At 62.0% G+C, this 57671-nt stretch carries 52 protein-coding genes (2 of these 52 cut by a window edge); 22 read left to right on the forward strand and 30 right to left on the reverse strand.

The window, feature by feature from the left end; all coding sequences use genetic code 11:
• The 5 genes from G3N95_RS02045 to G3N95_RS02065 form a co-directional block, all read right to left on the reverse strand.
• Positions 1-462, reverse strand: partial view of a Gfo/Idh/MocA family oxidoreductase gene (locus G3N95_RS02045; RefSeq protein ID WP_205968279.1) — the start only. Its footprint begins 627 nt before the window's first position; the window shows 462 of its 1089 coding nt (coding positions 1-462); the start codon lies at positions 460-462; its stop codon lies beyond the left edge, outside the window.
• 24 nt (positions 463-486) lie between these two features.
• On the reverse strand, positions 487-1479 hold the full coding sequence (iolG, locus tag G3N95_RS02050; protein ID WP_205968280.1) for an inositol 2-dehydrogenase: 993 nt from the start codon (positions 1477-1479) through the stop codon (positions 487-489).
• A gap of 41 nt (positions 1480-1520) precedes the next feature.
• Positions 1521-2399 (reverse strand): TIM barrel protein, encoded by an 879-nt coding sequence (locus G3N95_RS02055; protein WP_205968281.1) that lies wholly within the window; start codon positions 2397-2399, stop codon positions 1521-1523.
• Between the two features lie 64 nt (positions 2400-2463).
• On the reverse strand, positions 2464-3363 hold the full coding sequence (locus G3N95_RS02060; protein WP_205968282.1) for an intradiol ring-cleavage dioxygenase: 900 nt from the start codon (positions 3361-3363) through the stop codon (positions 2464-2466).
• Between the two features lie 133 nt (positions 3364-3496).
• Positions 3497-4411 (reverse strand): LysR family transcriptional regulator, encoded by a 915-nt coding sequence (locus tag G3N95_RS02065; RefSeq protein WP_205968283.1) that lies wholly within the window; start codon positions 4409-4411, stop codon positions 3497-3499.
• A gap of 230 nt (positions 4412-4641) precedes the next feature.
• Between G3N95_RS02065 and G3N95_RS02070 the strand changes: the two genes are divergently transcribed.
• Entirely contained in the window at positions 4642-5682 is a 1041-nt protein-coding gene (locus G3N95_RS02070; RefSeq protein ID WP_205968737.1) for a LacI family DNA-binding transcriptional regulator, read from the forward strand.
• A gap of 67 nt (positions 5683-5749) precedes the next feature.
• On the opposite strand, the gene G3N95_RS02075 is transcribed toward G3N95_RS02070, so the two are convergent.
• The gene (locus G3N95_RS02075; RefSeq protein ID WP_205968284.1) at positions 5750-6937 is read right to left on the reverse strand and encodes a porin; all 1188 of its coding nucleotides are present in this window, start codon (positions 6935-6937) and stop codon (positions 5750-5752) included.
• Positions 6938-7461: 524 nt separating this feature from the next.
• On the opposite strand from G3N95_RS02075, the gene G3N95_RS02080 reads away from it, so the two are divergent.
• The 3 genes from G3N95_RS02080 to G3N95_RS02090 all read left to right on the forward strand — a co-directional run bounded on the left by G3N95_RS02080 (position 7462) and on the right by G3N95_RS02090 (position 10377).
• Positions 7462-9135 carry an alkaline phosphatase family protein gene (locus G3N95_RS02080; RefSeq protein ID WP_205968285.1) on the forward strand — a complete coding sequence of 558 codons (1674 nt, stop codon included), beginning with the start codon at positions 7462-7464 and terminating at the stop codon, positions 9133-9135.
• Between the two features lie 321 nt (positions 9136-9456).
• Entirely contained in the window at positions 9457-9801 is a 345-nt protein-coding gene (locus tag G3N95_RS02085; RefSeq protein WP_205968286.1) for a BON domain-containing protein, read from the forward strand.
• Positions 9802-9918: 117 nt separating this feature from the next.
• The gene (locus G3N95_RS02090; RefSeq protein ID WP_205968287.1) at positions 9919-10377 is read left to right on the forward strand and encodes a ribonuclease; all 459 of its coding nucleotides are present in this window, start codon (positions 9919-9921) and stop codon (positions 10375-10377) included.
• 45 nt (positions 10378-10422) lie between these two features.
• Here the strand turns inward: G3N95_RS02090 and G3N95_RS02095 are convergent, their stop codons facing one another.
• The gene (locus tag G3N95_RS02095; RefSeq protein WP_205968288.1) at positions 10423-11916 is read right to left on the reverse strand and encodes a UbiD family decarboxylase; all 1494 of its coding nucleotides are present in this window, start codon (positions 11914-11916) and stop codon (positions 10423-10425) included.
• Positions 11917-12190: 274 nt separating this feature from the next.
• Between G3N95_RS02095 and G3N95_RS02100 the strand changes: the two genes are divergently transcribed.
• The 3 genes from G3N95_RS02100 to G3N95_RS02110 all read left to right on the forward strand — a co-directional run bounded on the left by G3N95_RS02100 (position 12191) and on the right by G3N95_RS02110 (position 15899).
• On the forward strand, positions 12191-13867 hold the full coding sequence (locus G3N95_RS02100; RefSeq protein ID WP_205968289.1) for a long-chain-fatty-acid--CoA ligase: 1677 nt from the start codon (positions 12191-12193) through the stop codon (positions 13865-13867).
• A gap of 83 nt (positions 13868-13950) precedes the next feature.
• Positions 13951-14733, forward strand: a complete 783-nt coding sequence (locus tag G3N95_RS02105; protein ID WP_205968290.1) for a DeoR/GlpR family DNA-binding transcription regulator — start codon at positions 13951-13953, stop codon at positions 14731-14733.
• A 32-nt stretch (positions 14734-14765) separates the two neighbouring features.
• Positions 14766-15899 carry an MFS transporter gene (locus G3N95_RS02110; protein ID WP_205968738.1) on the forward strand — a complete coding sequence of 378 codons (1134 nt, stop codon included), beginning with the start codon at positions 14766-14768 and terminating at the stop codon, positions 15897-15899.
• Between the two features lie 18 nt (positions 15900-15917).
• On the opposite strand, the gene gcvA is transcribed toward G3N95_RS02110, so the two are convergent.
• Positions 15918-16805, reverse strand: coding sequence for a transcriptional regulator GcvA (gene gcvA / locus G3N95_RS02115; RefSeq protein ID WP_205968291.1), 888 nt, complete (start codon positions 16803-16805; stop codon positions 15918-15920).
• Positions 16806-16911: 106 nt separating this feature from the next.
• On the opposite strand from gcvA, the gene G3N95_RS02120 reads away from it, so the two are divergent.
• A complete protein-coding gene (locus G3N95_RS02120) occupies positions 16912-17754 on the forward strand; it encodes a DMT family transporter (protein ID WP_205968292.1) in 843 nt (280 codons plus the stop codon).
• Positions 17755-17830: 76 nt separating this feature from the next.
• Positions 17831-18592: an SDR family oxidoreductase gene (locus G3N95_RS02125; protein ID WP_205968293.1), complete on the forward strand. Its 762-nt coding sequence runs from the start codon at positions 17831-17833 to the stop codon at positions 18590-18592.
• A gap of 279 nt (positions 18593-18871) precedes the next feature.
• Here G3N95_RS02125 and G3N95_RS02130 read toward each other — a convergent pair whose 3' ends face one another.
• A complete protein-coding gene (locus G3N95_RS02130; RefSeq protein WP_205968294.1) occupies positions 18872-19690 on the reverse strand; it encodes a flagellin domain-containing protein in 819 nt (272 codons plus the stop codon).
• Positions 19691-19800: 110 nt separating this feature from the next.
• Here G3N95_RS02130 and G3N95_RS02135 point away from each other — a divergent pair, with 110 nt between their 5' ends.
• From G3N95_RS02135 to G3N95_RS02145, 3 genes are all read left to right on the forward strand, one after another.
• Positions 19801-20121, forward strand: a complete 321-nt coding sequence (locus G3N95_RS02135) for a hypothetical protein (RefSeq protein ID WP_205968295.1) — start codon at positions 19801-19803, stop codon at positions 20119-20121.
• 208 nt (positions 20122-20329) lie between these two features.
• Positions 20330-21478 carry a branched-chain amino acid ABC transporter substrate-binding protein gene (locus G3N95_RS02140; protein WP_205968296.1) on the forward strand — a complete coding sequence of 383 codons (1149 nt, stop codon included), beginning with the start codon at positions 20330-20332 and terminating at the stop codon, positions 21476-21478.
• A gap of 462 nt (positions 21479-21940) precedes the next feature.
• The gene (locus tag G3N95_RS02145; protein ID WP_205968297.1) at positions 21941-22633 is read left to right on the forward strand and encodes a CBS domain-containing protein; all 693 of its coding nucleotides are present in this window, start codon (positions 21941-21943) and stop codon (positions 22631-22633) included.
• Positions 22634-22860: 227 nt separating this feature from the next.
• On the opposite strand, the gene G3N95_RS02150 is transcribed toward G3N95_RS02145, so the two are convergent.
• The 6 genes from G3N95_RS02150 to G3N95_RS02175 form a co-directional block, all read right to left on the reverse strand.
• A complete protein-coding gene (locus tag G3N95_RS02150; protein ID WP_205968298.1) occupies positions 22861-23124 on the reverse strand; it encodes a hypothetical protein in 264 nt (87 codons plus the stop codon).
• Between the two features lie 342 nt (positions 23125-23466).
• On the reverse strand, positions 23467-23658 hold the full coding sequence (locus G3N95_RS02155; protein WP_205968299.1) for a hypothetical protein: 192 nt from the start codon (positions 23656-23658) through the stop codon (positions 23467-23469).
• A gap of 159 nt (positions 23659-23817) precedes the next feature.
• Positions 23818-25944, reverse strand: coding sequence for a D-(-)-3-hydroxybutyrate oligomer hydrolase (locus G3N95_RS02160; protein WP_205968300.1), 2127 nt, complete (start codon positions 25942-25944; stop codon positions 23818-23820).
• Positions 25945-26285: 341 nt separating this feature from the next.
• Positions 26286-27215 carry a DUF2950 domain-containing protein gene (locus G3N95_RS02165; RefSeq protein WP_205968301.1) on the reverse strand — a complete coding sequence of 310 codons (930 nt, stop codon included), beginning with the start codon at positions 27213-27215 and terminating at the stop codon, positions 26286-26288.
• A 10-nt stretch (positions 27216-27225) separates the two neighbouring features.
• On the reverse strand, positions 27226-28440 hold the full coding sequence (locus tag G3N95_RS02170; protein ID WP_346778343.1) for a DUF3300 domain-containing protein: 1215 nt from the start codon (positions 28438-28440) through the stop codon (positions 27226-27228).
• A gap of 289 nt (positions 28441-28729) precedes the next feature.
• A complete protein-coding gene (locus G3N95_RS02175) occupies positions 28730-29002 on the reverse strand; it encodes a hypothetical protein (RefSeq protein WP_205968303.1) in 273 nt (90 codons plus the stop codon).
• Positions 29003-29097: 95 nt separating this feature from the next.
• On the opposite strand from G3N95_RS02175, the gene G3N95_RS02180 reads away from it, so the two are divergent.
• Together G3N95_RS02180 and G3N95_RS02185 are read left to right on the forward strand one after the other, a co-directional pair.
• Complete coding sequence (locus G3N95_RS02180) at positions 29098-30678, forward strand: EAL domain-containing protein (RefSeq protein ID WP_205968304.1); 1581 nt, start codon at positions 29098-29100, stop codon at positions 30676-30678.
• A gap of 81 nt (positions 30679-30759) precedes the next feature.
• Positions 30760-31563, forward strand: coding sequence for a hypothetical protein (locus G3N95_RS02185; protein ID WP_205968739.1), 804 nt, complete (start codon positions 30760-30762; stop codon positions 31561-31563).
• A gap of 54 nt (positions 31564-31617) precedes the next feature.
• On the opposite strand, the gene G3N95_RS02190 is transcribed toward G3N95_RS02185, so the two are convergent.
• The gene (locus tag G3N95_RS02190; protein ID WP_205968305.1) at positions 31618-32349 is read right to left on the reverse strand and encodes a TerC family protein; all 732 of its coding nucleotides are present in this window, start codon (positions 32347-32349) and stop codon (positions 31618-31620) included.
• A 39-nt stretch (positions 32350-32388) separates the two neighbouring features.
• Entirely contained in the window at positions 32389-33018 is a 630-nt protein-coding gene (locus G3N95_RS02195; RefSeq protein WP_205968306.1) for a hypothetical protein, read from the reverse strand.
• Positions 33019-33361: 343 nt separating this feature from the next.
• Here G3N95_RS02195 and G3N95_RS02200 point away from each other — a divergent pair, with 343 nt between their 5' ends.
• Genes G3N95_RS02200 through G3N95_RS02210 form a run of 3 tightly spaced genes read left to right on the forward strand, consistent with a single transcriptional unit; the run spans position 33362 to position 36157 of the window.
• Positions 33362-34429, forward strand: coding sequence for an amino acid ABC transporter substrate-binding protein (locus G3N95_RS02200; RefSeq protein WP_346778344.1), 1068 nt, complete (start codon positions 33362-33364; stop codon positions 34427-34429).
• A gap of 18 nt (positions 34430-34447) precedes the next feature.
• Positions 34448-35788, forward strand: coding sequence for an SLC13 family permease (locus G3N95_RS02205; RefSeq protein WP_205968307.1), 1341 nt, complete (start codon positions 34448-34450; stop codon positions 35786-35788).
• A gap of 15 nt (positions 35789-35803) precedes the next feature.
• Positions 35804-36157 carry a BON domain-containing protein gene (locus G3N95_RS02210; protein WP_205968308.1) on the forward strand — a complete coding sequence of 118 codons (354 nt, stop codon included), beginning with the start codon at positions 35804-35806 and terminating at the stop codon, positions 36155-36157.
• A 78-nt stretch (positions 36158-36235) separates the two neighbouring features.
• Here G3N95_RS02210 and G3N95_RS02215 read toward each other — a convergent pair whose 3' ends face one another.
• The 5 genes from G3N95_RS02215 to G3N95_RS02235 all read right to left on the reverse strand — a co-directional run bounded on the left by G3N95_RS02215 (position 36236) and on the right by G3N95_RS02235 (position 41344).
• Positions 36236-37237, reverse strand: a complete 1002-nt coding sequence (locus tag G3N95_RS02215; protein WP_205968309.1) for a transketolase family protein — start codon at positions 37235-37237, stop codon at positions 36236-36238.
• Complete coding sequence (locus G3N95_RS02220) at positions 37234-38085, reverse strand: transketolase (protein WP_205968310.1); 852 nt, start codon at positions 38083-38085, stop codon at positions 37234-37236. The genes G3N95_RS02215 and G3N95_RS02220 overlap by 4 nt, the downstream gene beginning before the upstream one ends.
• Positions 38086-38114: 29 nt before the next feature.
• Positions 38115-39443: an MFS transporter gene (locus tag G3N95_RS02225; protein WP_205968311.1), complete on the reverse strand. Its 1329-nt coding sequence runs from the start codon at positions 39441-39443 to the stop codon at positions 38115-38117.
• 140 nt (positions 39444-39583) lie between these two features.
• Positions 39584-40333 carry an SDR family NAD(P)-dependent oxidoreductase gene (locus G3N95_RS02230; protein WP_205968312.1) on the reverse strand — a complete coding sequence of 250 codons (750 nt, stop codon included), beginning with the start codon at positions 40331-40333 and terminating at the stop codon, positions 39584-39586.
• A 96-nt stretch (positions 40334-40429) separates the two neighbouring features.
• The gene (locus G3N95_RS02235; RefSeq protein WP_205968313.1) at positions 40430-41344 is read right to left on the reverse strand and encodes a LysR substrate-binding domain-containing protein; all 915 of its coding nucleotides are present in this window, start codon (positions 41342-41344) and stop codon (positions 40430-40432) included.
• A 399-nt stretch (positions 41345-41743) separates the two neighbouring features.
• Between G3N95_RS02235 and G3N95_RS02240 the strand changes: the two genes are divergently transcribed.
• Both G3N95_RS02240 and G3N95_RS02245 read left to right on the forward strand, forming a co-directional pair.
• Positions 41744-42412: a glutathione S-transferase family protein gene (locus G3N95_RS02240; RefSeq protein ID WP_205968314.1), complete on the forward strand. Its 669-nt coding sequence runs from the start codon at positions 41744-41746 to the stop codon at positions 42410-42412.
• A gap of 131 nt (positions 42413-42543) precedes the next feature.
• The gene (locus G3N95_RS02245; RefSeq protein ID WP_205968315.1) at positions 42544-43122 is read left to right on the forward strand and encodes a DUF308 domain-containing protein; all 579 of its coding nucleotides are present in this window, start codon (positions 42544-42546) and stop codon (positions 43120-43122) included.
• Positions 43123-43180: 58 nt separating this feature from the next.
• On the opposite strand, the gene G3N95_RS02250 is transcribed toward G3N95_RS02245, so the two are convergent.
• The 3 genes from G3N95_RS02250 to G3N95_RS02260 all read right to left on the reverse strand — a co-directional run bounded on the left by G3N95_RS02250 (position 43181) and on the right by G3N95_RS02260 (position 48231).
• Positions 43181-43570: a hypothetical protein gene (locus tag G3N95_RS02250; protein WP_205968316.1), complete on the reverse strand. Its 390-nt coding sequence runs from the start codon at positions 43568-43570 to the stop codon at positions 43181-43183.
• Between the two features lie 277 nt (positions 43571-43847).
• Positions 43848-44993 (reverse strand): hypothetical protein, encoded by a 1146-nt coding sequence (locus G3N95_RS02255; RefSeq protein ID WP_205968317.1) that lies wholly within the window; start codon positions 44991-44993, stop codon positions 43848-43850.
• An 802-nt stretch (positions 44994-45795) separates the two neighbouring features.
• Positions 45796-48231 (reverse strand): filamentous hemagglutinin N-terminal domain-containing protein, encoded by a 2436-nt coding sequence (locus tag G3N95_RS02260; protein ID WP_205968318.1) that lies wholly within the window; start codon positions 48229-48231, stop codon positions 45796-45798.
• Between the two features lie 408 nt (positions 48232-48639).
• On the opposite strand from G3N95_RS02260, the gene G3N95_RS02265 reads away from it, so the two are divergent.
• Both G3N95_RS02265 and G3N95_RS02270 read left to right on the forward strand, forming a co-directional pair.
• A complete protein-coding gene (locus G3N95_RS02265) occupies positions 48640-50919 on the forward strand; it encodes a filamentous hemagglutinin N-terminal domain-containing protein (RefSeq protein WP_205968319.1) in 2280 nt (759 codons plus the stop codon).
• Positions 50920-50999: 80 nt separating this feature from the next.
• The gene (locus G3N95_RS02270; RefSeq protein ID WP_205968742.1) at positions 51000-52733 is read left to right on the forward strand and encodes a ShlB/FhaC/HecB family hemolysin secretion/activation protein; all 1734 of its coding nucleotides are present in this window, start codon (positions 51000-51002) and stop codon (positions 52731-52733) included.
• Positions 52734-52784: 51 nt separating this feature from the next.
• Here G3N95_RS02270 and G3N95_RS02275 read toward each other — a convergent pair whose 3' ends face one another.
• From G3N95_RS02275 to G3N95_RS02290, 4 genes are all read right to left on the reverse strand, one after another.
• The gene (locus G3N95_RS02275; RefSeq protein ID WP_205968320.1) at positions 52785-53567 is read right to left on the reverse strand and encodes an ABC transporter substrate-binding protein; all 783 of its coding nucleotides are present in this window, start codon (positions 53565-53567) and stop codon (positions 52785-52787) included.
• 79 nt (positions 53568-53646) lie between these two features.
• Entirely contained in the window at positions 53647-55122 is a 1476-nt protein-coding gene (locus tag G3N95_RS02280; RefSeq protein ID WP_205968321.1) for an NAD(P)/FAD-dependent oxidoreductase, read from the reverse strand.
• On the reverse strand, positions 55119-55412 hold the full coding sequence (locus G3N95_RS02285) for a (2Fe-2S)-binding protein (protein ID WP_205968322.1): 294 nt from the start codon (positions 55410-55412) through the stop codon (positions 55119-55121). The genes G3N95_RS02280 and G3N95_RS02285 overlap by 4 nt, the downstream gene beginning before the upstream one ends.
• Positions 55405-56538 carry an FAD-dependent oxidoreductase gene (locus G3N95_RS02290; RefSeq protein WP_205968323.1) on the reverse strand — a complete coding sequence of 378 codons (1134 nt, stop codon included), beginning with the start codon at positions 56536-56538 and terminating at the stop codon, positions 55405-55407. Before G3N95_RS02290 ends, G3N95_RS02285 begins: the two co-directional genes overlap by 8 nt.
• Before the next feature lie 139 nt (positions 56539-56677).
• Between G3N95_RS02290 and G3N95_RS02295 the strand changes: the two genes are divergently transcribed.
• Positions 56678-57598: a LysR substrate-binding domain-containing protein gene (locus G3N95_RS02295; protein WP_205968324.1), complete on the forward strand. Its 921-nt coding sequence runs from the start codon at positions 56678-56680 to the stop codon at positions 57596-57598.
• Positions 57599-57627: 29 nt separating this feature from the next.
• On the opposite strand, the gene G3N95_RS02300 is transcribed toward G3N95_RS02295, so the two are convergent.
• Positions 57628-57671: the end of a TadG family pilus assembly protein gene (locus tag G3N95_RS02300; protein ID WP_205968325.1), read on the reverse strand. The gene runs 1075 nt beyond the window's last position; 44 of the gene's 1119 nt are visible here — the last part of the coding sequence; the start codon falls outside the window, past its right edge; it ends in the stop codon at positions 57628-57630.

Raw genomic sequence — 57671 nt, forward strand, 5'->3', positions numbered from 1 at the left:
CACCTGAACCACTTTGCCGAGACGGTCGCTCTTCAGCGCGGCCTGCATCGCATCCACCGAAGGAGCAAAGCGCCAGCAATAGCCGACTTGAAAGAGACCGCCGGTCCGCTCGACTGCATCGGCGATACGCTTTGCATCCGCGGAACTGCGGCCGGCCGGTTTCTCGCACAACACCGCCTTGCCGGCTTCGAGTGCTTCGATGGTCAGGTCGGCCATTTTTTCACTCTTGGAGTGAACGAGCACGACATGAACGTTCTCGTCCGCGAGAATGTCTTCCTTCGTGCGTGCTTCGAGTCCGAGCGCATCGACGAACGGCGTGAGCAGCGGGCTCGTATCCCAGGCACCGAGCATCTTCGCGTCGGTACGGCGCTGGATCGCCTTGACTCGCCCGGAAGTGTGCGGGTGAGTAATGCCAAGACAGGCGACACCAAGCGTCTGGTCCGGATCAATCTTTCGCGTCATGACGTATCTCCTCCGGATTCCTGGTTACACCTTGACGGCTTTGCCCGTCAGCGCGGATTCGAGTGCGGCATCGGCGAGGCGCAATGCCTTGAGCCCGTCCTGCACCGAAGTCGGCAGTGGCGAATTCGTGTTCAGTGCTGCGACGAAAGCTTCGAGTTCGGCCTTGTACGCCGCCTCGTAGCGTTCAAGGAAGAAGTTGAGCAGCGGCTCGCGCACGTCGGTCGCCTGCTTCGACCAGCGACGAATCGTCGACGGACGTAGGTTCTCTTGCAGGAGCATGCCTTTCGAACCGGACACTTCCATGCGCTGGTCGTAGCCATAGACAGCTTCGCGGCAGCAGTTGATGTGGCATTGCTTGCCCGATGCCGTGCGCAACTGCACCATCACCGTATCGAAGTCGGTCAGTTCTTCAAGCGATGCGTCGATGAGGCGGCTAGCCATCGCCATGACTTCGACAGGCTCTTCGCCCAGCAGCCAGCGCGCCATGTCGAGATCGTGAATCACCATGTCGCGGAAGATGCCGCCCGAGTGCTCGACATAGTCACGCGGAGGCATGCCAGGATCGCGGCTCGAAATGATGACCTGTCGCACCTCGCCAACGTCACCCGCATCGATCGCCTTGCGGAAAGCCTGCGACGTCGGATCGAAACGGCGATTGAAGGCGAGCATGACGCGACCGCCCTGACGTTCGACCTCGTTCGCTGCGGCCAGCGATTTGTCCATGTCAAGATCGATGGGCTTTTCGCATAGAACAGCCTTGCCGCGCCTGACCGCTTCGAGCATGAACGTGATGTGCGTGTCCGTCGGCGTGCCGATCACCACGGCGTCGATATCCTTGCGTTCGAGCACGCCTGCCGGATCCGTGGATGCTTCGCAGCCGAGTCGACTGGCCAGCGAGTTCGCTGCGCTTTCAACCGGGTCCGCCACCACGACCAGTTTTGCGTTCGTGCTCGCGGCCACATTGGTTGCGTGAATGCGGCCAATGCGGCCCGCACCGAGTACGGCGATTCGAATCATGTGAGTCTCCTGAGATACCTTGTCGTTTGAGGTGGAGGGCTTCAGACGGAAGCTGCGCTTTTGGCCGAGAACTGTGCGACTGTCGAGTCGTATGCACGCTTTGCCATTTCGTCGAGCGGGAATTTCCGGTGCACCTCGGAGATGAGCTCCACGCCGAAGTACGGCAGCGTGCAGCCCGCCTGCTCCAGAGCATCGACGAAAGCACGGCAGTCGCCTGCACCTTCGCCGCAAAGCTGGCGGTTAAAGGTCGAGTCGTCGAACAGAGACCCTTTGACCTGCGCGCCGATGTCGTCCATTTCTACGCCCTTGATGAAACGTGCCGGGATCTGTGCGACCTCGCTGTACGGCGTGCCGGCGCGCGCAACGTGCCAGTGGTCGACCATCAGACCACCGTTCGGCTGATCGGCGCCTTCCGCAATCTTCAACGCTTCAGCGACGTTCCGGATGGGAGAAAACGGCATGAATTCGATTGCAACCGTAGCGCCAACCGTTCCGACGTCCTGGCAAAGCGTTGCGAATTCGTCGGTCATGCGGGCGAAGTCGGCCGGATTCCTGTCGAATGGATTTGCACCGATCTTCAGATTGCGCATGCCCAGTTCGCTGCCCAGTTCGATGAAACGGCGTCGGGAGTGGTCCGATTTCGCGCGTGCTTCACCGTCGCAATACCAGTCCATGAGGATTTCGAGTTCGAAGTACTTCATGCCCGTGTCGTCCAGCAACGCCTTGACGCCTGACAGGCCGTACTTCCCGATGCTGTATTCGAGGTCGTCGAGAATGAGTCCGATGCCGCTCCATCCGGCCCGCGACGCCGCTTCACAGCGGTCGCGCAGCGGGAACGGGCTGACTTCGTTCGGTGCACAGGGATAGACATCGCCGGCGAGGGTCCAGTACGCTGCCAGCAATTCCTTATTCGGTTTCATATGTAGTATTCCTATATGTATTACCGTGATCGGTCTCTTTGATACATAGATGCTTACCAGACGGTTACGGGATTGCTTGTTCGGCCTTGCTTGAATTGGCTAGCGTAAAGTCCCATGACACCGACCAGAACGGCGACGAGAACCCTGCACGCTTCGCGGCGCGAGCGTCGTCGACTTTGTTGAAATCAGCGATCAGTTCACGCTTGACGCCGAATACGGCGTCTTCCGTCAGATACGGGCAGTCAGGGGTGAAGATGTGAGTGATGACCGGCTCGAAGCCCGGCGCCGTCACGATGAAGTGCAGGTGAGCAGCACGATTGGGGTGCCGGCCCATCGCAGCGAGCAGCTTTCCGACCGGGCCGTCTGCGGGAATCGGATAGTGACGCGGCTTGACGGACTTGAAGCAGTAACGGCCTTCGGCATCCGATGTGAAGACGCCACGCAGGTTTGAGTCAGGCTGAATGCCCTTCTGCTGCACGTCATAGAATCCATCGTCGTTGGTCTGCCAGACTTCGAGCTTTGCGTTCGGAATCGGATTGCCCTCGATGTCCGTCACGCAGCCTTCGACCATCATGGGCTCACCCTTTCCATCCAGGCAGATGTTCTCGCCGTTCGAATACTCGGGCGCGTTAGCCACGTAGAAGGGACCCAGAATGGTGTTCGGCGTTGCGCCACTCGGTCGACGATGATTGATTGCATCGACGAGCATGGAGACGCCGAGAATGTCGGACAGCAGGATGTACTCTTGCCGCCAGTCGGTACACATCTGGCCTGTCTCGGTCAGGAAGCGAATGGCCGTGAACCACTCTTCATGCGTCGGCTCGATTTCCTTGACGGCAGCATGCAGATGTTTGACCAGAACCGACATGACCTGCCGGAGGCGAGCGTCCGCATCGTCGCTCATGCGGGCATTGACGACATCCGCCGAGCTTGCTTCATCGAAGTACTGCGCTGCGCGTTCCATAGTGCCTGTCTCCATCTGTCTTGTCGTTCAGCTTTGAATCGAGTTTATATTCCCCAAAGCCGGCAAAACAGAGCTGAAAAGGGAAAGTCATTCGCGCCACGTGGGAAACTGCAAGGCCCGCACACACATGGCGTCATGCGGTCCAGCGCCGTTCATATTCGTTTTGCTGAAAGCGTTCAACGAGTGCATCGATGAACAAACGAACCTTGACAGGCATATGGGATCGGGTCTGGAAAGCGAGATTCATCGTGAGCCTTGGCAGATCCCAATCGTCGAGCACAGGGACGAGACGGCCTGCCATCAGGTCGTCGTACACGATGTATTTCGGCTGCACGAGAATGCCCATGCCGTCTAGCGCCGCTGCCCGAAGTATCTGGCCGTCGTTGGACTCGACCAGCGGCTTGATCTTCACGACAACCGACTCGCCGTTGCGCTGAAACGCCAGTTCGCGTGGATTGTCGGCAAGGCCGTAGTTCAGCAGCCGGTGTCTGACCAGTTCTGCCGGAAAGCGCGGCGAACCATTTGCATCGATATAGGAAGGCGCGGCCGCCAGAATCCGTCGGGTCGAAGCCAGCCGTCGGACCGTGATGTTGCTGTCCGCTTCGAGAACCTTGGTACGAACGGCGACATCGATGCCGTTCTCGATGATGTCGTAGTAGCGATTGGCTGCCACGACGTCGACGGAAATGTCGGGATAGCGTGCCGTGAAGTCAGGCAGCATCGGCGCGATATGCAGCAGGCAGAATGAGAGAGACGCGGTGACGCGAAGGACACCGCTCGGTCGTACCGTAGCGTCCTTGATGACCGACTCAGCTTCTCCAAGGTCGGCAAGAATGGGTTTGCAGCGACGATGAAACTCCGCGCCGGCTTCAGTGAGGTAGAGATTCCTTGTCGTCCGCCGAACCAGCTGAACGCCTAGCCGGGTCTCCAGTGAGATCAGGTAACGGCTTGCCGCGGAGATCGAAAGGTCGACGGCCTCCGCAGCCCGACTGATGCTGCCCGTTTCCGCAACCTCAACGAACAGTTGTAGTTCCTTGAACTGGTCCATCTTGCTACACCATCCCGGTTCTCAAACTTGCACAGTAGCGACGCGACCCGGCGTGCCAATCGAGTGGGAAATACATCAAATTCAAATCATGTCGAGGGATTACCCTGATCGTCCCGTCCTTTCGTTATCGCGGCACGTCGGCCGTAGTGGCATGCACGAAGAATAGCCGCTCATGTCGACATTGGACTATCATAAAACCATCAAAAAACCATCAAACGAGAGGCATCGAAATGGCTCATCGTTTTCTGATCAAGGAAATCGCGCTTCAGGCTGGGTTGGGCGTCGCGACAGTCGACCGCGTCCTCAATGGACGCGCGCACGTTCGAGAGCACACCCGCAAGCGCGTCGAGCAGGCCATCAAGGAACTCGAAAAGCAGGAACTGCAACTGGCGACGGCCGGACGAAAACTTGTCGTCGATGTCGTCGTAGAAGCGCCCGCACGCTTTGCCGATGAAATCAAGAGCGCCCTCGAAGCTGAATTGCCGATACTGCATCCCGCCGTGTTTCGACCGCGTTTCCTGATGCGCGAAACGATGACCACCGAAGAAGTCGTCGACACGCTTGAATCGATAGGACGCAGAGGAAGCCACGGGGTGTTTCTCAAGGCGCGCGACGTGCCGGAGATTGCCAAAGCGATTGGCGAACTGCAGCATCGCGGGATTCCGGTCATTACGACCTTCACCGATATTCCTCTGTCAGGACGCATCGCGTACACCGGCCTGGATAATCGCGTTGCCGGCGCAACGGCCGCATACCTGATTACCCAATGGCTTGGCTCGCGACCCGGCAATGTCCTCATCACCATGAGCGACGAACGCTTCCGTGGCGAAGAAGAACGTGAAATCAGTTTTCGACGCGCTCTTAGAGCCCGGCATCCGCAACTCACTTTGATCGACGCGAGTGGCGGCCATGGACTCGATACGCCGACCGAAGAGCGAGTGCGCAACGTCCTTGCAACGCATGATCAGATCGCCGCGGTGTACTCGATGGGCGGCGGAAACATTGCGATTCTCCGCGCCCTCGACAAGCAGCAGAGCGCCCCCGTGCTCTTCATCGCACATGATCTCGACAGGGACAACATTCGTCTGCTGCGCGAAGGCAAAGTACAGGCCATTCTTCATCATGAACTTCGTCAGGACATGCGCTCTGCCTGTCATCACGTGATGCACTATCACAAGCTCCTTCCTGCGTCGGCGGTGTCGCCCTCTTCATCGGTCGTCGTCGTGACGCCGGAGAACATTCCCGAGCACATAGCAAGCCGGTTTCGTTGATCGCGATGTGTGACTTGATCACCGGGGCTCGGGATACGCCCATCTCCCGAACCCCATCGCCTAGCTGTCAGAACCGGGTAGCCAGGCCCGCTATAACACCGAACTGACTTTTGCCATAGTTCGGATTCGTGCTGGTCGGACTGCCACTGACCGGGTCGTTGTTGCTATTCGGACCATAGAGCCCACTGTCGAGCCCGAGATTCGATGTCGAACTGTTATGCAGGTAAGCCAGTTCGCTATACAGGAGCGTTCGCTTGGACAGCGAGTAGTTCGCGCCGAGCGTATACATCGTCCCATTGCCGTTGCCGTGGTTGGCGTTCGCGTGATAGACCGCCCCCGTCACAGCCAGCGACGGCGTCGTCTGCCAGATCGCGCCTAGCCATTCGTGATTGACGGCAGTCGGCAAACTCGTTCCCGCCGGCAGAGCGGGCGCCGTCGCGCTACCAAAGTAACCGGTGTTCGACGCGTCAGGCGCACTGAGGTGCTGATAACCGAGAAAAACGAGCACGGAGCCGATCGCATAGGTAGCGCCTGTCAGGATGGAACGGGAAGCCAGATAGACGTTGCTGAACTGCCCGTTTGGATCACGCACCTCGTCGTACGTGGCCTGCCAGTAGAGGCTACCTACCTGGTACGACAGCTTGATGCCGTCGGAACGCCCCTGCGCGCTGCCAAGACCGGTCGATGTGCCAAGCTGGCTCGGTGCGCTACCCGGATTGCCGGCGTTCCACTTCGGCGAATTGGTGAGATCGTATTGGCCCTGGAGCGTGAAGCCCGCGATCTTCGGCGACAGATATTCGATGCCGTTGCCGGCCTGCGAGAAGATGCGGCCGCGCACAAGCGTGCCAATCGCGTACTTCTTGGTTTCCTGGGGATCGACGTCGCCCGAATACTGGCTGATTTCAGCGGAGCCCATGTTGCCCGCCTTCAATTGGCCCCACGTTTCGTTGTGCACGCCGACCGTCGCCTGGCCCGCAAAGAACGTACCGTTTGCAAAGGTCCCGTTTTGCGTGTTCAGACGCGATTCGAGCTGAAAAATCGCCTGCGTACCGCCGCCAAGGTCCTCTGCTCCCTTGAGGCCGAACCGGGACTCAGCCCATCCGCCGCTTTGCGCACCGAAGACGTTTCCCTTTGGGAGTCCCGTCTCGTATTGCAGTCCGTTATCGACGATTCCATACAACGTCACATTGCTGCTTTGTGCACTTGCCGACGCTGCGGCAGTTGCGGCCACCAATCCACACAGTACCTTCTTCATGCGCTCTCTCCTCCATATGTAGCATCACTAATCTTTTTGTGTTTTCCATGAGCGTATAGACCCGGTTCTCGTGAGGCGTTGATCGCCCGCTAGAGGTCGGCTCGCATCATGTAACTGGAGAGGGAGTGTATATTTCCGAAACTTTGCAAAACAGAGCGCAAAAGGGAAACTCTTTCGCGACCAGCGGGAATCTCGCGGCCGACATTCAATTGTCATTTGTGACGAGACACCCGTCGAATACATGCACGAATTGCACGTGCTTTACGGCGTCAAGCGGCCCTTCACTGCTTTCCAAGCAAACCTCCGCCAGAACTTTCGCCAAATCTCGCCATAGAAAATATCTCGTAAGGAGTCTGACGTTTGGCGTTCATACGTCGATGCTCTAATGACTTCGCCTTCGCGGAGCCACTGCCGCGTGGCCTTCCCGCTCTGAACGGCGCCAGCATCGAGATGGGTACCTGAAGTGCCTGCTCCTGCGCGTCGCGCTCATCCCCGCAAGATGAATCCAAAAACAGGAGCCAGATATGCAATGGCGTCAGATAGCACTTGGTTCGCTCACGGTTGCTGCATTTGCGTCGACACTCGCATGGAGTGCCGGCGACGAGCACGACCGGAACCACCCGCGAGACAACCATACGGCGACACCGATCAAGCACCTGGTGGTGATCTATGGCGAGAACGTTTCGTTCGACCACTACTTTGCGACCTACCCGCATGCCACCAACCCGTCCGGCGAGCCCGCGTTCCGCGCGCTGGCCGGCACGCCCGAGGTAAACGGCCTGTCGGGCAGGCTGCTCGACAAGAATCCCAACGCCACGAATCCGGCCAATGGAACGAGCGCGGCCAATCCGTTCCGACTCGACCGAACCCAGGCCGCCACCGCCGACCAGAATCACGCGTACACGGCCGAACAGCAGGCGTATGACAACGGCGCGGCCGATCTCTTCCCCAACTACACAGGCAAGGGCACGACGGGCGGCGCAGGCGCATTCGGCACGGCGGGTCAGGTAATGGGCTATTACGACGGCAATACCGTCACCGCGTTGTGGAATTACGCGCAACGGTTCGCGATGAGCGACAACGCCTATACATCGACTTACGGTCCGTCGACGCCGGGCGCGCTCGAAGTGGTCTCCGGCCAGACCAACGGCATGAAGGTTGTACTGACCACGAAGCAGCCTTCCGCTGCGGGTTCGTACTACGTGAATGACGGACAAGGCGGATTCACGATGATCAATGACGTCGACCCGGCCAATGACACCTGCTCCAGCACCACCGATACCGCGCTGATGACGGGCAAGAATATCGGCGACCTGCTGAACGCACGCGACATTTCGTGGGGCGGCTTCATGGGCGGCTTCAACCTCGCCACGACGAACAGCAACGGCACGACGGGTTGCAAACGCAGCACGCAATCGGCCGTGGTCGGTTCTGCAACGGCCGACTATATTCCGCACCACAACTGGTTCCAGTACTACGCGTCGACGGCGAATCCGAAACATCTGCGCCCGAGCTCGCTCCGCGCGATCGGACACAGCACGGCAAAGGACGGCAGGACGCCCGATCCCGCCAATCACCAATACGATACGGATGACTTCTTCGACGCAGTGAAGGCCGGCAATTTCCCGGCGGTGAGTTTCCTGAAGGCGCCGGCCTTCCAGGACGGCCATGCCGGCTATTCGGATCCGCTCGACGAGCAGGCGTTCGTTACGAAGGTCGTCAATTTCCTGCAGCAGCAGAAGGAATGGGACGATACGGCCGTCATCGTTGCCTGGGACGACTCCGATGGCTGGTACGACCACGCGTATGCGATGCCGACGAGCGCCTCGTATGATTCAGTCGCCGATCAGCTGAACGCACCGGGTATCTGCGGCACGGGCTCGGCACACGATGGCGTTGCCGGCAAACCCGTGAACGGCCGCTGCGGTCCGGGTACGCGAATTCCCTTTGTCGTGATCTCGCCGTGGGCCAAGGACAATCACGTCGACCATACGTTGATCGATCAGTCGTCGGTGGTGCGCTTCATCGAAGACAACTGGCTCGATGGCGAGCGTATCGGCGGCGGATCGTTCGATGCGCATGCCGGCAGCATCATGGGCATGTTCGACTTCAATCGTCGCGGTGACGGCCGTTACGAGCGCAAACTCTTTCTCGATCCCGAGACGGGTCTGCCCGTCGACACGCCGCCGAAGAGCTGACGCCACAGCGGAACCGTCAGTCGATTCATGACGCCAGGCGCCCTTACCTGCCGACCTCGCAGGAAGGGCGCACTTTCCATCGGCATCTTTGTACGACCCGGCGCCCAGACCGGGTTAAGCTCCCGCTTCCGCATTGACTGCACGTCATCAGCCTGCACCGGATTCATTCACCGGCAGGCGTTTCGGTCTCATCGTGCACGGTGTGGCCTCGCGCAACGCCCCTCTATCGACTTCCCAATTCACCACTCAGCGCTTTTCCAGGAACATCGACTTCCTGGCGCGGTCTCTGCTTAGTGCACGATTCTGAATGTCATCTCCGATATGCGAAACGCGTTATACATCAAGAGCCGGTTGTTGATCGTCGCGGCGTTCGCGTTGCCCGCGGTCGTGTTCATCGACGGCTGCAAGTCGACGGCGACGCCATCCTCGAATGCACAGGGTGCGATGGTCCCTGACGACGCTGCGCTCGCCGCCCGGGTGAAGCAGTCGCTGGCGGCGGACCCCGAGCTGAAAGCGTTGCCGATGAGCGTCGCGACATATCGAGGTGTCGTCCAGTTGTCCGGATATGTGGATTCGGAACTGCAGATGCAAAAAGCGCTTGCCGTCACGCGTGGCGTGCCGGGGGTGCTGTCGGTCAGCAACGATCTGCATCTCAGGCCACATTGACGCGTTGCCGTGTAAAAAGTGCATGCTCACGGCCGATCATTGATTCACGCCGTCATTAGCGATACCTTTCATTTGTCCTGGTCGTCGAAATCTGATCAACGAGAGGAGAACCGTTTCGTGAAAAGCGCGTGGGCTGTCTGTTGTATCGTCGCGTTCAGCGCGACACTCGGCGGATGCGGCAAGCAGGGATCGCAAAACGGCACCACCGAGGCATCGGGGGCATCCGCGAGCGAGGCGGCATCTCAACCGGCGCAGGTTGCGAGCAGCCCAGTTGCCGCATCGGGCCTGCTGGGCACGGTAACCAAAGCACAGTTGCCGGGCGAAGCAGCCGACACACTACGGCTGATCAAGGCGGGCGGCCCCTACCCATTTAGCGAGGACGGCGTGCTGTTCCGCAACAGTGCGCAGCTGCTGCCGCAGCATCCGCGCGGCTACTACCACGCGTACACAGTTCGCACGCCAGGCTCGACGGATCGCGGGCAGCGCCGGGTCGTATGTGGTGGACCGCGCAAACAGATCGGCGACTGCTATTACACCGACGATTACTACGTCAGTTTCAGACGCATTGCCGAATAAGGACTTCCCCGAATCCCGCCACACGATACATAGGTGACCAGGCAGTCACGCAGGAAATCCGTAGGTGGTCCATTTCGCGAGTACCGAACGCCTGAGTTCTTCAGGAAACGAGGTATTGAACGAAGCAACCGTTGCACGCATCTCGCCGCGAAACTGCTCCGGGAACAGACAGTTGATAATCGCTTTGCCGCCCTTGCCCGAGGCCTTTTCTTCCGGACTCAGATACGGGACGAGGGGAATGCCCGTTGCGTCAGGAAACGCGAAGTGATCTTTCGCGGGATGATGCCGCGTTGCGAGTGCCCAAACCACTGCGTCGATGTCCGTGATGTCGATGTCGTTGCTGACCAGAATCACCTTGGGTACCAGCCAGCCCGCGTGCGACGAGAAGAGAATCCCGGCAATCAGATTGGCAAAATTCGGCGCATCGGTTTGCATCGTACGCAACCTGGCTGTGTCGATTGAAAGCACGATCCAGCACGTGGCGGCTTCATACGAACACCACGCCATGTCCACCGGCATATTGGCGCGACGCAAGAGATCGAGCACCTGAGCCGAGATCATGGTTCCCCAGATGGTGTGATTCTCTTCAGGCGGAAGCCCCGCAGCGCATATCGGCAAGACAGGATCGTTTCTGAACGTCACGGCTTCAACGTGAAAGAGCGGTTGCTCGCGTCCGACCGGAAAAGAATAACCGTGGTACTCGCCCATCGGGCCTTCCATCGCTTTCTCCGAGAGACTGATCGTTCCCTCCAGAACGATTTCGGCATTAGCCGGCACGAGAAGATCGTTCGTTTCGGCTTTGACGACTTCAACGGGATCGCCGACCATTGCGCCGACGTACCCACTCTCACTCACCCACTCGGGCAGCGGCATTCCGGCGACCGCGAGCGCTGCAGGCGGAGCGCCAAGCGCCATCGCCCAGGGTGTGGGTTCTCCGCGCAGCTTCCACATTTCGCGAATCATCCCTAGGTGCTGCTGTGGCATGGCCGGCCCCACCAGCGTGTTTCTGTCGTGCAGCATGGAGCGCGCGACAGACCAGCTGTCCCACTTGCCGTCGGGGCTTTGAACCACGTGAAATCCGTATGTGCCGAAGTACCGACCACCATCTGCCGCATGAAGCAAGGGAACAGGGAATCTGGTCAGATCCACTTGCGAGCCACGCCAGATGTTTTCCTTGCAAGGACCCGTCTCCACGATGCGCGGATCGACGGGCGATGAATGCGAAGCGGCGATGATGCGTTCGACGATGTCCCGCGGACTCGCGGACTTCGGCAAACCAAAGTGAAGCGCAAGCCGACCATACTCTTCTCCTGCATGTCGATTGAGTCCCGCTGGCGCACCCAATACACGGAACCCCGTTTGCGCGCCCTCGATCGATGCGAAGAGCGGCGCAGGCGCCCGGTCTTCATAGACCTTTCGCGTAATGGCTCCGATCTCCAGGTCGGCATCGACCGTTTGCCGGATGTCGACCAGATCGTTTCTCCGCCGCAGTTCATCGATGAACGATCTGAAGTTCAAGCATGGAGAAAGATTCGACATCGTCGCCTCCAGTATTGAAACCACCAATCAGCGATCGTACTCGCGTGCGCTTCGATCCGGCGCGCTTTCGATAGCACGACATTAAGGTAATAGGCTACTTAAGCCGCGTTGCCGTGCAGGTCGATGGATATGTCGTACGCCATATTCCCAGACGCACTGTGCCGACCCACACTCATCGAAATGCGATGTCTTTTGTACTAACACGTGAAGGTAACCTCTCGCTCCCATCCGTTCTATAACAGACGGAGCACATGATCACATTCCGGAGGGCAGCGTGACACTCTCACCGTTTTGGCCCGCGAGGCTCTCCCAGCACGTTGAGGCGCCACGCACGTCTCTTTACTACAATCTCGAAGTCTCCGCGACGCGCTATCCCGACAAGACAGCCATCCACTACTACGGCACCGCGATCAGCTATGCGCAGCTGCGACGCGACGTCGATGCACTCGCAGGCTTCCTGCAACACCGCTGCGGCGTAAAGCGCGGCGATCGCGTCGCGCTTTACATGCAGAACAGCCCGCAATTCATTGCTGCGTACTACGCCATCCTTCGAGCAGATGCCGCCGTCGTGCCCATCAATCCGATGAGCCTTCAGTCGGAACTCAGACATATCGTCGAGGACTGCGGCACACGGGTCATGCTTCTCGCCGACGAGTTGTACGAGAACGCCTCGCCCCTGTTCGGCGAGCTGCTGCATCACGTCGTCGTTGCGCGCTATGCCGAGCACCTGCACGACACAGCTGATCTGCCCTTGCCCGCAGTGTTGTCCGAGCCGCGGCACTGTCATCTCGAACCTGGATCATCCGCACAAGCGAACGGGTGCGATGTCATCCTGTGGCGCGACGCACTCGATACGAACGAGCCGGCATCGACACATCAGGCAACACCCTCCGATCTGGCGATCGTCCCTTATTCCTCCGGCACCACGGCTGCGCCCAAGGGATGCATGCACACGCATCGCTCCGCCATGCATGTGATTGCCGCCTCCATACAGTGGTGTCAGCTATCGCAAGACGCGATCGTGCTCTGCACCGCGCCGCTCTTCCACGTGACGGGCATGCAGCAATGCATGAACACCGCTGTGCTGAGCGGCGCGACGATGGTCGTCACGACACGCTGGGATCCTCGCTGCGCGGCATTGCTGATCGAGCGGCATCGCGTGAGCGTATGGATCGCCATCGCAACGATGATGGTCGACTTCATGAGTCAACCCGACCTGGATCGCTACGATCTGCATTCGCTGAAGTGCCTCGCGGGCGGCGGCGCGGCCATGCCCGAAGCGCTCGCGCAACGAATCCAGAGTCGGCTCGGTATTCCCTATATGGAAGGCTATGGTCTGAGCGAGACCATTGCGGCGACCCATATCAATCCGCCCGATCGCTGCAAGCGGCAATGCCTCGGCATACCGCTCCAGGACACGGAATCGCGGGTCATCGATCCGCACACGCTGCAACCCGTCGAAACCGGTACGCCGGGAGAAATCGTAACCTGCGGTCCACAGGTGTTCGAAGGCTACTGGGGACGCCCGGAGGCCACGCGTGACGCGTTCATCGAACTGGACGGCCGGCGCTACCTGCGCACCGGCGATCTCGGTTATATCGACGAAGACGGCTATTTCTTCATGATCGACCGCTTGAAAAGGATCATCAACGTCTCTGGTTACAAGGTCTCTCCAGCGGAAGTGGAGACCATGCTCTTCGAGCATCCCGCCGTCCAGGAAGCCTGCGTGATCGCCGTACGCGATCCGCGGCGCGGCGAGTCCGTCAAGGCATGCGTGGTGCTGCGTGCGGGATGTCACGCTGACGCGCAGCAGATCATCGAGTGGGCCCGGACGCGCATGGCGGCGTACAAGGTGCCGCAGTCCATCGAGTTTCTGGAGAGCCTGCCGCGCACAGCCAGCGGCAAGGTTCAATGGCGCGAGTTGCAGCAGCGGGAATTATCGTCGGCGTGAATCGCGGGCATGAAACGCCGACATGAATGAGATGCACGTTTGTGCACGTTTACGTTCTTGTTGTTGCACGGTATCATGTGCACATGAACGACGATATCCCACTCGCCCGCCGCGACGAGATCGCCAACCGGCTTGCCCAGGGTCAGCCGGTCGTGGCTGCCGCCCTCGCCGCCGAATTCAATATCTCCGAAGACGCGATCCGCCGCGATCTGCGCGCGCTGGCCGCCGAGGGCCGCTGCCGTCGGGTCTACGGCGGGGCGTTGCCCGTCACGCCCGCTTCCGTACCGATGGCGAGCCGCATCGACAAGGCGCAGGAACGCAAGTCGGCCCTGGCTCGCGCGGCCCTGCCGTTGATTCAGCCCGGTGAACTGCTGTTCCTCGATAGCGGCAGCACCAACCTCGCGCTCGTCGACCTGTTGCCCGAAGAGGCCGACATCACCGTGGCGACCAACTCGGTCGATATCGGCGCTGCCGTGCTGCGGCGGTCCGACATTCAACTTATCGTGATCGGCGGGGCGGTCGATGCGGCCGTCGGCGGATGCGTCGATGCGAACGCCGTGCAGACGGTCGCGCAAATGAATATCGATCGATGCTTCATCGGCACCTGCGCGATTTCGCCGAAGAGCGGCATCAGCGCATACGACCTCGCCGACGCGACTTTCAAACGGGCTGTGCTGGCGTCGAGCGAACACAGCGTGGTGCTGGCACTCACCGAGAAGTTCGATACCCGCGCCCCTTACAAGGCGGCGACGATCGGCGAACTGGAATGCGTCGTCGTCGAACATGATCTGCCACGTGCAGAACGTCAGGCCTTGTCGAAAGCCGGCATATCGGTCGTCGTGACCGAGGAGTCAGTCAGTCCATGAACACGCGATCGACTTCCTCGGAGCAAGAAGCCATGGCCGCCTGCGTGCCGGCGGCCCGGCTTGCAACGCGTCTCGCATTCCTCGTGGCGGGATTCGGCGTCGCCTGCTGGGCGCCGCTCGTTCCGTTCGCCAAGCAACGGCTCGGCGTCGATGACGGCACGCTCGGGCTCCTGCTGCTATGCATCGGCCTCGGTTCGGTCATGGCGATGGTGGCAACGGGAGCGCTGAGTGCGCGCTACGGCAGCAAGCCGATCATCGTCGCCGGCGGCGTGGGGCTGGCCGTCGTTCTGCCGCTGCTCAGCGTCGTCGATACGCCGCTTACGCTCGGTGTGGCGTTGCTCGCGTTCGGCGCGTTCCTCGGCTCGCTCGATGTCGCGATGAACATTCACGCGGTCGATGTCGAGCGCGCGGAAGGCCGGCCGTTGATGTCGGGCTTTCACGCGCTGTTCAGCGTCGGCGGATTCGCTGGTGCAACGCTGATGACGTTTCTGCTTTCGTGGCGCATTGGGACGCTCACGAGCACACTGCTGTGCGCCGTTTCGATGGTTGCCGCGATCGCGCTGGCGCGCCCCCGTCTGCTCGTGACGGCACAGGCGAGCGACGGCCCGCTGTTTGCGTTGCCACGCGGCATTGTGCTGGTCATTGCCGGGCTGGCCGCGATCACCTTTCTGGTCGAAGGCGCGCTGCTCGACTGGAGTGCTTTGCTCATCACCGGCACGGGACTCGTTGCTGCCCCGCAAGGCGGACTCGGCTACATATTCTTCTCAATTGCGATGACGGCCGGCCGTTTCGGCGGCGACGCGCTTACCGCGCGCATCGGCGACCGCGCGACGATGTTCTGGGGCGGACTGCTCGCCACCCTCGGCTTCGTCGTGTTGCTGACGGCACCGGTCGCAGTCGTCGCGATGGCCGGCTTCGTGCTGATCGGCCTGGGCGCATCGAACGTGGTGCCCGTGCTGTTCCGGCGCGCGGGCTCGCAGCGCGCGATGCCATCCACGCTCGCGGTGGCTGCGATCACGACGACAGGTTACGCGGGGCATCTCGCCGGACCGGCCGGCGTGGGCTTCATCTCCAAAGCAGCCGGGTTGCCGGGCGCCTTCTGGGTGTTGGCCGCGCTGCTGTGTCTCGTTCCGGTATGCGCGCGCCCCGTCACGCGTGAATCGTGAAGCGGTCGTCCAAGTCCATCAACCCATCCCCTCGCGCTCCAGCCACGTACGGAACAGCACGACCAGCTCATCGCCGAACTTCTCATCCGGAACGTAACTGCAATAGCTGCGCGACGGCAAACGCGGACCGCTGAACGGTGCGACAAGGCGGCCGGCGGCGAGATCGTCGGATACGAGCGCAGTCGGGCCCATCGCGATGCCGATTCCATCGATGGCAGCCTGCAAGGTCAGATAGAAGTGGTCGAAGGTCAAGGTGGCCGCCGGCCTCATCGCGGGAATCTGCGCGCTCGCCAGCCAGTCAGGCCAAAGCCTGGGAAGACTCGAGGTGTGCAGCAACGTGTGCAGCCGCAAGTCGGCCGGCGATCGAAGCGGCACTCGCTGCAACAGCGCCGGACTGGCGACGGGAAGCCGCTCCTCGGACAGGAACGGCCGCATCGAGTAGCCATAGAACGTGTCCGGACCACCCCGGATCACGATGTCGTAGTTTTCTTTGAGACTCTCCAGCGGCCCGTTCGAAGTCTCCACCTTGACCTCGACGTCAGGATGCCCGGCACGGAATCGCGCGAGCCTCGGCACCAGCCAGCGCAACGTGAAGGTCGCGGGTGCGTTCACCGACAGTGTCCGAGCGAGCGTTTCGGGCACAGCGTATCGCGCGGTCGCCTGAGAAAGCTGTTCGAACAACGGACCGACTTCCTTCAGATATGCCTGCGCCGCCGGCGTCAGCGTCACGCGCCGGTTGTGCCGTTCGAACAGCGATGCGCCAAGCCATTCCTCGAGCAGGCGCACCTGCTGGCTCACCGCGCCGTGAGTCACATGCAACTCCGCGGCGGCTTCCTTGAAGCTGCCGAGCCGGCCCGCGGCCTCGAAGGCCCGCAAGGCATTGAGCGGCGGTAAGACCCGTTTCATTTGCAATAGTTTTTCTAACGTGACGCGTCAATTTATCTGGATTGTGGCCCCTCTACAAGATAGATATCCTGCTTATCTTCGCTCACCTTTCCGGCCCGACACCCACATGCTCAGTTATACCGGCGGCATCGTGCTGTTTGCCGCCCTGCTCCACGCGAGCTGGAACGCGATCCTGCACGGCAACCGCGATCGTTTTCTGTCGATGACATGGATGAGCATCGCCATCGCGGCTGTCGCCACGCTCGTCGTCCTGTTCAATCCGTTGCCGGCCAGCGCCTCATGGCCCTGCATCGCAGCCTCGGGGCTTGTGCATATCTTCTACAACGTGAGCCTCGTGCGGTCGTATCGCCGCAGCGATCTCGCGGTCGCCTATACGATCGCGCGCGGCTCATCGCCGCTGCTCGTCACGCTCGGCGCAGCATTCTTCGCGCACGAAGCGATCGGCCCCTCGCATGCGCTCGGGGTCGCGATGATATCGGGCGGCATCATCGCGATCGCCTTGCAGGGGCAACACGTGTCGCGCGCTGGTGCACTGGCCGCGCTGACGACGGGTGCGACGATTGCGCTTTACACCGTGATCGACGGCATCGGCGTGCGGTTGTCCGACGGACAGTCGCTTGCCTATACCGCGTGGATGTTCCTGTTCTACTGGCTGATGCCGGTGCTGTTCGTCGCGGCGCGTGGGCTCGCCGCGCTATGGACACCCGTGCGTGCGCAGCCGCTGTCGATCGGCTCGTCGCTCGTCGGCGGGCTGGTGTCGATCGCGGCCTATGGCATCGTGATCTGGGCGCTGCAGTCGGGCGCGATGGGTGCGGTATCGGCGTTGCGCGAGACCAGCGTGGTGTTCGCGGTGCTGATCGGGCAAGTGTTTCTGCGGCAGACGGTCAGCGGTACACGCTGGCTCGCCTGCCTGGTCGTCGCGGCCGGAGCGGTGTGTCTGGGCCGTTGAGAGGCGCGGAAAGCACATCGCACTCGGCGAGTCTTCGTCCGAGGCTTTTATCCCACCATCACATGAAGGTTCGTCAATGAATACCGTCCCGCAAGCGCCGCTCATTCTGATAACGGGTGGAGGTCGCGGCGTAGGCGCGGCGACCGCGCGTCTTGCTGCCGCACAAGGCTATGATGTCGCGATCAGTTTCGTCTCCAACGAATCCGCCGCCCTTACGGTAGCGGCCGATGTCGAAGCGCTCGGGCGCCGGGCTCTAGCGGTGCGCGCGGATAGCGCGGATCCAGCGCAGGTTGCCCAGCTATTCGCCGCGATCGACCGCGAGTTCGGCCGGATCGATGTGCTGGTGAACAACGCCGCGATCATCGCGCAGCAGTCCCGGCTGGAGGATCTCGCATTCGAGCGGATGCAGCGTATTTTCGCGGTCAACGCGATCGGCCCTATCCTCTGCGCGCAGCAAGCGGCGAAGCGGATGTCCCGGCTTCACAACGGGCGCGGCGGGTCCGTGATCAACATCTCGTCGGCATCGGCGCGGCTCGGCAGCCCGAACGAATATGTCGACTATGCGGCGTCGAAGGGCGCCGTCGAAACATTCACGACCGGCTTTGCAAAAGAAGTCGCGCGGGACGGAATACGCGTCAATTGCATTCGACCCGGGCACATCTACACCGAAATGCATGCCAGCGGCGGCGAGCCTGGACGGGTGGATCGCGTGAAGGATTCAATCCCGATGGGAAGAGGCGGTCAGCCCGAAGAGGTGGCGCGGGCAATCCTGTGGCTGGCAAGCGCCGAGGCATCCTTCATCACCGGCACGTTTCTCGACGTCACGGGCGGCAAGTGAGCAACAGGATGCGGCCTTGTACATGTCGCCCGCGCGAGGCGGCCCGACATGTGCGCACGGATGTCTGACGGTCGTCAGTTCGGTGTGCCGCTCTGATCCAAAAAAGCCGCGGCCGCTCTGGGCCGCGACCAGGACGAACCGTCCCGACGCCAACGCTTACGAGGACGCTAGAGGATCGCCGGAAACGGTGTGCACAGTGCTGCTGAGCCCCTTCGCTCACGTACATCGCGACGGGGCTCCGGTTTGCGGCGCCATACTGCGCGCCGCCCGTCGTTACGTTTACTGGAGGAGCTTCAGAACCTGCTGCGGCATCGAGTTCGCTTGCGCCAGAACCGAGATACCCGCTTGCTGCAGAACCTGAGCCTTCGACAGGTTCGCCGTTTCCGTCGCGAAGTCCGCGTCGGTGATCTGCGAACGGGCTGCGCTCATGTTCGTCGCTTGCGTGTTCGTCGTCGAGATGGCAGCCTGGAACGTGTTCTGCGTTGCACCCAGCGTTGCCTGGAACGTGTTCACGCTCGTCAGAACGCTGTCGATCGTGCTCATTGCTGCTTGAGCGCCCGAAGCCGTCGAAACGGACAGGCCGCTGACGCCGAGGCTGCCCGCGTCCCACTTCTGCGAACCGAAGTTGGCCGTAATCTGCTGGCCGTTGAACGCGCCGATCTGGAAGTTGACCGAACCGATACCGTTCAGCACCTGCGCACCGTTGAACGTCGTTTGTTGCGCGACACGCGTGATTTCGTTGAGGCGTGTCGACACTTCCGACTGGAGGTTCGCCAGTGCGTTCGAGTCGAGCGAGCCGTCGCCTGCTTCCACGGCCAGCTGGCGGATACGTTGCAGGTTGTCGACCACCGACTGCAGCGCGCCGTTCGTGGTTTGCACCATCGAGATGCCGTTGTTGGCGTTGGACGAACCTTGCGTCAGCGCGTTGATCGACGCCGTTTGCGTCGTCGAAATCGCGAGACCTGCCGCGTCGTCGGCAGCGGTGTTCACACGCTTGCCCGACGACAAACGATTGATTGCCTGCGAGAGTGCGCTTTGCGAACCCGACAGGTTGTTCTGTGCGGTCAGCGAAGCGATGTTGGTGTTGATGTTCAGCATTTCTTTCCCCAATTCAAATTGCCGTTCTGTTGACGGCGACAAGCTTTGCCATCCAAAGGCTCATCAAGCTTGTTTCAAGGATTACGGCCGGAAATGCCGCAGCTTTACCGATGCATGACGACTTTTTTTTCATCGGATTGAAGCGTAACGAGGGTCGGAAGGCGCAGCGTTTTTCAACCCCGCAGCCAACTCCGGACGGCATGATCTTGCCCACCGATCGCGCCCGTATCGGTCAGCGCCTTTTTCGTTCGGCCTGGGCGATTTCCGGCCGCACGGGACGGATTGAAGTAACGTCCGTCACCACCGATCCGGCCGCTGCACCGCACGCCCGGGAGTATTTGTCCCGATTGCCTGGATCGGTCGGGCTGTGCCGAAATGCGCATTGGAATCGTCGCCAGCGGTCAAGACCAAACGATATTGGCTTCCTATAGTCGCTTCTGGCGACCGCTGCGGCGCTTCTGATCCGGAGCAGTTCGACCGATACCGCGCCTACCAGAGAGGAGCCTCACACGCAGTTGATGCGGACAAGAGCCGTGCACCGGCCGCCGCCGCGCTCGCGCAGCACGCGCGCAGGCGGTGAGCAATGCCGGCATGCACGACCTGGCAGTGACCTCATGCTTGACGACAAAGGGAAATAACATGCGTTTCACGAAAAGTCTCTCCCCTATCGCAGTTGTAGTCGGTTCACTTCTCGCTGTTGCACCGCTCGCCTCGCACGCGGACACCGTCGTAAAAGTCGGGTTTGCCGCGCCGCTCACCGGACCGAACGCCAACTACGGCAAAGATCTGGAGAACGGCGTCAAAATGGCGCTCGACGACGCGAAAGCGCAAGGCATCAAGATCAATGGCCAGCCCGTCACGTTCCAGCTCGTCGCGGAAGACGACCAGGCCGACCCGCGCGTCGGTGTGCAAGTCGCGCAAAAGCTCATTGACGAAGGCGTGTCGGTCGTTGTCGGCCACTTCAACTCCGGTACGACCATCCCCGCTTCGAATCTCTATGAGAAAGCGGGCCTGCCCGACATCGATCCCGCCGCCACGAACCCGACCATCAGCAGTCGAGGCTTCAAGAACATGTTCATGGTGATCTCGAGCGACGCGCAAAACGCGGGCACCGCGGGCGCCTATGCGGTCGAGACGACGAAGGCCAAGCGCATCGCCGTGATCGACGACCGTACGGCGTTCGGCCAGGGCGAAGCCGACGAGTTCGTGAAGGCGGTCAAGGCGCACGGCGGTGACATCATCGATCGCGAGTACACGACGAACCAGGCAACGGACTTCAAGACCCAGCTCACGAACCTCAAGGCCAAGAACCCCGATCTGATTTTCGTCGGAGCCCTCAATCCGCAGGCGGCCGGCATCATGAAGCAGATGAATCAGCTCGGCATCAAGGCGCAGTACGTGGGCGGCGGCGGCGTGAAGGACATCGACTTCATCAAGCTCGCGGGCGACGTGTCCGAAGGCGCGATGGCATGGGAATACGGCCGTCCGCTCGACAGCACGCCCGTGGGCGCGAAGTTCGCCGAACGCTTCAAGCAGAAGTTCGGCGAAGACGTGCTCTCGTACGCGCCGTTCGGTTATGACGCGGCGTGGGCGGCCATCAAGGCCATGCAGGCAGCCAATTCGACGAAGCCCGACGACTATCGCGCGAAGCTGCAGAGCATCAGCTTCGAAGGCATTACAGGCCATATCGAGTTCAACGCGAACGGCTCGCTGAAGAACGGTTCGTCCACGGTCTACCAGGTGAAGAACGGCCAGTGGGTGACGGTCAAGACCGTAAGCGGCCTCTGATGGTTCATGCAAGGCCTGCCGCTTCCGGGCAGGCTGTCGTCGCGGCGCCTTGCGGGGCGCCGCGACGCGTTGCATCCGCCGGCGGAGTCGACCGGTCTGAATTCTGAAAGAAACGAGAAAGACAATGTTCAACCGCGCGATGCATTTCCCGCATGACATTCGTGCAGGGACGGGCCGCCTGCAATAAAAATCCGAGTTGCATTTGCTTACATCACTCGCGGCACATACCATCAGTAGACCCGCTTCCCTCTCCCTTCTCTTTGCGCATCCCATTCCCCTTCCCTGGTCTCATCGCGCTCATGGCCGGGATAGGTTGAATCGCGCTGACGAGCGCATCCGCCAGCCCCTGTTTTGAACGTCAACATGTCTCAGCACCGCGTGCTTCGCCCGCGGTGCGTCTGCCGGAACCACGCGGCGGGGCAGCACATGAGGGCCCGTCGCGAGCAAGCCAAAGGAGCGACCATGCGCGCACTCGACATCATGACGACGTCCGTCGTCACGGCCACACCTGACATGACGATCCACGACGCCGCAAGACTGTTCGTCGACAACCGGATCAGCGGCATGCCTGTCGTCGACGGGGAAGGACAGGTCGTGGGTATCGTCAGCCAGGGCGATCTGCTGCATCGCGTGGAGAACGGGACGGGACACGGCAAGCGCCGATGGTGGCTCGAGTTTCTGCTGTCCTCGCCTCGCGAACAGGCCGCGCGATACGTCAAGGAGCACGGACACGTGGTTGGCGATGTGATGTGCGAGCGCGTGATCTCGATCACCGAAGACATGCCGCTCGACAAGATCGCAGACTTGATGGAGCGCCGGCATTTGAAGCGCGTACCCGTGCTAAAGGACGGCAAGCTGGTCGGGATCGTGAGCCGCTCGAATCTGATCCGCGCACTCGCGAGCGTCGCCCCGCCCATGGACGCTGCCGCGCATGACGATGTCAGTGTGCGCGACGCGATCGTGCTGGAGATGCACGGACAGCGCTGGGGCCTGTCGAAACAGGGCGTGCTCGTCAAGGACGGGGTCGTGCATCTTTGGGGCGTCGTCGAGTCGGAAGAGGAAAAGCGCGCCATCTGCATTGCCGCCGAAGGCGTGCCGGGCGTCAAACGCGTGGAGCATCATCTCGAACTTCCGAGTGTGATACCGACACTGTAGTCAGCGCGGCGAGTACCTGAATCGAAGGGGCGCGCGATGCGTACGCATCGCGCGATCACGATATCGTCACCATCCCATCGAGTGGCGTGTTCATTTCGAGAATCCGAAAGATCGCGATGGAGGTGCCGCGGCCCGAGCGCCGCGATCAACAGCGCGGTCGACGTCGAGCCCGCTGCTTCCGGCAGACGAGGTTAGCGACTTCCATCCGACAATCAGCGTTTTCCAGCCTAACGCGGGAAGCCTGTTTTTATTGCGTCTCTCGCGCGCTGTTCACCATCGCGCATCGCCGATTGGGAGTCGATAAAGGTATCGCCGTCGTAGATGTGGTAGATCGGACAGGTTTCATAGACTGACGACCCGTCGAGTCTGGTGATCATGGCTTGCGCCACGTAGTTTGTCGTCTTGCCCGGTAATCCGGGCGGAGCCACTGTCCGGACGCTAACGATCACTCGATAAGGCGGCGCGTCCACCTCCATTTGCAATGAAGACATGTTGCTCTCCCGCCCGGATCGATAATCAAGTATGAATCTCGCAAGTACTAACGCCAACTGCAATCGAGCATGGATTCGTTCTATGCGGTCGCTCTGACGCTCGTTGAAAGCGGCCGATGGATGACTGCATTTTCCAATGATGATTGAGCGCAATGCGCTGACCATCCAGTGCATCGGGGAAAGTCGAGTGATCACGACGGGAATCTGGACACGGTGCAAGTTGCACAAGGAAAGCCCGTCTGCGTGGAAGACCCGCCACACGCAGCAGTTAGCGGCTTACGTGAGAGTTCGTGTCTTTCGTGGTTAATGCTTCTTTATATATGAAGCCCGATTCCGTGTGGATCAGTCCGGGCACGTCAATTCAGGCATCAACGAATTCGGCGAAAAGTCCACGACGATCGACTGTTCGCCAAGCGCCAGCCAGCCATTCCACGCAGGGTTCTTCTCGCGCGCCATGAAAAGCACCAGCATCACGGCAACGACAACATGAAACCAGAAGGCTGCCTGCTCCAGATCCGCGAAGTCATGTCTCATGTGCTGCTCCCGCTGAAGTCTCCAATCGTTTCCGATCCAGCCGGAAATAGCCCGGCACGACACAGCGTGTGGCGCCTTATTACATAAACGAATCCCGGCAGTCCAATCTCAAACACCGAATTGAAGAGCCGGGACTCGTCGGCTTGAAGGAATCGTACGTCAATGCGGCACGTTCACGATCCCATCATGGACGCCGATCGCATTGCTGCCCGGATTCGCAACGATGGCCGGCAAGTTTGCCACGCCCAGCGCCGGAGCCTTGCCCGGATCGCCGCCTCTCGGTATGGTGCGGATAACCTGCGACGGCGGCAGCGGCGTGCCATTCTTCAGATGACTCCACATCAGATTGAGCGCCTGAAGGTTGTAGTAATGGACGGGCACGAATCGCGTATCGAAGCCTGCTACACCGAGAAAGGCGTCGAAGTGCTGCCCGTTCGTGACTTCATAGAACGACAACTGGCTGCGTGAGCCTTCCCTTTCGCTGTTCGCCGCAAGGTACGCGCGCGTAGCATGATTGATGGGCACCAGCGCATCGCTACGTCCCTGGACGATGATTGCAGGCTTGCCATGCAGGTTTGCATTCACGCTGATCGCTTCGACACTGCGACGCATGCGCGGATCGTTACCCGTCCACAGCGCCCGCAGGCAAGCGGCCCCGTTGAAGCTCGCATCGGACGTCGCCAGCCGATGATCCGCGCCGCCTTGCGACGTGCCGTTATAGACGAGACTGATGCCGTTGGTGGGCGGCACGCCGTTACCCAGACCAAACACAGTCGGCATCGGCGAAACGGCGGGCGCAACGCCCGCTGCGCCCGTCGACGCATTCGTCGTGCCGAAGCTGAAACCACACAGATTGTCGATCACGCTCGACCTCGTATAGGCGTCGGCATACGTGACGGCGACAGCGGGTACTGCCTGCGAGTCCCACATCGGCGCATGCAGAACGTCGGAATCCGCTTCATAGCCGGCCTTGTGCAGCAGCGTAAGCGCGTCGTTCGCCTGGGTTTGCGCATCGCTGCCCTTCACGTACCCCGCAGCAGCGAGTGACGCGCATCGCGCTGTGCGGATGGCGTTCGTCGTCGCGACGGGCAGCGCCGTCAGATAGGGTGCGTTGGCGGCCGCATCCGCGAGCGCGGCGCAAGGCTGGAGCAGGTTGGCCAGCGTCATATAGTCGGCCAGCGGTTTGCCCGCCGCCGCGATACGCTGGCCGCCTTCCTTGACCTGCGCATGGCCGGGCAAGCGAACGTTGATCTGCGGCTCGCCCACCACGACTGCCGTGATCCAGCCTCGCGTGTCCTGCTCGGCGGCTGCCAGCGACGCACCGCCGCCATTGCTCACGGAAGCCGCGATCGTCGTGATCTCGCCGGGCTCGTAACGCACGCCGGTACCCGACGCGCCGATGTGCGGCCCGAACTGCTGGTTGAGCGCCCAGTACGCAAACTGGATCGCAGCCAGCGTATCCCTGCCCCAGTCCGCTTCCGGGTTCTGCTGCGAGTGCGCGTGCTTGAATGCGTAGCGGTACGGGTACTTCTGGTTATAGGCGGCAAGCGAATCCGCAGGCACATTCGCCGTGAACAGACTGCTGCGTCCTGCAGTGGCGGCATCGGCGACGCGGCCATCGATCAGCGTGATGAGACCAGTCATCAGTTCATCCGCACCGTTGCCTGAACCCTTGTCGGTATAAGCGACCGCGCAGCCTCGCTTCAGCCCCCACTCCCCGGCCGCCGAAATAGCGCCGTACACGCCGCGCGAACCCGACGACGTTGCCGTCACGATGCAGGGGCTTTTCGGGTTGAAGGTGGTCGGCACCTGGACGAGCAGGCTGATGTTACGACGGCCCGTGCCGTCGTCGGCATACGCGAGATATTCGGTGCCTGCGATTTTTCCTTCACCCAGGGTGTCGCTACCCGAAAGATCGACATTCGGCCCCCAGAAACGACCGTAGCCGCCGTTCGGGGTCATGTCGACGAGCGCACGATAGTTCGACCAGATCGCCAGCCTGCGCAGTTCCGCTGCCGTCGGGGTGGCGGGATTTGCAATAGCGGGCGCCGCGCCCGCCAGCCCGGTTTTTCCGAGTCCGGCTGTCAGCAGATCGTCGCTGACGCCGTCATAGACGGTTGTTTGCAGGCTGGCTGCAACGACGAACGGCGGCAGTCTGTTGAGCTTCCCGCGACCGGAATCCTGGTCGCCCGCGTACACGCCTTGCACGACCGCCAAGCCGGTTATCGCCAGCGCGACATTGCGCAATACCCTTCTGCCACCGACCGCCAACGGTAAACCCATCATTGCTGTCTCCTTGATTTTGATTGGACAACACGCACTGCCACTGGACAAGCTTCAGGCGCCGGATCACGGCATCGTTAGACAGTAGAACATTCCGTGCGTCGATTCCAGCCAGAACCGCGCGTATCCGGGACGTGACATTGCGCGCATTGTTGCTCACGCAACATTGCGGAAGGATCGACTTTCGAAAGATGCTCGAAGGCGCGGACGCAACCGTTGGGATCTGGAGGCCGGGCGCGAAGCGACGTTCAATGTCGGCGGGCTCCGTGCCGATCTCACTGTCTCGCGCCTCCGGCTAGCGCCTGAGCGGACGCATTCTTGAATGACCAGGCGCGGGCAGAGCGTTACTGAACATCGGCATCAGGCACCTTGCTCCAGCCCGGCCCCGGGTCAAACGACTTCGTCGCCTGCGCTTTGGCGGCACTGTCCGCTCCGAGGTCTCGCTGATAGACCTGTCCCGCATGACTCACCATGAAACTCTTGATCCCCGTGTCTCCGTATTTCACCGGCCACGCGATGACGGCAAATCCGCCAAAGAGCTTTCCATGCACGACGTAGTCATACGCACCGCCCGGCGCGTGCGGCCCTTGCGATTCGAGCAGCTTGTAGTGGTACCCGTAGTAGCCGGCATTCTTCGCATTGCGCGAACTCGCATCGACGAATGCATCGCCGAGCGGACTCGGCGTGTCATCCGGCCCGGTCGGCCAGTACAGACCGTCGTGCTTTCCGGACGAACTCACCATCCGCGATGCATAGGCAAGCACGCCTTCACCGTCGTGCGTGGTTTGCGCGTACTCGCGCTGCGCATCGTAGATCGCGAGCATCGTCTGAATGACGGCGAGTTCGTTACGGCCGATCCGACGCAAGCGCATCTCTTCCGCGCCGGCGCGCGTGTCGAAGTGCCATCCCTGCCCGGTCTTGACGAGCGGCACGGGAAACGTCCAGCCATTGTCGCCGACGACGATGTGAGTGCGTCCATTTTCCACGGGCTCGATGGTATGGGACTTCGCCCACTCGGCGACGAATGTGTCCCGCAACGCCGCGCCAGCAGCTGGAATCAGTTTGCGAAAGTCATTGCCGAAGATTGTGCGCAACGCGTCTTCGCGGTCTTTCACCACGGCATCGCCGAACGCGTTCATCGCGGCTTCCGGCGTGCTGAAGTTCTTTTGCGCATACGCCGCGGTTGTCGTTGCGACTGACAGCGCCGCGACGGCCGCAAGGGTTGCGAGTTTGAGCGTCAGCCGTTGCGGGGCGACGTGTGAATGGATATTCATGATTCGCTCCTTAACGCCTGCCGCGGAACCCGCCGCCACCACCGCGCATGCCACCGCCTCCGGATGGCCGGTTGAAGCCCGACCCCTGCATGCTCGATCTGCCTCTATCGAAGTTGCGCTGCGCGCTACGGCCGCTCGTGTCCACGCCATTGAACGCGCTGTCGCGTCCGCCGCCGATACCGCCGGCGCGGTCGCCGCTGCTGACGCGATTCACGTCACCGCCTGCCCGATTCGTCCCACCCCGGTTCGCACCGGCGGAACGGTCCGCCGTCGCTGGCCGATTGCCTGCCGCCGCCCGATCACTCGTTCCGGGGCGAGCACCCGTGTTCGCGCGGCCGCGATACTGGTCACGCGTGCCGGCACGCGGCGACTGACCGCCGAATTTATCGCGCGTGGCATTGTCCCGGTACGCGACGCCCTGGCGATGACTCGCATCGTGTTGCCATCGGCCGCCCTGCGCCTGCACCTTGTTGCGATCGAAATTGCGATTGATGTTCGCGGCCCTGTCGACGTTGATGTTGACGTCGCCCCCACCCCAACACGAGTTGCAGTTACTGAAGATCGCACCGGCGGCGGCGAGACCGATGCCCCACGCGAAGCCCGTCGCAAGCGCGGCACCGGGGTAATAGCCAGGGTAATAAGCCGGGTACGGCGGCCAGTAGTAAGGCGGATACGCCGGATAGCTCCACGCGCCGTAGACGACCGTCGGGTTGTACGCCGGCACGTAGATCACCTGCGGATTCGCCGGCTCGATCCTCACGATCGTCGACGTGCCAGCCTGGCTGCCCGCCGGCGCGGGCTCGACGATCACGTTCTGCTGCTCGTTCGATTTCAGGTTGCCCGACTCCTGCGCACGCGCCCGCAGTCGTTGCACGGCGTCGAACACCTCTTTCTGCTGGGCGAGGAAGGCATCGCCCAGTCTCTGCGTCCAGTCGAGCTTGTCACTCATCGGCTCGAGGATTTGCGGGAACGCCACCATCGATTTCACGCTGGTGTCCCAAGGCTGATCCGCCACCGCCTTCACGGCAGCGTCACCCTTCACATCCGGATGCGCCTTCACCCAGCGCGCCGCGTGCACGATTTCCAGCGGATACGTCGACGCCATCAACACCTGGGCCAGCACGGAGTCCGGGTACAGCGCGATGGGCGCGACCAGCGCCTCGATCTCTTCCGGCTTGAATGGCGCGGGGCCCAATGACTCGGCGCCAGACGGCGCAGGAGCCATGGACGCCTGACCCGCTGGTGCAGGCGTCGTCGACGCCGTGGCGGATGGCGGGGGTGCCGACGAAACGGAACCTGATGGCGCGGGCCCCGCCGCACCGTGTTCCGCACAGGATGAAATTGCCGCCAGCACGAGCGGGCATAGAAACAGGGCGCTCGCCGATCGGGCTTTCCAGTTGCTCATAGCCACTCCTTCCGGCCGCATGTTGACTCGGACAACGATATGGCGCGCTAACTCCGAAGTACCCCGTGAGCTCGACTTCAGAAACAACGAAGCAATCGGGGAATCCGGTTCACTGACTTACACCGTGGCGGGCAACTGCGACCGCGGCGCCGCGGCTCTGTTCCGCTTCCGCAGTCTCGTAGTCACCGACCTTGCTTGCAGCCGCGACTTCGCAGTCGTACTCCCGATCCGCTGCAGCATCGCGCCGGTAAACCCGCGCGTTGAAGTCCGGATCGACAGGTATAAAACTGGATGCTTCCAGCCTATACGCGTCGAAACGAATCTTGTATTGGACTTTGGTCCAATGGGCCGGTGCAGCACCACGATGCGCGATGAAATCCATTGAAAAATAAGTACCAGACGTTATTCTTGACGCTGACATCGTGGCCCCAGGCGTTGGCACGCGGCTGTGAACCTCTCCCCCTGGAGGCATGTGGGATGATCGGGCGGCTGACACGCATTTCCGCTTCTGTCGCACTGGGTTGCCTGGTGACAGTCGCGCCGGTATTGACCAGCATCTATATCGCGCACGAAGACGCCGACCGTCGCGAACAGGCCGATTTGCAGCAATTTGCCGCGAAAGCTGTGATGCGCGCAGACCTCGTCACGTATCAGGCCATTGCCGCCCTCGCCGATATGCAGGCAGCGCTCGGCGCACCCTGTTCGCCTGCCCGTATCGCGCAGCTTGCCCGCGTCATTTTCAATTACCGGTATGTACAGGACGCAGGTGAATACAGTGGCAGCCAGTACCTGTGCTCGCCGCTTTTGGGCGACGTCCGGACGCGGCATCTGACGATGCCGCCGCCAAGCTGGCACAGCAGCGACGGCTACCTGATCTGGCTCAGGCAAAAGAACCCGCTGAGCAACGTGCGTCAGGATATTCAGATCGGCCGTGACGGAAACTATGTGTCGATTGACGCGCAGTCCTACGTCGACGTGATCGATCCTGCCCAGCGGCCCATCGCGGCGATCCAGAGCGAATCTGGGCTGGTCATCGCGCTGTCACCTGGCGCCGACGGCGACGATATGCTTCGCGCATGGAAGCTGGGCGGACACATGGACAGCACGCAATGGCACTACGCCGTCGACCGTTCGTCGAGCCGCCCTCTTGCTGTGGTCGTCAAGTCGCCACGCAGCAGCCTGTTCGAGAACTGGAGCGGATTGCTCGCGATGTGGCTTGCGGTTGGCATCCTGATCGGCGGGCTGCTCGGCTGGATCGCGTTCCGGCTGATCTCACAACAGATCTCCTTCCCGGCGACACTCAAATGGGCTATCGCTCGCAAGAAGATCGACGTGGTGTACCAGCCCATCGTCCGCCTCGCGAGCGGCGAATGCGTCGGCGTCGAAGCACTGGTCCGATGGAAGTTCGATGGGCGGGACATATCGCCGGAAATCTTCGTTGCGGTTGCCGAGCAAAACGGTCTCATCCAGCCACTCACCGATCTCGTGCTGAACCGGACCATCGACAGCATGGCGAAGTACCTGCGCTCGCATCCATCGTTCTACGTTTCGATCAATGTCAGCAGCGAAGATCTGCGTACGCGCCGCTTCCTGGATGTGATCGCCGCGCAGACTGAGGGATTGGGCATCCGGCCCGGACAGATCAGGATCGAAGCGACCGAGCGAAGCTTCATGGACGCCGACGCGACGAGAGAAACCATCACGGCGTTCCGGAATGCCGGTCATCCGGTCTACATCGACGACTTCGGAACGGGATATTCCAGCCTTTCCTATCTGCAATCCTTCACCATCGACGTTCTCAAAATCGACAAATCATTCATCGACACCATCGGTCAGGACGCGGCATCGAGCATCGTCGCGCCGCACATCATCGAGATCGCGCACGATCTGGGTGTGGAAATAGTCGCGGAGGGTATCGAGCGGGAAGTCCAGGTCGAATATCTGATGCAGCGCGGCGTGCAGTATGGGCAAGGCTGGTTTTTCGCCAGGGCCATGCGCGTTGGCGATCTCTTCGACTGGCTGGAAGGAGTTGGCTCGACGCTTGAAGCGGCAAAGTAGTAAAGGCAGCTACGAAAGCTCAATCTCCCGGCAATCAAGTCGATGCAAATCGCGACTGCCGAAACCAAAGAGAGGTCCGATATGTACCCTCTTCCTGCTGCGTTGATCGTATTGGCACTCCTGCTGGCGGGTGCCCTGATCGGCGTCGTTATTCGACCGCTATTGCCGGAAGAGCACAAGGCTCATCAGACGGTGCAACTCGTGCACCTGATCGACGGCATGCTTGTCACGTTCGCAGCACTCGTGCTTGGACTGATGACCGCGTCGGCGAAGACCACATTCGACAATGCATCCGATGACTTCCGCGTGCTCGCTTCAGACCTGGTCCAGTTCGACGACACTGCACGCCAGTATGGTCAGGAGGCCGACAGCGTGCGGCGACTCATGCAGACCTATGTCGCAGCGACGATCGCGAGCACCTGGCGCCACGAACCGCCGCCACCGGGAAGCTACTACCCAACGAGCCTCGCCCCGAAGGATGTCACTGAAAATCTGGACGATCCGCAACTCGACCGGATGCTTAACTCGGTAGGCCGTGAATGGCGTCGCCTTGTTGCACACGATCGCAGCCATCAGGATCTTCTCGATGACGGTCGCGAGCAGTTTTCGCGGGTCGTGCAGGCGCACTGGAAATTGATCCAGGAGGTCCACAGCTCGATTTCCCTGCCGTTTTTCATGACACTCGCGTTCTGGCTGTTTGTCATCTTCCTCAGTTTTGGGTTGGCGGCGCCCCGCAACATGCTGGTTCTCGTCACGATCATCCTGGGCGCGACCTCGATCGCGTCGGTCGCCTATGTCATCGTCGACCTGGATACCCTGTTTCGCGGAATTATCGTGGTTTCGAGCCAGCCATTGCGTGACGCGCTTAACGCGTTGGTCCGCTAGCGTGTCGTCGCCGCTTCACAGAACGCATCGACCGGCACCGCTACCGCATGCGACTCACGTCGCGCGCGGCGGCACGTCATTGTCGATACGGTTAGCATGCTGTCGCCGTCGTTTCAGCATGTAGCCGGTCAGAATGACGAATATCGCGCCGGCGATCTGCATGCCGTAGATCGCAACCGGAGAGTCGAGCAACGGCCAATGGTTTCCGGCAGGATCATTGACGATCAGGCCACCCGCAATCCAGCCGAGCAGCCCCGCGCCTAGCGTGACGATGATTGGGAAGCGGTCGAGCAGTTTCAACATGATCTGGCTGCACCACACGATGAGCGGGATGCTGACCAGCAGCCCGAAGATCACGAGTGGAATGCGGTGTCCGGGGTCGGCCTGTTCCGCCGCGCCGGCGATGGCGATCACGTTGTCGAGACTCATCACGACATCGGCCAGGATGATGGTCTTGATCGCGCCCATCATCTCGCCCGCCGACTTCACGTTCGCGTGCGGATCGTGCGCGGGCGCCATCAGGCGTACGCCGATCCACAGCAGCAGCACGCCGCCGGCCAGCTTCAGAAACGGCAGGTTCAGCAGCGCGACCACGAACGCGATCAGCACCACACGCAGCAGTATCGCGCCGCCCGTACCCCACAGAACACAGAGCCGGCGTTGCCGTTCAGGCAGATCGCGACAGGCGAGCGCGATCACCACCGCGTTATCGCCGCCCAGCAGCACGTCGATAACCAGTATCTCGACAACAGCGGTCCAATCGAGCGTGGCGAAAAATTGGAGCATGGCAGTCGGTGCTATGAAGTCGTGCGACTGGCGACAGCGTCACCGGGGCCGTGCGATCGCGTTGAAAGCATCCGCAATGACGGGATCGGCTTGCGGCCACGGTGCATGAAGGCCAGAGGTACCGCCCTGCGACGCGGTTGCGCCAGCGCGCACGAACACGCGCGCTCCGCGCCCGCCGCGGCTCGAAGCGATATATCGGGCAACCTGCAACGTACCTTCAGCGAGCATCTCGCGCGCGGCGATGAGTATTTCGTTGCGGCTCGTGCCCAGCCGCTCCGCCAGTTCAACCGCGGTGCACTCGCTGCCATCCGCCAATAGCGTCTCGATCCTGCTGGCGAGGCGCTCCGTCCGGCGTTTGTGCCCATTCAAAGCCGCTGGTTTCGTCGGCATCGCCATTGGTGAGGCTCGATGCCTGATCGCGTCCAGATCGCTTTGCACGTCTCTCGCGACCTTCCCTGGATTGCGAGCACGATAGCAACGCTGGTCGATATCGAGTCGGCAAAGCGGGTTCTCGAAGATCACTGCCAGCTGGTCGACGCCGAAGCGAGCGCGCAGCGCACGCCACACGTCCTGCCAAGCGTCGCAGAGACCGCTGCGAGCGAGGTCGTAAGCGCTTTGTCTGATCGATTCGCGCGTCTCGATGAGGTCCCAATTGATAGAACGCTTCATGACCGGGCGAAATCGTAGGGTGATACGGGACGGCGGGGCTGACGGGTCGTCCGACGCATGGATCGGTCAACCACGCCGACGGCGGCAAGAAACCGGCGCGTTGTCATTCGCATTGCAATCCCCGAGCAGGAAAATGCGTCGAGTCAAGAATATGCCTGACGCCCTGCGCGTGATATTGGACCTTGGTCCAATAGGGATGAGGAGCAGTCTGGGACACGCAAACACCACTTGAACTGGACCTACTTTCAGCTACAACGTATCTAACGCTGGCGCCAGATCGACGTGGACGGCAAACCCTCGCGCGCCTCGTCAGTTCCAATCTCGAACGCGATGGCGGCATGCCGTGAACTCGAACCTTCAGCCCGAGGAACCGATGAAAACGCCGGCGTGGAGCTTCGTCGCAGCCGTCTGTGCTGCCCTGCTCGCGGCGCTGCTGGCTGTTCCGGCAATCACCCTTGCCGCCGGATCGGAGACGCTGGCGCAGATCAAGGCGAGAGGTACGCTGCGATGCGGCGTCAGCGAAGGCATCGCCGGTTTTTCTGTGCAGGACGCGTCGGGCCGCTTTTCGGGCCTCGATGCCGATTTCTGCCGCGCGGTCGCCGCCGCTGCGCTAGGCGATTCCAACAAGGTGACCTTCGTCCCGCTCAAGACTTCGGCGCGCTTTCCCGCGCTCAGAACGGGCCGCATCGACCTGCTCGCGCGCAACACGACATGGACCCTGCTCAGGGAAGGAACGCTCGGCATCCAGTTCGCGGGCGTGCTCTTCTATGACGCGCAGGCGTTCATCGTGTCGACGAAGAACGGGGCTGCGCCCGCCTCCCTCAGGGGCGCAACCGTCTGCGTGCAGCAGGACACGACGAGCGAAGGCAATCTGATCGGCTATGCCAGCGCTAACTCGCTGGACGTGAAGCCGCTCGTCGTCGGCTCGGTCACGGAACTGGCGCAAGCCTTCTTTTCCGGCCGATGCAGCGCGGCCACCGCGGACGCATCGCTGCTCAGCGCGCTGAGGAGCCGCGCGCCCGGTGGCGCATCGACTGTCGAGATATTGCCCGAGCGCCTGTCGAAGCAGCCGCTCGGACCGGCCGTTCGCGGCGACGATGACGCATGGCTCGTGGTCGTGCGCTGGGTGCTTTTCACGCTGATTACAGCCGAGGAACTCGGCGTGACCCGCGAGAACTATCTGACGCGCATCCGCGATCCGCTCGTGGCGCGCGCGCTCGTGCCGGACGCCACCGTCACGGCGACACTCGGCATCGAACCCGGCTGGACGCTCAGGGCGCTGCAGAGCGCGGGCAACTACGGCGAAATGTTCGAACGCAACCTCGGCGCGGGAAGTCCGCTTCGACTGGAGCGCGGACTCAACGATCTCTGGACGCACGGCGGTCTGATGTATGCACCGCCGATGCAATAGCGACGGCATGGACGGATCATGAGCGACTGGCAAATCTATCTCGTGGTCGGAGTGTTCTCGGTGGTCATCCTCGTGATCGCCTTCGACCTGATCGACATGGCCGTGGCCGCGCTCGTCGGTGCGAGCGTCCTGATCGCACTGGGCATTCTCGAGGAGAAAGATCTGCTGGCCACGGCGCGCACGTCGGCGGGGCCCATCAGCCTGCTGTTCGGCGGCATGATCGTCGCGCGGATCCTCTCGACCACGGGCCTGTTCGATCTGGTCGGCGACTTCTATCTCCGCGCGACGGCGGGCAGCGGCAAGCGCTTCCTGCTTCTGCTGATCCTGATCGTCGCGCCCTTGTGCGCCCTGCTTCCCAACGCCACCACGGTGATCCTGCTTGCGCCCATCATCGTTCGCGTGGCGCGGGCACTGGACATCGACATCGTCCCGCCGCTGATCCTTACCGCCATCCTCAGCAATGCCGCCGGCCTGCTGACGCTGGTCGGCGATCCCGCGACGTTCCTCGTGGGCAGTTCCATCGGCATGACCTTCGGCGAATATCTGAGGCGGGCGAGTCTCGGTGGCGTGCTTGCGATTTTCGTGGTGATCCCGTTGCTGCCCGTGCTGATGCCCGGCATCTGGCGGATGACGAGACCCTTGCCGCCCCGCACCCCGCACGCGCAATTGAAGAGGCCCGTCTATGCCGTGTTCGCACTGGTGGTCCTCGTGCTCATGATGGTGCTGTTCGTGATGGGTGAAGAACTGCCGACCCGCATCGTCCCGCCCGTGGTCGCCGTCATCGCCAGTGCGCTCGCATTACTGGTGGCCTTCGCCTTCAAGGTCGAGCCGACCGAAAACGTGCTGCGCGACGTCGACTGGAAAACACTCCTGTTCCTGTCATGCATTTTCTGTCTCGTGCAAGGCATGGCCAAGACAGGCCTGCTGCAGGTCATGTCGGTCAAACTCTATGAAGTGTTCGGGACGCGCACGACGCTCGTTGCGCTCGCGATGATCGCCGGCATCGGCCTGCTGTCTTCCGTGCTCGCGAACGTGCCCGTCGCGGCCGCTTCGATCGTGATGGTCAAGGGTTATCTGGTCACGGCCGAATTCGTTCCCGACGCGGCGTTATCGGATCAGTTCACGCAGTGGCCGCCCGCGGTGATCCCCGTGTTCGTCGGAATGATGTACGGCGCGACGCTGGGCGGCAACGCGACGCTCGTCGGCTCGGCGGCCAATATCGTGGCTGCCGGGATATGTGCGCGAGAAGGCACGCCCGTCAGCTTCGGCCGGTTCCTGCGTTATGGATTACCGTTCACCGCGTGTCAGCTCGCGGTCGCGGCAGGTTATGTGATCGTGCTGACAAAAGTGCTGCGTTGAACCAGAGAGGCAATCATGAAAGCATCTAACGTCGCAAGTTTGCTCGTCTTCATGGGATACGCGATGCTGACGCCGAACGTCCATGCGCAGGCGTCCAACACCATGCCGATGGCGTCGAGTCCCGCTGCCGGTTCAGCGAAGGCGGCGCCATCCGACAAGCAGTTGGCTCGCGATGTGCGCAAGGCGTTGTCGAAAGCGCCCCACTTCAACGTGTCGAACGTGTTCGTCAAGGCGCGCGGCGGTGTCGTGACCTTATCCGGCAGCGTGTCCGACGGCGCCCAGATCCAGCAGGCCACGGAAGTTACGATGGGCGTGCCGGGCGTAACGTCGGTCAGTAACCATCTGGTGATGTACACGAAAGGGTATTAGCGAAACAGCCCACCGCACGGCGGGCTGAATCCATGTCACGTGGCAGCCGGTGTCGTTCCCGGGAACACGCAGCGTCCCTTATGCCAGCCACTTCTTGATGTTGCCGGCCATCACGTTCGTGGAAATGCCATAGCGATCGTGCAGCGTCGGCAGCGCACCCGCATCGAGGAACGCGTCGGGCAGCGCGATCTGCCTGTATGCGCAAGAAACGCCGGCGCTCAACAAGGTCGTCGCCACTGCTTCGCCGAGGCCGCCGATGACCGTATGATTCTCGGCGACGACGACCATCCGCCCCGATCGCTTCGCTTCGCGAATGATGGTCGCGGTGTCCAGCGGCTTGATGGTCGGCACGTGCAGCACAGCGACATCCACGTTGTCCGCTTCGAGCGCCTTCGCGGTTTCGAGTGCGCGCATCGTCATAATCCCCGACGAAATGATCAGCACATCCGCGCCGTCACGCAGCATCTTCGCCTTGCCGAGTTCGAACCGATAGTCGTACTCGTCCAGCACGGCAGGTACATTGCCGCGCAACAGGCGCGCATACACGGGCCCCTTGTGAGCCGCGATGGCGGGCACCATCTGCTCGATATCCAGCGCATCGCAGGGATCGATGACGGTCATGTTCGGCATCGCGCGCATCAGCGCAAGATCTTCCGCGGCCTGGTGACTCGGACCATAACCCGTGGTCAAACCCGGCAGAGCGCAGACGATCTTCACATCCAGGTCGTCTTCGGCGATGGTCTGGTGAATAAAGTCGTACGCGCGCCGCGTCGCGAATACCGCGTACGTGGTGACGAACGGTTGTGCGCCTTCGTGAGCGAAGCCGGCCGCTGCGCCCATCAGCAACTGTTCGGCCATGCCCATCTGGTAGTAGCGCTCCGGAAACGCCTTCGCGAAGATGTGAAGGTCGGTGTACTTGCCGAGATCGGCCGTCATGCCGATCACATTGGTTTTCGTACGCGCCAGCTCGGCAAGTGCGTGCCCGAACGGTGCCGAGCGCGTGAGCTGCCCTTCACCTGCAATCGACGCGATCATCGCCGAGGTCTTCAGACGAGGCTTTTTATCGACGATCGAATTCATGCTTTTCTCCCTGCGAATGTTTCGTCAAGTGCTTCGAGCGCCAGCTTCCATTCGTGTGGATCGACGCGGATGAAATGATTCTTCTCGCGCTGTTCGAGGAACGGCACGCCGCAGCCCATCTTCGTGTCGCAGACGATGATGCGCGGTTTGGCTTCCTTCAGGTTTCGCGCATTGTCGAATGCCTCTTTTACCGCGTCGATATCGTTGCCGTTCACACGCTGCACATACCAGCCGAAGGCTTCGAGCTTCGGCACGAGCGGCTCGAACGCCATGATCTGCGTCGATGGACCATCCGCTTGCTGATTGTTCACGTCGATCATCGCAATCAGGTTGTCGAGCTTCCAGTGTGCCGCCGACATCAGCCCTTCCCAGACCGCCCCCTCGTCGAGTTCGCCATCGGAGAAGAGCGTATAGACGAACGACTTCGAGCCCTTGCGCCGCAGGCCCAGGCAGCGGCCCACCGCGATCGTCAAACCTTGTCCCAAAGAGCCGCCGGACATCTCCATGCCGGGCGTGTAGCTAGCCATGCCGGACATCGGAAGACGGCTGTCGTCGCTGCCGTAGGTCTCGAGTTCTTCCTGAGGAAGAATCCCCGCTTCGAACAACGCCGCGTACAGCGCAATCGCGTAGTGACCGTTCGACAGCAGGAAGCGGTCGCGCTCTTCCCAGTCGGGATCGTCGGAACGGTAGTTCATTGCGCCGAAGTACGAGACGGCCAGCACGTCAGCGATATCGAGTGCCTGCCCGATATAGCCTTGACCTTGTACTTCGCCCATCAAAAGGGCATTGCGTCGGATGCGATAGGCGCGCTCGGCGAGCGTCACATCCTCGATGACGGGAGTACTCATTTGCATGTCTCCAGATAAAAAGTTTCGATTCAGCGATTGACGGTTTTCGCGGGAACGAAAAACACCATGACCGCGCCAAGCACCACCGCCGATGAGATAAAGATCAGGCCCGCAGTGGACTTGCCTGTGAGGTCGTTCAGCCAGCCCACGATGGCCGGCGAGAAGAAGCCGGCCAGATTGGCGACGCAGTTGACGGCGGCGATCCCCGCGGCTGCCGACATGCCGCCAAGCACCGCCGTAGGAAGCGCCCAGAACAGCGACGACGAGGCGAGAATGCCTGCCGCTGCAACGCTCACGCAGACGATCGACGCGCCCACGCTGCCGAGCATCGGCAAGCTGGCGAAGCCGGCTGCGGAGACGAGCATGGGAATCGCCAGATGCAGACGGCGCTCACGCCGTTTGTCCGCACTGCTGCCAAGCAGGGGCAGCGCGATGATGGCGCAGAGGTATGGGATCGCAGTCAGAATGCCCACCCACAGCGGGTCGGCAACGCCCGTGCGCCGGACGATAGTCGGCAACCAGAACGTGAGTCCGTACTGGCCAAGCACGACACAGAAGTAGATGGCGGCCATCAGCCACAGGCGCCGGTCTGCGATGAACGCACGAATCGACATATGCTCGGTGGTCTCAGTGCGGTCCTTGTCGACGTTGCGCTTGAGCAAAGCCTTTTCGTCATCCGTCAGCCACTTCGCACCGGCGATGCCGTTGTCGAGATAAAGGATGATCGCAAAGCCAAGCACAAGCGACGGGACCGCTTCGAGCATGAACAGCCACTTCCATCCGGCGAGGCCGTGCAGACCCTGAAACGAATGCATGATCCAGCCCGACAGCGGCCCGCCCACGATGCCTGCGAGCGGTATCGCCATGAAGAACATCGAGAGCGCCTTCGCGCGCCGTGCCGCAGGAAACCAGTACGTGAGGTACAGAATCACGCCGGGCGCAAAGCCCGCCTCGGCGACGCCAAGCAGGAAGCGCAAGACGTAGAACGCGGTCGGCGATTTGACGAACACGAAGCTCGCTGAAATGAGTGCCCAGGTGAGCATGATCCGCGCGAGCCAGTTGCGCGCGCCGACCTTGTGGAGAATCACATTGCTGGGCACTTCGAAGAGAAAATAGCCGAGAAAGAAGATGCCGGCGCCGATGCCGTACACCGTTTCGGAGAAGCGCAGATCATTGAGCATCTGAAGCTTCGCAAAACCGACGTTGACGCGATCGAGGTACGCGCCCAGGTAGCACAGCATCAAAAAGGGAATCAGACGGCGCGCCACCTTGGCATACGTTCTCGCTTCGAAGCTGACGACGTCGACAGACGCGGAAAGCTCTGCGTCGATCATGGGCGAGGCCATTTTGGATTTCATCGGTTGTCTCCTGTTGGCCAGACGCATGCCGTCCATGCGTCTGACCGCAAGCTTGTGAGCCGTTTCAGCGGCGCGACACCCCGTGTGTCCGGGTGCGTCGTGAACGTGCGCATCGTTGCGAGGCGCACGCGGGTTCATGGTCAGTGAATCAGCATGCCGCCGTTGACATCGAGCGTGATGCCCGTCAAATAGGTCGACAAACCGCTTGCCAGGAACAGGCAGGCGTTGGCGATATCGTTCGCGTCACCGAGACGTCCGAGTGGAATGCCCTTGATGATGTCGGCACGCATTTCCGGCGTCAGCTTGTCGCCTGTGATATCCGTCTGAATGAGGCCCGGCGTGATCGAATTCACGCGGATGCGATCGACGCCGAACTCGCGCGCCATTGCCTTGGCGAGTCCGAGCACGCCCGCTTTTGCCGCACTGTAGTGCGGGCCGCCGAAGATGCCGCCGCCGCGTTGCGCGGAGACGGATGACATGCACACGATGCTGCCGCTTTGCTGCCTCTTCATCTGCGGAATGACCGCTTGCGACATGTACAGTGTGCCGAGCAGGCTGACGCCGATCACCGCGTCGAAGTTTTCGCGCGCAATTTCCAGCGTCTTGATGGGCTGCGTGATGCCCGCGTTGTTCACCAGCGCATCGATGCGGCCATATGTCTGGACGACGGCGTTGGCGGCGCTGACGCATGCCGCCTTGTCGGTGACGTCGCACGCCAGACCCAGGTGGCCGTCCCCCAGGTCGCGCGCTGCGCTTTCGGCGTCGGCCTGTTTGAGGTCGAGGATCGCGACGCGGGCGCCTTGCGCGGCCATCGCTTTTGCCGTCGCCTTGCCGATACCGCGCGCCGATGCCGCGCCCGTGATGATGACCACTTGATTCTCAAGCAACATGTCAATGTCTCCGTTGGTGAACTAGGTGTAGGCGAAGTTTCTCCGCCTGCGACCTGACCATCAACGCAGTTTTGCTCAATCGATGCTGAGAAAATTTCAGCTGCGGGATTTCCCTGACGGGCCGGGACCGCCGCGCTCTATCTCCTGCTCAATCCATGCGAGGAAGCGGGCCACCCTCGGCAGATCCGCGTTCTGGCTCGGGTAAACCAGATGGTGAGCGCCGACCTCGACCGAATGCGCATCATCGAACACGGGCACCAATGCGCCTTCCCGAATCTTGACCGAGGCGAGCATCAAACTCTCCAACGCGATGCCGAGTCCCAGCGTAGCCGTCTCGATCGACATATAGGAACGGTCGAATGAAAAATCAAAGGTCTTTTGCGCGCCGGCGACCCCGGCGCGTCCAAACCATTGGCGCCACTGAACAAGCGGTGTTTCCGAAAAGATGAGCCGGTGCGCGAGGAGATCGTTGGGTGTCTTCACCGGGTGTTGCTTCAGATACTTGGGCGATGCCAGCGGTGCGATGAACTCACCCCGTAGCGTCTTGACTTCGACATTGCTCCACTCGCCGTACCCGTGGCGGATATCGATGTCGTAGTAGCCGTTCGAGAACGAAACGTTCTCATATGAGCAGGCGAGGTTCAGCTGGATGTCTCCGTTGGCCTCCTGGAACGAAGCCAGCCGTGGCATCAGCCACATGAGACCGAAACTCGGGCTTGAATGGACCCGCAGGATATCGACCTCCTTGCGGCTCGACGCCCGCTCGGTCGCGCGGCTGAGGTCTGCCAGCGAACCGGTCACGTCGGACAGATAGCGCTCGCCCGTGGGCGTCAGAACGAGGCCGCGCCCGGTTCGCTGGAACAGGGGCTGACCTATGATCGACTCCAGATTGCTCAGTTGATGGCTTACCGCGGATGCGGTCAGACCAAGCTCATCGGCTGCGCGGTTCACGCTCCTGGTTCTGGCAATACATTCGAAGGCAACGATGGCCTTGACGGGAGGAATACGCATGGTCGACTTGTCTTCGGGTCGGTTAAGGAGAACTGCATCGCTCGCACGCAGCGATCGAACAGCGCGGCCCTCTCGCCATCCCCTTGATGTCTCTCGCGTAGGTGCCGGCTACGTCACCTCGACTTGAAGCCGATGGCGACAGGCGTTTTCAGAAATTTCAGCAACGGCAATTCTACGACCATCCGAAAGACGGATGCTACACACTGCGGGTGACATGCGCGCAAACCTGGTGGCTGCAGGCGACCTGGTCCTCCCGTCGCGGAGGTCTGCAATTGGACAGTCTGATTTCTTGCGAGCCGACAATCGAAGCAAAGGTGATTCAAGGATGTCGATTTAGCACGATCCCGAACGTCGCGTAGGTATGTTCGGCGGTACGCATCCGGCAAAGGAGAACCCAGCATGCCCCCCTCACTGCTCCCCGTTATCACGGTCTTTGAGCGGTCGCCCGATCGCGGTAAGGGACTCGCGCGTGACATGCGTGTTCGCTGGGCGTTTGAAGAAGTGGGTCAGCCTTACGAGGTTCGCCTTGTCTCGTTCAGCGCGATGAAGGAACCCGCGCATCGTGCGCTTCATCCGTTCGGGCAGATTCCGACCTATGAAGAAGGCGCGCTTGCGCTGTTCGAGTCGGGGGCGATCGTGTTCCATATCGCAGAGCGCCACGCAGGTCTCCTGCCCGCCGATCCGAACGCCAGGGCACGCGCAATCACCTGGATGTTCGCCGCGCTCAACACGATCGAGCCGCCGATCCTCGATCTCCAGACCACCAGAATCCTGGAGCGCGACAAGAGCTGGTACGAGCAGCGCCTGCCTGTCGTAGAGGATCGCATCCGTGAGCGGCTAGCCGAGCTGTCCGATCGCCTTGGCAACGCTGACTGGCTCGATGGCGCGTTCAGCGCAGGCGACCTGATGATGGTGTCGGTGTTGCTCAGGTTGAAAGCATCGCGGCTGCTGGACGAGTATCCGAACCTCTTCGCCTATGTCGCCCGCGGCGAGGCGCGGCCCGCGTACAGGCGCGCTTTCGACGCCCAACTGGCGATTTTCACCAGCCAGCCATCGACCGGCCGATGAAGGTCGGCTTTGCGCTCGACAGCACGGCCGTGAAGCCACCGATACGGTCGGTCATTCGACCGATACCGCCGCGATCCGCCCAGTGCGATCCTTCCTCGCGACACATTCATCGAATCCGTTAGGGAGTGGCTATGGCCGATCGCGATGCAGGTATCACCCGGGCGCAGGAAGAAAGCTGGCTCACGCGCTATTACGTCACCCGGGCCGCGTTTTCCGCAGTCTGGGTTGCGCTTGCCTTCTCCGTCGGCCAACGGTTTCCGGCCGGTGCTGTTGTACTACTGATTGTGTATCCCGCGTGGGATGCGCTGGCCAACTACATCGACGCGTCGCGCAGCGGAGGCTTGACTGAAAATCGTACCCAGGCGCTAAACGTCGTCATCAGTCTCGTGACAACGGTTGCGGTGATCGCCGCATTGCGATTGAACTGGGTGCTGGGCATATTCGGCATTTGGGCCGTACTCTCCGGATTGCTTCAGTTCGGCACCGCCGTGCGCCGCTGGAAACATCTCGGCGCGCAATGGGCAATGATCCTGAGCGGCGGACAATCGGCGCTCGCGGGGGCGTTTTTCCTGTTGCAAGCCCGCGCGCCATTGCAGCTTGCGACCGGCCGCGTGGCAGGCTATGCAGCCGTAGGCGCCGTCTACTTTCTCGTTTCCGCGGCGTGGCTTTTAGTCGGCCAGATGCGCAGCAAGACGGTTCGAACGTCCTGAAACGTCCGCTCGCTGACGAGCGGACGTACGCGAACATCAGTTCGCGAAGCACGAGAACTCAGCCGAGCCTCTCCTTGAGAAACGCGACCACAAAAGGCGTAGCGGCGGCCGCGATCGTCGACGCAGTCGATGGATCGATGCCCATCCGTGCCGCCAGCGATTCGGCCACACGACCGGTCAGGACGCCTTCGCCGCCCTCTTCGAGCGATTTGAAAACGCCATCTCCCTTGACCAGCCCGGCGGCGAAGGCAGCAAAGAAGCTTTTGCCCGGATGCTCACCCAACAGGCCGGCACCCTGCTCCTCGACGTGAGCATGCGCGGTCTCGGCTACCTGTCCCAGCATTTGCTGGGCGTCGTCGGCATTGATACCTTGATCGGCAAGCGCCTGGGTTGCCTGACTCCCATGTTCTGACGCGAGAAATTCAGAAACCAGTTGCTGCATGTCCATGACAAATGCTCCAGTAATCGTGAGGTTCGAAAGACCGACTTGGAAAAGGCGACTGCACACATCACGCCCCGCCCTATGCGCAGCCATGCCTGCACCCATTGTCGCCCGACTACCTTTCGGACGGACTACACTACGCGCCACACGCCTGTTCCTTCGGACGACGCGCGCGGCACCGGGCCTCTGAAGCAAAAAAGCCAGCGGACAATGTTCTTGTTCGCTGGCTAAGCGCTACGACAACTGAAGTCTCGCGCAGAAAATCGTCTATGTAACGACTCGTCTATTTCGTCGCAAAGACCGAGATCCCGCCGTTCGGAAACGCAGCCGCGCCTGGCTGGAACGGTACATAGACCTGACCGAGGCCGCTGTCGATCGCAACCGAATGCGCACCCGTTCCTACCGCGACGGTGTAGAGCAGCTTGCGCGTCGCGCCGTCGATCACACCCATCTGCGGCGTGAAGCCCGATGCCGCCGCCGTGCCGCTCGTGACCCAATGGCGCGCCGGCAGGAAGTAGCGATTCGACGCGGAATCGTATGCGACCTGGTCCGTTCCTCCAAAGGGTATCGATGCGAGTTGCGAACCCGTGTCGCGGTCGAGAATCAGCGTGATGAGCGGATTACCCGCGGACGGATCGCAGCCGATCAACACGTCGCTGTTCGGACCGAGTGCAATGCCGGAAGGCTCGCATTTGCCGAGCGAAAACGCCTTACTGACAGCAGGCGTGCCCGATGTGACGGAGCTGGCGGCGATGACGTCGAGTTCGCCCGTCGGGTTAGCCGTCGTTCCGTCGTTGTTGATGAGGAAACTCTTCGACGCCGGGTCATACACGCAAGCCTCCAGTCCCGATGAGCCGGTGAAGGTCAGCTTCGACACTACGGCTTGCGTGGTCGTCGAGATGAAGGTGACGTATGGCGGCGACTCGCCGGGGCTTGCGAACATGATGAGATGATCGTCAGGGTCGTAACAGCCTTCGTCGACGCGCGAGCCCGATGTACTGATCGGAATCGTCTTCACCGTCGACATCGCAGACGTATCGACGATCTTCACCGAATCCACGTCGCCCACGTATAGCGTATTCGTTCCCGTCACACCGACGATGCCGTCGGGCCCGGACGCATCCGTACTCGCGCCTGCACCCGTAAACCCGCCGGTAATCTGCGCGATCAACGTGTTCGATTTCGTATCGACGACGTCGACGGATTTGTTGTTGCGGTCCGCCAGATAGTACCTGCCGGCTTCCGTGTAGCCGATGTCGAAGCTGAACGCCGGCGTCGTGGAATTGGGCACGGCGATGGTCGTCAACAGCTTGGACGGCGTGGGTGCGGGTGTCGATGACGTCGGCGTCGAAGAGGAGTGGTCTCCTCCGCCACACGCTGCGAGTACGGCCGTCGCCACGAGTAGAACGGCCAATAGCGGTTTTTTCATCAGTCGGCTCCTTTGAGCGGCAATACAGGTGAGAGAAACGCTTGAGTGCTGCATGGGATCTGCTGGAGCGCCCCGATAGTTCGTTGCATAGGCGTGCTCACGTCATCCATCTCGTGGAAGCGGCGGGTCACAGCGCTTCGTTCCGGTGGTAAGGATGAGGAAGGAGCGGCAAGAATGCACAGAAAATAATTTGATGGTTTATATAGAGAAATGCGAATGAATGTATGGATGACGAAATATTCATACGTTCGATACGCTCTGTTTTAGTAATATTGGATTCCGGTTTAAAACGATGAATAACAATGAGAAGCGATGCAGATACGGCAAAAATAAAACTCATGCGGCATTGCCGCATTCGCTTATATCGTTGGCGCAATGGCGAAAAGTGGTGCTCGACCTGGAACCGGCTGCGGACGAATTGCCGCGCCGATGTCGAAGCGCGGTACTTCGATCGTGTCTGGCGGCTCTGTAAGGCCTTGTTATGAAAAAGAAAGCGTGAATCGCGGCGAGCAGAGAGGAATGCAGCGCCAAGAATATCGAAGCTCAGGGAAAACGCCTGGCATCTTACTCATTTTTCCACGCAACAAGACACTGCAATAAGAAATAATGTCCGCTTTAATGAAAATAATGAATTATTCGAGTAACGTCTACCGACGAATAAATATAAACATCAAAATACCATGAAAGCCGACCACCTTAAGGAAAACCTAAGATTGCGAGAATAGAATCGATCACCCGCATTGTCGAATTCCATAAAGAATTAATCTCTTCAACGCTATTGGTCTCGCGGCGTATTGCGCGCTCACTGCATAATCTGCCAACGCAACACGGGATGCGTCGCGCCGGCCGGCATCGCCCATACGCCTGTCGCGCTGAAGTCATACGACACGAACGAGGCGGCGTTGCTCATCTGCGCAGTCGTCAGTCCGTTCGCATCGGGTATCGTGGTGCCGTATCTGACGCCGATCGTTGCAGCGGTCGTGTCCCTGTTCCAGTAGACATCGTTCGAGATCGTGCCGGTATTCGTGCGCGCTATCCCGATCGGTTCATAGAACGGCTGCGTGACGAGCCCTGTCGCGAACGACTGGCTGATCGTCCCTTCGTTGGTCACGACGAGTCCTGCGCCGCCGCACGGCGTACCCGCAGCGCCGCGGCAATAGCCGTAGAGTGTCACGGGCCCCGTTGCGTACGATCGGCTGATCGTACCCGTGTTGTCGCCGGCGAGTCCGCCGCCGCCCTCGTTGATGTAGCTCGACGACACGACTGACCCGCTGGCAGAGGACTCGTCGATCAGCCCGTCATTCGCTCCCACCAGTCCGCCGAGCGTGTTGCCCGTGGCCAGCGCGACGCTGCTCGACGAGCGCAGCACCTTGCCTGTATTGCCGCCCACAAGCCCACCCGCGATCGTATAGTCGATCGCACTGAAGCCCCCGCTTGTGAGCGTCCCCGATGTGTTGACGCGCAGCACCGTGCCGAAATTCTTGCCCGCCAGCATGCCCATGTACGCATACTGGTTCTCACCGAGCGCGCCCGTGCCGTCGATGTTCAGATTGCGCACGATGCCCTGAGTGCCGATCACACCGAACAGGCCCACCATCCTGGCATCGTACGGACTGGCGGGCACCCATGGCGCCAGCGTCAACGAACCGATCGTTTTGCCCTGCCCGTCGAATTGCCCCGTGAAGGGCGTGAGCGGGTTGCCGATCGGCATGTACGAGCCGTCGCGCGTTGCGCTCGCATCGATGTCCTTGCCGAGTGCGTAGTTGCCGGCGAGATCGCTCGCCATAGCTTCCAGGTCGCTCAGCGAATTGACTAGCCTGTAGCCCGTGAATTGCGACAGCAACCCACTGTAGGCGTCCGGCGTCCATGCCGCGTTGCCCAGTTGCGTGCCCGCCAGGTAGGTGCCGTTCGTGTCGTAGAACGCGTTGACGAACCCCGTGCTGCGCGACCAGTCGATCACACCGTAATTCACGACCGAGCCCGCGTTGTCGAGACCCGCGGCATCGGCGCGCAAGCTCAGATTGCCTGCGCCCTGATTGGCGATGGTCGTACCCTGCCCGATCGACACGTTCCCGTATGCCGCGAGTGTGAGCGACGCGGCGCCCTGCCACAGCAGACTCGTTACGACGCCCAGATCGCCCGTCGTGCCGCTCGTGCCCGTCGTCGTGATGTCGACGGACGTGCCCGCGTTCAGGCTGCGCTGCAGTGCGCGCGCTGCAGCAGCGTCGATCGTGAACGAGGGTGTCGACAGATTCCATTGCGCCGCATGCACTGCGGCATCTGAGCCGAATGCCAAGCTGGCGGCTTGCGTGTCGACGATTCCGCCGCTGCTGTCTTCGTTCGTCGCCGTGATCACGCCCGATTGCACGACACGGCCGCCGTCAGCCAGCAGCCATACATGCCCATCGCGCGTGCCGGTGCCCGTCGCGCGCACGCGTGTACCGCCGCCGGCGAGCGCATAGACGTTGCCATCAGCGGCTTGCAGGGAGATCTGCGCAGCCTGTATCACGCCCCGGTTGACGACCGTGCCCTGACTGCCCGTCTGCACGAACACCTGCCTGCTGCCTGCTGCGTCCTGCAGCAGCACCTTGCTGCCCGATGCCAGTTCCGCCGAACCTTGCGGTGCCTGAATATCGCCGGCATTGACGACCGCACGCCGCGCGATCAGGAACACATCGCCGCCGCTGGAGCCGATCTTGCCGAGATTGATCACGCTTGCGTTCGAATCGCCCGACAGCGTGAGCGCATCGCTGCCCTTCATGAACGCGCAGTTGCACACATCGAGTGTCGATGCAACGAAGCGACCGCCCGTGGTGACGACGCCCGACGGACCGATCACGATGCCTTGCGGATTGATCACGTACAGGCTGCCCGTCGCGCTCAGCCTGCCGAGGATCGCGGACGGCGAGCCGCCCGTCACGCGGTTCAGCGTGGCACCCGTACCGTTGTCGAATGACACGCTGTTGCTTCTGCCGACAGAGAAACTGTTCCACTCGACGATGCCTCGCGTCGAACCTGGCTGTGTGACGACGAGCGCATTACCCTGGTTCGCGATCGAGCCCGAGCCGGCCACATAGCGCCCGCCTTGCGGAAGAACGCCTGCCGCCAGTGCGGCTTGTGCGAACGCGAGTTCGGCGAGCGACGCGCCGATCGCAATCAGGAAGTGCAGGAAGTGTGCTGTGGATGGCTGGCGACGCAATGCGCGCCGAATGGACGGGGCCTGGGCTGCGTGTCGCATACATCCCCCTTTCCGCTCGTGCGCGGAATGGCTGCCGGCGACCCGCGAGGCCGACCGGACACGCATCAGTCGCGGCGTATGAACAATACGCAGTGGGCGCCGCGAGAGCGCGTCAAGACCTCAACGTTTCGCGCCATTTTCACGGTGTTTTGGTGCCTGCCCGTTCCGACGCGGCGCATCTGATTCACCGCGCATAGTGGCCCAAAGCGCGGAACTTTAGGCGCGAAACGCTGATATCCGGCGCGATGCGAAACGATTCGTAAGCAGAAAGCGTCTGCCACAATACCGCTGACCGCGAAGGCTCCGGCGCGCCAACGATACCCGCCATCAGTGATCCGGCCTCCATCACAACAGGTATCGTGCACACGTTGTTCTTTGTGGCCGATACCGATAGCCAGGGACACAACCATGATCACAAATCAACGGCTGGTATCGCACGCTTGTGGCGCCCGACGCAATTCGAATGGGCCTTCTCTCTCCGCTAGTTCCTTCCACTCGATCAACACCTTGCGCGTCGCCGCCATGCTGGCGTTCTTTTGCGCGGCATCCGCGCATGCTGCCGGCCCGCTGCCTGCGGGCGGGCGCTTCGTCGGCGGCAACGGATCGATAGCCACGAACGGTTCGACACTGACGGTCAATCAATCGACGGGACGCGCAGTCGTCAACTGGGACAGCTTCTCGATCGGCAACGGCAACCAGGTCGTGTTCGCCAACGGCAGCGGCGCAACGCTCAACCGCGTCACGGGTGGCAAGCCGTCCGCCATCCTCGGCACACTCAAGGCCAGCGGCAGCGTGTACCTGATCAATCCGCAAGGCATCGTCGTCGGACCGCAGGGTGTGATCGCCACCAACGGGCGCTTCGTTGCATCCACACTCGACACCGACCCCGTCGCCTTCATGAACGGCGGACCGCTGGTGCTGGCAGGCGATTCGAACGCGAGCATCGTCAACCTCGGCAAGATTTCCTCGACTGGCGGCGACGTCTTTCTGATTGCGCACAGTGCGATCATGAACGACGGCACGATCAGCGCACCCAACGGAACAGCCGAACTCGCCGTGGCGAAGCAGGTATTGCTGCAGGATTCGTCGACGGGCAAACAGGTGTTCGTGCAGTCCGGCGCGGGCGGCATGCTGGCCAATATGGGCACGATCCAGGCGGCGCAGGTCAGCCTGCAATCCGTCGACGGCAACATCTACGCGCTGGCGGGCAATCACGAGGCCATTCGCGCGACGGGCACGGCCACGCGCGACGGCCATGTCTGGCTCGTCGCCGAGCACGGCACCGTGCGGCCCGGCGGTGTCATCGACGCAGCCGGCGGCACCGTCGACATGAACGCGAACACGCTCGCGTTTCCCAAAGGCGGCACGTCAGTCGACGCAAAGCAGTGGAACATCTCGACCCCGACGTTCACCGTCGATCAAGCGGCCGCAAGCGCGCTGTCGCAAGGGCTCGGCAACGGCACCTCAGTCAGGCTGCAAACGACGGGCGCGAACGGCAGCAGCGGCGATCTCAACGTCGATACGGGCATCCACTGGCAAGGAGGCGCATCGCTGACGCTCGCCGCATATCACACGTTGACGCTTGGCTCCAATGCAACGCTCGCCAATCAGGGCAGCGGCAACCTGACACTGCGCGCCGATGCCGCCAGTCTCGACAACGCAGGCTCGGTCGTGAATCACGGCGTGATCGACTGGTCGCATAGCACGGGCATCGTCAATGCGCTGTACGACATGAACGGCAGCTACAGTGCGGGCACGCTGCTCGGCAATCCCGCATGGACGCCCGCGCCTTCGAGCGGCCAGCTCGCGCAGATCACCGGCTACAAGCTGGTCAACAACGTGAACGATCTGGAGAACATCAGGCAGGACCTGGCGGGCAATTACGCGCTAGGCACCGATATCGATGCGACAGGCCATACGTTCACACCGATCGGCAACCACACCACGCCGTTCACAGGACAGTTCGACGGCATGTGGCACAGCGTCTCCAACGCCACCATCAACATCGACGATTTCAGCAAGGACTACTCGGCGGGACTGTTCGGCGTGGTGGGATCGGCGGGCGTGCTGCGCGATGTCGGTATCGAGAATGGCGTTGTGTCGACGAGCAACCAGGGCAGCGGCATTCTCGCCGGCATCAACCAGGGCGTCATCGCATACGCGCATACCTCGGGCCGCGCAGGCGAAGTCGAGCAGAACGGCACGGACTTCGGCGGAGTGGTCGGCAGAAACGAAGGCACCGTCGAACGCTCATGGAGCAGCGCGACGATATCGGGCTCCGATGCGAACGGCGGACTCGTCGGCTACAACCTCGGCACGATCACGCAATCGTATGCAACGGGCGCGGTGAGTCCCGTTTTCTCCACGGGATTCGGCGGCGGACTCGTGGGCATCAACGAGGGAACGGTCAGCGAGTCGTTCGCGACGGGTGCCGTGCAGACCCGCTCGATGCCGACGCATGGCGTCATCGCCTTCGGTTCCGGCACGCTCGCCCCCGACGTGTACTGGAACAGGGAGACCACGGGGCAAAGCGCGAGCGGCGGCGATCTGCCGCCCGCCAACGGACTGACCACCGCGCAGATGAGCGACCCGGCGAGCTTCGCGGGCTACGACTTCGGGCCGAACGGCATCTGGCTCATGCCGGCAGGCGCCACGCATCCTGTGTTGCGGCAACCTGCCGAACAGTAGCCGAGCCCTTGCTTTCTTCAACGCATCAGCCGCCGGTGTTCGGCTGCGCAAAAAGCAGCCGGTGTCACGCGTTCGACGCCATACGATGGCTCATCGTCGCATCGTGTGCGGCGGCGGCCGTGCATGGTTCGCCTGCGGCAGCCCAGGCGTGGCGCGACGTCGCGCCACAGCCTGCACTGCAGCCGCCGCGCAGCGCGCCGTCGAAGCCTCGAACGCAAACACAAAACGACGCGGCAAAGGTCGCCGTCGAGCGGCTCACGGGACTCGTGTTCGAACCGGCCGGCGTGTCCTCCACCGCGCCGTCAACGTCGCAACAGCGCGTCATTGCACAGGCACTGCCCGTACTGGACGCGGACTTTCTGCAAAACTTCACAGCCGATCTCGACAAGCCGCTCACTTTCGGCCGGCTCGCCGAAATACGGCAGGCCGTGATCGAGCGCTACCGGCGCGCGGGCAAGCCGCTCGTCGATGTCTATGTGCCGGAGCAGGACGTCAGCGCGGGCGTCGTGCGCATCGACATCGCCGAGTTCAGGCTGGGCCGTGTGCGCGCGAACGGCAACCGTTACTTTTCGAGCGGGCTGCTCGAACGCGAGATGCCGCTCGCGTCCGGCGAGCCGATCCTCCAGGCGGATGTCTCGCTCGGACTCGCCGTGCTCAACGCGAATCCGTATCGCCGGGTGGATGCGATATTCGCACCCGGCGAAGGGACGAACACGACCGACGTCGTGCTGCAGACGGATGATCGCCTGCCGTTGCGCGCCAACGCGGGCTATGACAACCAGGGCGTGCCGTCCCTCGGACGCGACCGGTTCTTTGCCGGCTTCGGTTACGGCAACCTCTTCGGTCTCGATCAACAGATCGCGTATCAGTTCACGGCCAGCAACGACTTCGTCAGCGGCAATCCGGATATCGAAGGACGGCCGAACCGTGCGCGCTTCATGGCGCACGCGTTCAGCTACGTCGCGCCGCTGCCGTGGCTCGACAGCATCGAGTTCTTCGGTGTGTACGCGCAGAGCACGCCACGGCTGCCTGACACGTATGGGCAAACGGGCATTTCCGCGCAGTTCAGCATGCGCTACGACTGGCGTCTGCCGTCGACGGGCGACTGGACGCAGTTGGTCCAGTTCGGTTACGACTTCAAGCGCAGCAACAACGATCTGGAATTCGGCGGCTTTCAGGTGTTCAACTCGAACACGCATATCCATCAGTTCGTGGCCGTCTACGACATCAGCCAGCAGAAGGACGCCGGTACGGCGCACGCTGCCGCCACCTTCGTTGCGAGTCCGGGCGGTCTCGACGGCGACAACAGCGACGCCGCATTCAATACGGCGCGTCAAGGCGCGACCGCCCGTTACACGTACCTGCAACTGACGGGATCGGACGCGTTCGCGCTCGGCCGAGGCTTCACGCTGGCGGCGAACGGCACGTTTCAATGGACGCCCGACACGCTGCTGCCAAGCGAAGAAATCGGGCTCGGCGGCGAGACCAGCGTGCGAGGCTACGATCCCTATGTGGTGCTCGGCGACCGCGGCTGGAACGTGCAGGCCGAGTTGCGCACGCCCGCTTTCGCCATCGGCACGAGCGATGTCCTCGTGCAGCCATTCGTCTTCTTCGATGCCGGGCGCGTCTGGACCCGCATCGACCAGCCAGCGGAATACAACCCAGGGATGCTCGCGAGTGCCGGTGCGGGGGTGCGCTTCAGATGGTCGCGCTTCGCCGACTTCCGCTGCACCTATGCCGCGCCTTTGCGTGCGGCGACGCAGGATGGATCGAAGGCGCCGATGGTGATGCTGTATCTGTCGATCGGAACGTGACATGTCCGCGTTGCGCGCCTACGCAACGCGGACACGCATCGTGTAGACGCATCACTTGCCGTACATATCGAACGAAAAGTACTTCGCTTCGATTTTCTTGTACGTGCCGTCGCGCAGAATTTCGTTGATCGCGACATTCAGCGCGTCGCGCAGATCGCTGTCGGATTTGCGCACGCCGGCGGCATCGCCGTCGCCCATGATCTTCGGGTCATAGACCACGTCCCCGGCGAACGCGAAGCCCTTGCCGCCCGGCGTGTCGAGAAAGCCCAGCTTGCCCTGCACGGCATCCATCAGCACGGCGTCGACGCGCCCCGTGCCCAGATCCGCGTAGGCCTGATCGTAGTTCTGGTACGGCACCACCTCGACGTTCGCCGCCGCCCACTTCTCGCGCGCATAGGTTTCCTGCACCGTGCCCTGCTGAACGGCGACGCGCTTGTGCGCGAGCTTTGCGCCATCGGGCAGCAGGCCCGAGCCTTCGCGCGCGATCAGCCGGGTCTGGTTGCGATACAGGCGATCCGTGAAATCGATCTGTTCGCGGCGCTTCTGCGTGGCCGCCATCGACGACAGGATCACGTCGAACTTGCGCGCCTGCAGCCCCGGAATAAGACCGTCGAAGCTGCTTTGCACCCACACGCATTTCGCCTTCAGCTTCGCGCACAGCGCGTTGCCGAGATCGACGTCGAAGCCGACCACGGCGCCGCTCGTCGACAGCGATTCGAACGGAGGATAGGTCGGATCGATGCCGACACGTATGGTCTGCCATTCTTTCGCCGATGCGGCGCAGGCCAGCGCCATCGATACAGCCGCTACCGCCACTTTCAAGCTACGTTTCATCACAGCACTCCACGCCAGAGGTTTAAAGGCTTCAAGGTCGTCAGCCAACGTCGCATTCGCCCAGCCACAATCACGCACTTCAACTTGGAAACTCGCCACGCGCGACGCCCGCATCGGCGGGCAGAGCCTGCGCCAGTTGCGCGATCGTCACCGGCTTGATCGGCGCGCGAATCCGGTAGTAGCCGACATCCTCGGGCTTCCGGGCCTGCACGCTCGCGATCACTTCGGCGACCGTCGACCCGCACCAGCGGCCTTGACATGGGCCCATGCCGCAACGCGAGAACGCCTTCATCTGGTTCGGTCCCATGCAGCCTTGCGCGGCGATACGGCGAATCTCGCCTGCCGTCACCTCCTCGCAGCGGCAGACGATCACATCGTCTGCGGGAAGACGTGACGCGTGCGGCGGTGTATAGAGCGCATCCAGCAGCGGACGCACGGTCAGATGACGGTTCAATGCTGCGCGCGGCGCGCGGCTCGCGCGATCCCGTGCGGACATATCGAGTGCGCCGAGCCGCGCGGCAATATCGAGCGCGGCAAGCATGCCCGCCCACGTCGCGGCCTGAGCACCCGCGATCCCGGCGCCGTCGCCGGCTATCCACACATGCTCGACGTTGCTGCGTCCCCATGCGTCGGTCCGTGGACGCCAGCACGCCGAGTTCGCATCCCATTCGTGTGCGCAACCCGTCGCGCGCGCGAGATTCGTCGATGGAATCACCCCCTGGTGCAGCAGCACGAGCGACGCGTCGAGCCGATGCGCGTTGCCCTTGCCGTCGATGAAGCGAACGCCGCGCGCCTGCGTATCGCCGATGACTTCGACATCGCGCGCATGACGATGAATCGCGATGCCCGCACGACGCACCGTGCGCATCATGCGCCAGCCCTTGAGCAGATAATCGGCGGCCCTGAGCGCGCGCGGCACGTGGCGCAGCGCATCGGCATAGACGTTCGACGGCGTCGTGTCGACGATGGCGCCGATGCGTCGGCCCGCGTTCAGCAACTGTGAAGCGAACAGCCACAGCAGCGGCCCGCTGCCGACCAGCACGGTCTGTGCGCACGGCACGAGCCCTGCCGACTTGAACGCGGATTGCGCAGCGGCGACGCCCATCACGCCAGGCAGCGTCCAGCCGCGAATGGGCCACGGACGCTCCTGCGCGCCCGTGGCGATCAGGACGGCGCGTGCGTGCACGGCGAGCGTACCCGCGTCGACGGACGCGCCGGCGACGTCGGCAGAATTGCCGCGCGTGAGCATCGCCACGGCTTCCGTCCCGCCCGCATACGGCTCGTTCGCAATCTGCCAGACGAGCGTCTGCGGCAGATACTGCGCGCCACAGGCGCGAAAGCGCTCGATCAGCGGGCGTCCCGCCGCATAGTCTTTGCCGAGCGCCGACGTATCTCGCAGCGGCGACGTCGCCGCGTCGCGATAGATCTGGCCGCCTGGCGCATGGCCTTCATCGGCGAGCACGACCGACAGCCCGCGTTCGCGCGCCTCGCAGGCTGCCGCCATCCCTGCCGGCCCCGCGCCGACGATCAGCAGATCGCTTCGTAGATCCGTCATGCGAGCCTCGCCTTGCCATGCATCGAACGCACGCGCATGCCTGCTGCCACACGCGTCATGCAGGCCTGCACGTTCGGCACGCCGTCCACCTCCACGAGGCACTCGAAACACACGCCCATCATGCAGAACGGCCCACGCGGCGCACCGCTGACGGCCGAAGTGCGGCATGTCATCTGTCCATTCGCGAGCAGCGCGGCGGCAACCGTGAAGTGTGCGGGTACGCGCAACGCGTTGCCGTCGATCTCGATGTCGACGGCCGCCTCCGACGTCAGTTCCAGTACGTCAAACATCGCTTGTCCTCATCGCGTTCGACTGCGGTTGAAAACGCGCCGTGACGAACGGCTCGATGATGTCCGGACGCGCACCGCCCGCGATCCACGGCGCAAGCGTTTCGGCGTGCGCGGCGGCGAGGGTCACGCCGCTATGGCAGATCGCGACGAAGGCGCCCGGGCACGATGCCGACTCTTCATAAACGGGCAGACCATCCGGCGTCATGATGCGCAGCGCACCCCATGTCCGCACGACGCGTACGTGTGCGAGCATCGGGAACGCCGTCTGCGCCCGCCGCGCGATATCGGCCATCACGCCGCGCGTGGTGCCGTCGTCGAAACCGACGTCTTCCGCGGAATCGCCGAGCATCACGGAGCCTTCTCGCGTCTGCCGCACGACCAGCGTCGGATAGTCGAGGAACGGTGCGAGTCGTTCGGTCACCATGATCTGTCCGCGCAGCGGCGAGATCGGCGCATCGAGGCCGACCATCGGTGCGAGCCGCGCGTTGCCGAGTCCCGCGGCGAGCACGACGCGCCCCGCTGTCAGCGTGCCCGTTGCCGTAACGATGTCGAAGCTGCCCGCACGCGGCAGCACTTCACGCACTTCGTCGTTCGGCCGGTACACGCCGCCGCGCGCAGCGAATGCCTGTTGCAGCGCGCGCAGCGTATAGAGGGGATTGGCGTGGCCGTCGTTACGCGAATAGAGCGCGCCCGCGAGTTCCGGCGATGCCGCCGGTATGCGCTTGCGCAACGCCGCTGAATCCAGCACTTCGTAGCCGAGCCCTGCATCCTGTCGACGCAGCGATTCGAGCAGTGCGTGTCCCTTGTCGAGTTCCTCGTGCGTCTCACACAATTCGATGCCGCCGGGCCGTTCGAAGCCCACGTCGACACCCGTTTCGAGCGACAGTTGCGCCGCGAACGCCGACCAGCGCTCCGACGAACCCAGCGACCACTGCGCGTACGGCAGGCAGCGTCCACCTTTGCCCTGCACCCACACCAGGCCGAAATTGCCGCGTGCCGCGCGATGCGCGCCGTCGGCGCCGTCGCACACGGCGACCCGCAGGCGCAGCCGCGCGAGCCCATAGGCGATCGCCATGCCAACGAGACCGCCGCCCGCGACGACGACGTCATAAGCGTTCGATTTCATGTCCGCCCTCTCCCGGCGGAACCGATGTTATGGATATCGATCACGAAGTGAAGTTGATAAAAATGCTGTGTGCCGTAGCATCCAACTGGCAAAATGCGGCGTCAAATGCCGATTTTTGTCTCATGTATAAGCGAATGTTATGGCCTCGAACGACCTCAAGATTCGACAGGTAGAAGCGTTCCGCGCGCTGATCCAGCGCCACACCGTGACGCGCGCCGCCCAGTCTTTGCACGTCTCGCAGCCCGCTGTCAGCCGTCTGATCGCGGATTTCGAGGACAGCGTGGGATTCGCGTTGTTCGAACGTCAGCAGGGACGGCTCGTGCCGACGGCGGAAGCGCGCGTGTTATACGAGGAAGTCGAGCGCGCGTTCGTCGGACTCGACCGCATCGGTCATGCCGCGCAGCAGATTCGCGCGATGCGTCGCGGGTCGTTGCGCGTGGCCGGATCGCCCGCGATTGCGCTCGAACTGTTGCCTGCCGTCGTCGCGCAGTTCGTCGAAGTGCATCAGGGTATCGACGTGACGTTGCTGACGCATAGCGCGAGCACGGTCGTCGACATGGTGGCGTCGGGTCAATGCGATGCCGGCTTTATTGCCGAAGCAATACCGCATCCCGCCGTGCGGGCCGACCGGCTGACGGATGCGCCCATGCGATGCATCCTGCCGCTTTCGCACCGGCTTGCACGCAAGCGCGTGCTCAAGCCCGCCGATCTGCAGAGCGAGCCCTTCGTATCCTTCCCGCGTTCATTCGATGCGCGCGCCGCGATCGATCGTCTGTTCGTCGAGCACGGCGTGCAACGTCAGATGACCATCGAGGCACAATTGTCGCAGACCATCGTCGCGCTGGTGGCGAACGGCGCAGGCGTCGCGTTGATCGATCCCGTCACCGCCGCCTATGCGAAACCCCGCGTCGCCGTGCGGCCTTTCCTGCCGGAAATTCGCGACCAGCTCTATCTGGTTCATGCCGTCGCACAGTCGCCGTCGAGCATCGCCGAGCTTTTCTGTGCGCGCGCCCGCGAAGCGTTGGCGCGACTCCTGGGTCAGAGTGAGAAGCCGCGCTAACGGGACGGACCTGCCCAACGCGAACTACGTCACTGAACCAGACGCGGCGGTGTAATCGCTCCATAGTTCGGTC

The sequence above is a fragment of the Paraburkholderia sp. Tr-20389 genome, from assembly GCF_017104565.1.
GTDB lineage: Bacteria > Pseudomonadota > Gammaproteobacteria > Burkholderiales > Burkholderiaceae > Paraburkholderia.

Coding starts and splice junctions, on each gene's coding strand:
- G3N95_RS02250 (WP_205968316.1), bottom strand. CDS start 43,570: ATGGACATGCAGCAACTGGTTTCTGAATTTCTCGCGTCAGAACATGGG.
- G3N95_RS02215 (WP_205968309.1), bottom strand. CDS start 37,237: ATGAATTCGATCGTCGATAAAAAGCCTCGTCTGAAGACCTCGGCGATG.
- G3N95_RS02180 (WP_205968304.1), top strand. CDS start 29,098: ATGATCGGGCGGCTGACACGCATTTCCGCTTCTGTCGCACTGGGTTGC.
- G3N95_RS02175 (WP_205968303.1), bottom strand. CDS start 29,002: ATGGATTTCATCGCGCATCGTGGTGCTGCACCGGCCCATTGGACCAAA.
- G3N95_RS02075 (WP_205968284.1), bottom strand. CDS start 6,937: ATGAAGAAGGTACTGTGTGGATTGGTGGCCGCAACTGCCGCAGCGTCG.
- G3N95_RS02155 (WP_205968299.1), bottom strand. CDS start 23,658: ATGAGACATGACTTCGCGGATCTGGAGCAGGCAGCCTTCTGGTTTCAT.
- G3N95_RS02080 (WP_205968285.1), top strand. CDS start 7,462: ATGCAATGGCGTCAGATAGCACTTGGTTCGCTCACGGTTGCTGCATTT.
- G3N95_RS02135 (WP_205968295.1), top strand. CDS start 19,801: ATGCATGACGACTTTTTTTTCATCGGATTGAAGCGTAACGAGGGTCGG.
- G3N95_RS02150 (WP_205968298.1), bottom strand. CDS start 23,124: ATGTCTTCATTGCAAATGGAGGTGGACGCGCCGCCTTATCGAGTGATC.
- G3N95_RS02285 (WP_205968322.1), bottom strand. CDS start 55,412: ATGTTTGACGTACTGGAACTGACGTCGGAGGCGGCCGTCGACATCGAG.
- G3N95_RS02060 (WP_205968282.1), bottom strand. CDS start 3,363: ATGGAACGCGCAGCGCAGTACTTCGATGAAGCAAGCTCGGCGGATGTC.
- G3N95_RS02055 (WP_205968281.1), bottom strand. CDS start 2,399: ATGAAACCGAATAAGGAATTGCTGGCAGCGTACTGGACCCTCGCCGGC.
- G3N95_RS02210 (WP_205968308.1), top strand. CDS start 35,804: ATGAAAGCATCTAACGTCGCAAGTTTGCTCGTCTTCATGGGATACGCG.
- G3N95_RS02245 (WP_205968315.1), top strand. CDS start 42,544: ATGGCCGATCGCGATGCAGGTATCACCCGGGCGCAGGAAGAAAGCTGG.
- G3N95_RS02295 (WP_205968324.1), top strand. CDS start 56,678: ATGGCCTCGAACGACCTCAAGATTCGACAGGTAGAAGCGTTCCGCGCG.
- G3N95_RS02275 (WP_205968320.1), bottom strand. CDS start 53,567: ATGAAACGTAGCTTGAAAGTGGCGGTAGCGGCTGTATCGATGGCGCTG.
- G3N95_RS02185 (WP_205968739.1), top strand. CDS start 30,760: ATGTACCCTCTTCCTGCTGCGTTGATCGTATTGGCACTCCTGCTGGCG.
- G3N95_RS02260 (WP_205968318.1), bottom strand. CDS start 48,231: ATGCGACACGCAGCCCAGGCCCCGTCCATTCGGCGCGCATTGCGTCGC.
- G3N95_RS02095 (WP_205968288.1), bottom strand. CDS start 11,916: ATGTCGAATCTTTCTCCATGCTTGAACTTCAGATCGTTCATCGATGAA.
- G3N95_RS02290 (WP_205968323.1), bottom strand. CDS start 56,538: ATGAAATCGAACGCTTATGACGTCGTCGTCGCGGGCGGCGGTCTCGTT.
- G3N95_RS02190 (WP_205968305.1), bottom strand. CDS start 32,349: ATGCTCCAATTTTTCGCCACGCTCGATTGGACCGCTGTTGTCGAGATA.
- G3N95_RS02220 (WP_205968310.1), bottom strand. CDS start 38,085: ATGAGTACTCCCGTCATCGAGGATGTGACGCTCGCCGAGCGCGCCTAT.
- G3N95_RS02105 (WP_205968290.1), top strand. CDS start 13,951: ATGAACGACGATATCCCACTCGCCCGCCGCGACGAGATCGCCAACCGG.
- gcvA (WP_205968291.1), bottom strand. CDS start 16,805: ATGAAACGGGTCTTACCGCCGCTCAATGCCTTGCGGGCCTTCGAGGCC.
- G3N95_RS02070 (WP_205968737.1), top strand. CDS start 4,642: ATGGCTCATCGTTTTCTGATCAAGGAAATCGCGCTTCAGGCTGGGTTG.
- G3N95_RS02280 (WP_205968321.1), bottom strand. CDS start 55,122: ATGACGGATCTACGAAGCGATCTGCTGATCGTCGGCGCGGGGCCGGCA.
- G3N95_RS02240 (WP_205968314.1), top strand. CDS start 41,744: ATGCCCCCCTCACTGCTCCCCGTTATCACGGTCTTTGAGCGGTCGCCC.
- G3N95_RS02165 (WP_205968301.1), bottom strand. CDS start 27,215: ATGAATATCCATTCACACGTCGCCCCGCAACGGCTGACGCTCAAACTC.
- G3N95_RS02125 (WP_205968293.1), top strand. CDS start 17,831: ATGAATACCGTCCCGCAAGCGCCGCTCATTCTGATAACGGGTGGAGGT.
- G3N95_RS02255 (WP_205968317.1), bottom strand. CDS start 44,993: ATGAAAAAACCGCTATTGGCCGTTCTACTCGTGGCGACGGCCGTACTC.
- G3N95_RS02085 (WP_205968286.1), top strand. CDS start 9,457: ATGCGAAACGCGTTATACATCAAGAGCCGGTTGTTGATCGTCGCGGCG.
- G3N95_RS02120 (WP_205968292.1), top strand. CDS start 16,912: ATGCTCAGTTATACCGGCGGCATCGTGCTGTTTGCCGCCCTGCTCCAC.
- G3N95_RS02195 (WP_205968306.1), bottom strand. CDS start 33,018: ATGAAGCGTTCTATCAATTGGGACCTCATCGAGACGCGCGAATCGATC.
- G3N95_RS02235 (WP_205968313.1), bottom strand. CDS start 41,344: ATGCGTATTCCTCCCGTCAAGGCCATCGTTGCCTTCGAATGTATTGCC.
- G3N95_RS02065 (WP_205968283.1), bottom strand. CDS start 4,411: ATGGACCAGTTCAAGGAACTACAACTGTTCGTTGAGGTTGCGGAAACG.
- G3N95_RS02130 (WP_205968294.1), bottom strand. CDS start 19,690: ATGCTGAACATCAACACCAACATCGCTTCGCTGACCGCACAGAACAAC.
- G3N95_RS02140 (WP_205968296.1), top strand. CDS start 20,330: ATGCGTTTCACGAAAAGTCTCTCCCCTATCGCAGTTGTAGTCGGTTCA.
- G3N95_RS02205 (WP_205968307.1), top strand. CDS start 34,448: ATGAGCGACTGGCAAATCTATCTCGTGGTCGGAGTGTTCTCGGTGGTC.
- G3N95_RS02230 (WP_205968312.1), bottom strand. CDS start 40,333: ATGTTGCTTGAGAATCAAGTGGTCATCATCACGGGCGCGGCATCGGCG.
- G3N95_RS02110 (WP_205968738.1), top strand. CDS start 14,766: ATGGCCGCCTGCGTGCCGGCGGCCCGGCTTGCAACGCGTCTCGCATTC.
- G3N95_RS02170 (WP_346778343.1), bottom strand. CDS start 28,440: ATGGCTCCTGCGCCGTCTGGCGCCGAGTCATTGGGCCCCGCGCCATTC.
- G3N95_RS02265 (WP_205968319.1), top strand. CDS start 48,640: ATGATCACAAATCAACGGCTGGTATCGCACGCTTGTGGCGCCCGACGC.
- G3N95_RS02145 (WP_205968297.1), top strand. CDS start 21,941: ATGCGCGCACTCGACATCATGACGACGTCCGTCGTCACGGCCACACCT.
- G3N95_RS02160 (WP_205968300.1), bottom strand. CDS start 25,944: ATGATGGGTTTACCGTTGGCGGTCGGTGGCAGAAGGGTATTGCGCAAT.
- iolG (WP_205968280.1), bottom strand. CDS start 1,479: ATGATTCGAATCGCCGTACTCGGTGCGGGCCGCATTGGCCGCATTCAC.
- G3N95_RS02225 (WP_205968311.1), bottom strand. CDS start 39,443: ATGAAATCCAAAATGGCCTCGCCCATGATCGACGCAGAGCTTTCCGCG.